We start from the raw sequence: 56,430 nt of genomic DNA on the forward strand, positions 1-56,430 counted from the left end.
ACCAGAGGAGCTGCGTCTGTGCTGGTGGCTGACCGACACCAACCAGCCAGGCCCTGCGCTGCTGCGCGCCGTTGGCCTGCTGCAAGAACAACTGGCCTCGCTCAAGGCCATCGATAACGTGACCATGGGCATCATCTGGGGCCAGGGCGAGGAAGCCGCGCAGGAAATCGGCCGCGCCGCCGACCCTGTCGCCTACGCCGCGAAATACAAGGCCGACACCCTGAAAGTGTTCGACTACCTGCATGCGCAGCTGGGCGACTTCAAGGTGTACATCATGGAAACCGGCCACTACGACGCCGATGCTGCCCGCGTACGTGGCTACGACGAAGCCAAGATCGCCTCGATCCAGAACGGTGTGGTCGCCGTTCGCGCCGTACAGGAAGCCATCGCCGCCGAGCGCGCGGACGTGGACCTGGCTGCCGACTACAACGATCTGCCGCTGCGCCAGGAAGCGGACCCTGTCACCTACCCTGATGACGTATGGCACTTGCACGAAGAGTCCGCCGAGATCGTGGGCCAGCGCCTGGCCGATTACATCGCCGGTGACCTGGGCTTCCAGGGCGACCCGACCGACAACCGTACCGCGCAGGATGTGTATGACGAAGTGGCCAGCCAGAAAGGCGGCTATATCCTGGGTACCGACCAGGACGACACCCTGGTAGGCAGCGCCTACAACGACACCTTGGACGGCGACCTGGGCGCTGACACCATGAGCGGCGGGGACGGCAAGGATGTGTACATCGTCGACAACGCGTTCGACGTGGTGATCGAAACCAACGCCGCGGCCACGCAAATCGACACCGTGAAGTCCTCGGTCAGCTGGACCCTTGGGGATAACGTGGAATACCTGGTGCTTACCGGTTATTCCGCCATCGACGGTACCGGTAACGGCCTGCGCAACTTCCTGACCGGTAACGATGCCGCCAACGTACTGGACGGTGGTACCGGCGCCGACAGCATGACCGGCGGCAACGGCTCCGATACGTACTGTGTGGATAACATCGACGACACTGTGGTGGAGAAAAACAGCGACAGCGACATCGGCGGCATCGACACGGTGTACAGCAGCCTGGCGACCTTTACGTTAGGCAGCAACGTGGAAAACCTGGTGATCAATACCGATGGCGCCGCCAATGCCGTGGGTAATGCCCTGGATAACACGCTGTTCGCCGGCAGTGGCAATAACCTGCTCGACGGCCGCACGGGTAATGACACCGCGTCTTACCTATATGCCACCGCGGGGGTAACCATTGCCCTGAATACCTCGGCGCAGCAGGACACCCTCGGCTCGGGCCTCGATACCCTCAAGGCCATTGAGAATGTGACGGGCAGCCACTTCGCAGACACTTTGACCGGCAACAGCGCCGCGAACGTGATCGACGGAGGCGACGGCAACGACACATTGGTCGGCGGCGGCGGTGACGACACCCTGATCGGCGGCGCGGGCACCGACTCGCTTACCGGTGGTACAGGGGCGGACACCTATATGTTCAAAGCCCTTGGCGACCTTGGGCTGGGCAGCCTGCGGGATGTGATTTCAGGGTTCAAGACCACTGAGGGGGACAAACTGGACTTGACCGGCATCGACGCCAACGCCTCCACCGAAGCCAAGGAAAGCTTTACCTTCATTGGCAGCCAGGCCTTCGACAGCACCAACGCCGCCGGCCAGCTTCGCTTCGAAAACGGCATCCTGTATGGCAGCGTGAACGCCGACGCCAGCGCCGAGTTCGAGATCTCATTGGTGGGCGTAAAGGAACTGCACCAGAGCGATTTCGTGGCTTAAGCTGCCGGATTGAAGGGGCTGTGGGGCCGTCGGCTCCACAGCATCTGGCGACTTCACGACTCTGATCAAGCCCCCGGCACGGCCACCCGTGCCAGGGCGAAATCTTCCTCGTAAAACTCCAACGCACTCCGCCCCTGCGCCTGGCAGCGCTGTTCGCGCTGGCGCAGCTCAACCCTGCGGATTTTCCCGGATATCGTTTTGGGCAGTTCGTTCACGAACTCGATCCGCCGCACCCGCTTGTAGGGCGCCAATTGCTCGCGGGCAAACGCGAAGATGGCTTCGGCGAGCGTGACGTCCGCCACCTGATCGGCAGCGATGATCAGGTAGGCTTTGGGCACATTCAGGCGTAGCGGGTCTGGGCTGGGGACCACGGCCACTTCTACCACTGCAGGGTGCTCGATCAGTGCACTTTCCAGTTCGAACGGGCTGATGCGGTAATCCGAGCACTTGAACACATCATCGGCGCGGCCCACGAAGGTCACATAGCCGTCGCTGTCACGCTGCGCGGTATCGCCGGTGCGGTAGTAGCCATCGCGCATCGCCTCGGCGGTTTTCTCCGGCGCGTCGGCATACCCCAACATCAGGCCCAGCGGTGAGGGCTCCAGCGGCAGCGCCACCTCGCCCTCGCTGGCCAGTTCGCCATCGGCATCGAGCAGGCTCAGGCGATAGCCCGGCAGCGGCCGGCCCATGGAGCCTGGCTTCAATACCTGCTCCGGTGTATTGCCGATGATTGCCGTGGTTTCGGACTGCCCGAAGCCATCTCGCAACCACAGCCCCCAGGCGTTGTACACCTGCTCGAGAATTTCCGGGTTCAAAGGCTCGCCCGCGCCTACGAGTTCGCGCAGCGACAACCCTTCCCTCACAGCTGACAAATCCTCTTGGATCAGCATGCGCCACACGGTGGGAGGCGCGCACAGGCTAGTGATCGGGTAGGCCTGCAATACGGCCAGCAAGCCTTTGGCACTGAACCGCTCCACGTTGTGGATAAAGACGCAGGCACCAGCGTTCCACGGGGCGAAGAAGCAACTCCAGGCATGCTTGGCCCAACCGGGCGAGGAAATGTTCAGGTGCAGGTCACCTGGCTGCAGGCCGATCCAGTACATGGTGGAAAGGTGGCCCACGGGGTAACTCTGGTGGCTGTGTAAAACCATTTTCGGTTTGGAGGTGGTTCCGGAGGTGAAATAGAGCAGCAACGGGTCTGTCGCCTCGGTCGGGCCATCAGGCTGGAACGCCTTGCTCAATGCATAGGCCTGCTCGAACGTGTGCCAGCCCGGCGAAGCGCTCCCTACTCCAACCCGGGTACAGTGCTCCCCAAGGCCGTCGAATTTCGCCGTGTGCGCCTCGGCGGCGACAATATGGGCGATGCGCCCCCGGACCAGCCGGTCTTCCAGATCCTCCCGCGCAAGCAAGGCGGTGGCAGGCACTACCACGGCGCCAAGTTTTGCGGCCGCCAGCATCACCTCCCACAGCGCCACTTCATTGCCCAACATCAGCAACACCCGCTCCCCGCGCTTCACGCCTAGCGAGCGCAGGTAATTGGCAACCTGATTCGAGCGCGCACGCATCTGAAAGAAGCTATAGGTGTGATCGTTGCCGTGTTCATCGACGATACGAAGCGCCGGGGCAGGGTTATCCAGGGCCATTTCATCGAAGTAATCCAGGGCCCAGTTGAAACGGCCCAGTGTGGGCCACTGGAACTCGGCGACGGCGGCGTCGTAGTCGGTACGATGGCGCAACAATAGATCCCGGGCCTGAATAAAGGCGGCGGCCGGCGCCAAGGGGGGCGAAAGCGATGCGGATGCGTGCATGAAAAGGCCTGTTTATTGTTGTTGTGTGATCGAGGTTGGCCAGAGTATAGGTAGGCCGCGCTTAGCCGGGCGTGGCAAAAAGGCCGGTTGGACATGTAAAAAACCTGCACTTCAAGGAGCGAGCCGTTGTTTGACCTTACAGGGATGGGCCTTACCAGTTACCTGGTTATTTTCATTACGCTCACCTGCGGCTACGTGATTTTCGGCATTGCCGGGTTCGGCACCGCCTTGATCGTGAGCCCGGTACTGGCGCTGTACGTGCCCGTTCCGAAAATCGTGCCGCTGCTGGCGTTGCTGGATTTCTGCGCGGCGGTGGTGAACGTGGGCCGCGACGGCCGCAAGGCGAACTGGCGGGAGCTACGCAGGCTGCTGCCTTTGATGGTGATAGGCAGCCTGGTAGGGGCAGCGATCCTGTTGCACGCCCACCCTGCCATCCTGCTGCTGGCCCTGGGCGTGTTCGCGATCGGCTATGCGCTGTATTCACTGAGCGGGGTCAAGCCCCAGCACCAGTTCACGCCACGGGCCGCGGTGCCCTTCGGGTTGGTAGGCGGCGTGTTCAGCGCGCTCTTTGGCAGCGGCGGGTTTGTGTACATCATCTATTTGAGCGGCCGCATCCAGGACAAGACCTCGGTGCGGCTCACCCAAACCACCTTGATCGGCTTCAGCACACTCACCCGCGTGGTGCTGTTCGCGCTGGCGGGCGTGTACCTGGACACCAGCCTGCTATGGCTGGCGCTGCTGTTGGCCCCGGGAATGATCGCAGGCATAACCCTGGGGCGACGCATCACGCTGAACATGTCACGGGAACAGTTCCTTAAAGTGATCAACCTGGTGGTGCTGGCGTCGGGCGTGATGTTGGTGGGGCGGTATTTCATGGCTTAGGTGGCGTGGCTCGCGTTCACCTTGAGTCAGGAGAGAAATACGGGCTGCGGGCAGCTAGGTGCTACAGCTGTAGTAGGTACACGGGGTCGGCACTCGGCGATACTGTGCCGACAGTCGTTACGCTCGGGGGAACGGCATGCGTATTTTGCTGATAGACGATCACGGCATTCTGAGAGCCGGTGTACGGAGCCTCATTCAGGGCATCCATAGCGATGCCGCTGTATTTGAAGCGTCCTGCAAAGAGGAAGCGTTGACGCAGGTCCGTAACCAAGCCTTCGACGTAATTTTTCTCGACCTCTGCATACCTACCGCCCCCTACAGCAACGATGTAAGTTCTGAAAATGGCATGAGCCTGCTTACTTTATTCAAAGGGAGCCGAGAAGAACCCGGCGATGACGATCCGGTAAAGCGCGTCACTGCCCCTGTGATTGTCATGTCTGGAGAGTCGGACCGGCGCTCCGTTGATGATGTCATGCGCCACGGTGCTTCTTCGTTCGTGCCTAAAAGCGCCTCGCATGAAGTCATGCTAGAGGCCATTGAGCGAGCCTTGAAAGGCGGAGTGTTCCTGCCAAGCGACGCCATAGGCAAGGGAGGCATTGAACCCGAACCATTGATAGGCGCACATCAATCCTCCGTAGCGCCTATGACACACAGAGACTTGGGAATTACCCCACGGGAGCTCGATGTGCTGCGCTTGGCACTTCAAGGCAATGCGCCCTGGAAGATAGCCGCGATTCTGGAAATTAATCCGGTAAATGTAAGGCAGTACCTCAGCAAACTATACGGAAAGTTTGGCGTTATAGACCTGTATGGCCTTCAAGGTCTCTTCGCCAAAACTGGTCAGATTTTCGGTGTGCTCTCCTCCGCCAATAAAAGTACGTTAGCGGCGCGCCCCGCCGATACCAAATATTGAATTTTATTGATCAAGGTAGCTGCTTCATTCCCCTTGCTGACAAAGGCGACCAGCTCGAGATCTCCTACCAGATTTGGAGACAGCTCCGCGGAAAATATTATCACCGGTATTCTAGCCCAATCATAAAAATTTCTGACCATATCAATTATTTCTGAGCCTGTCAGATTCTCTGCGAGCTGGTAATCCGTTATAAGAATATCAGGATAGCGATCTGGCGCCTGCGCCAGTACAGCCTTCAGAGCCAAAGTATCGGGAGCAACAGCCACTATAGCATCCAACGTCCTCAACGCGGTGGCGAGGCTATTCAGAACACGCATATCATCATCCACAATGATTATATAGAGGCCTTTTATATCCACCGCCTCGGCCCTAGGCGCGACCGATGTTGTACAGTTAACTCGGCGAGCACCTTCGAGGATCGGGCAGTCTACGGAGAACCGGGACCCTCTCCCCTCTTTTGTCGAAAAACTTATGCGATGCCCGGGCAGTTTGTCTATAAAGTTTCTCACTATTGACAACCCAAGCCCCAGGCCTCTCTGGCTATCATGATTAGGATTATCGACCTGAAAAAATTCTTCAAAGATCTTGGTTTTGAATTCTTCCGGAACCCCTACACCAGTATCTATGACATCAATTCTCACCGTGGTTTTACCTGCAACGGTACCGAGCAGGACCCCTCCAGCGTTCGTATACTTTATCGCGTTAGATATCAGGTTACTTATCGCCCTCTTGAGTGCGGCCTCATCGGACAGGAGAAAGATGTCATTTTTTCTTTTTACTACCCGCAAACTGATATGTTTAGCTTCGGCCAGCGCTCGGTATACGTTTTCCAACTCTTCAAAAATATCATTTAGCGAGACTGGCGCAATCGCGGGCGGGCTTTCGCCAATCATAAACACGTCGCGCAGCCCCTTGAATAACAAATGAATTTCCTTTGCGGATACGCCAATCTCTCGAAATATGTTTTTGAGCTTAGCCTGTTCGCTCTCATGGATTGCATGCCCACCGGCCAAGGCCAAGGTTGAAATCGAGGCCAACGGTTGCATCGTGTCATGGTAGGCCGTCCGGACGAAGCGGGAGGTCGCTTCAGTTCTCTCATTTAGCTGAGAGGCTTTCTGGAGTTCTTTACTGAACAGGTCATGCAGGGCGTCGTCGGCTTTTCTTTTCTCACGCATGATGCTCGCATTGGCGTGTTGCAAGCTGAGGTTTTTGGACCTGAGCTCCATGGTCTGGCTATAGCGCTCCCGGGCAGCGCGCTCGAAGGTTATGCTGATCGGCCAACCCAAGACTAAAAAAGAGATCAAGTAAAACAATGCCGGAAAGAAATAGATCCCCAAGGGAGCGCTGAACAAGTCTTGCAAAACCAACAAGGCCACCGTACATACGCTTGCGATTAATGAATACCTGGACAGCAAGGCCATTGTTCCATACTGAAAAAACAAAATCAGTATAATACCAATAAAATAATATTGGTAGTTCAAAGGCGGGGGCAAAATACCAATCATGGCTATTAAAAATATGATAGCCACCACCACCCCAGCAGTTATCAAGGATGCCGCATACTTCTCATATCTAAACTTCCTGCGAAACGACTGCAAGAAAATCCCTATAAGCACAAGACCTTCCAGGCACCTTAATACAGATATGTAATACAGCATCCTGAAGTCGAACATGTCTGCATGGTGAATTTGATGATGATAATCCCAATAGCCAAACGAAGCCCAGACGAACATCCCTAAAACAAGAAACAACCTTCGCTTGATGAGATTTCGCCTGGCATGGTCACGCAAAAAAACCCTCTCAATTCCAGGCGGAAACTTATTCGGAAAAACGAATAATTCGTAGATCCCTCTTTTCAGAATTTCCAGGGCTTTGGTCATGGCTCATCCCCTGCACTGGAGCTATAGCACTACAGCTGTAGCACTACAGCCGTTGTATTTTCCTGTGAACGGTTTGGTGGGATCTTATCCCTGCCGGAAAACCACCCCCGGCATCCAGGAGAATAAAAATGAATATTGGAATCAAGAGTAAAGCACTGGTAGGGGCTTTTGTCGTATCAGCGGCCTTGGGAATCGGCTCAAATGCGTTCGCCGGCCCCTACTGCGTCACACCTTTTGGCGATTTTTATCTCTTCCCAATGGTCCCGGGCACGCCTTGCTGGGTAAACGTGCCAAGAATTGGGCCGACTGACGGTTACGCTAATTAAAGCTGAAAAGCTCGTTTATGGACCCACTCAGGCCATCAGCCTTCGGCTTGAGTGGTCACCATACTTTCTGTGTACAACACCACACCCCTTACCCTTCGTTCAGGGAAATCAAAGATGATCGATATAACCACTACCATAGGCACCGTTGTTGCCTTGAGCGTTGCTTCAGAGCGCTTGGTTGAAATCATAAAAGGGGTTGTCCCGCCCCTCCGCAGAAACGCAGTTCAACCACATGTCAATACTTCAGCCGGTGAAGCACGGCGGAAGGTATTGCTACAGATGGTTTCTATAACAACAGGCGTCGCTACGGCGTTTCTTTCACAAGCGATTATCCCTATTGAGATCGTAAATCAACCTTACTGCCTCGGGATTTTGGCAATGGGATTGCTGGCAAGTGGAGGCTCCAGCTTCTGGAACTCCCTACTCACTTATGCGACTACCGCAAAGGATATAAAGCGGGCAGAAGCGGAAAATGTCAAAAAACCCGTCAACAAGGCTGTAGGCACAACCCAATGAGTCGCCAACAAAAGTAGCGCACCAAAAGCACAGATTTAAATATTTTTTATCGACTGCTTTACAACTGCTCAGGTCGCCTGGTTTGCGACATAACGAGGATATCAAGATGGCTTGCGAAGAAAAACAAACCGCATTCACTTCAGCTATGAATGCAGCTGTCGCCAAACTTCAAGAAGGTTTAATACTTATCGCCCAAGAAGCTGAGGCCAAGGCACGGAAAGTCAGCGATGATTTCGAACAGGGAAATGACCTGGCAAGCGGCGTAGGCGCGGCGGCCGGCACTGTAGTAGGCAGCTACTTCGGTGGCCCCATAGGCGCTGGTAAAGGCGGGGAAATCGGTAGAGCGATTGGGTCGCTCTTCGTACTGAGGGTAGGAACAGACACAGTTAAGTTTTCCCTGGACCTACCAACTGCGGTCATGAAAACCCAAGAGTGGAGCTTCGATTCACCTGTGATTGTAATGCAAGATAAGGCGATGAGCTTCGACATTCCGGTAGTCGTAATGAGAACCCGGCCCGGGCCGGATATCCCGGAACCGGTATGCCGCATGGAGACCCGCGAGCTTCCATTTGGCGTGAAAATTGATGTGCCTGTGTGCTACATCGAGATGAAACACACCTCCATTGATGTACCCGAGATCGAAATGCGCACGGAGCGCATCGTGATAGGCGTTCCAGAAGTGAGCATGGTAACGCAGCGGTTAACGTTGGACATTCCTGAATTCAGGCTGGACCGCCAAGAATACAGCTTTGATCTACCTCGGGTCTCCTTGGAGTTTGTGAAAGACGCGGGCACGAAAACGGCGGAGGCGGCATCGGCAATAGCCCAGGCGGCGCAAGGAGCGGCAATGCAGAAACAGGCTTCACTGCGCGAGGAAATTCGGCTCTCGGTCGTCGGTCCATGTACAGATATGTTTGACTGCTACCGCTCCCACGTGAACGCTGGCCGGTCACAAGTGGTGGGTATGTTCGACCCCCAAATCACGCAGATTACGGACAGCATTAAAGCGCTGATCGCAAAAGGCCTGACGGAGGCATCAACCGAGGTAATTACCCTCCGAGAAACGCTTGGACGGGTGGTAGCCGAGCGCAATCAGGCATTAGAGGGCATCGATATGGCCGTCGCCAAGCTCGCAGCCTCAGCGGAGAGTGCCTTGGATCAATTCATCAACAAGGATCCGGAGGAGGCGTTTCCGGTAGCAGCGTAAACTGGGCGCGAGCGCTGTGAAGCCAGCATCGAACCTGAAAAATCAATGGACGAAAAAAAGGCACCCTATTGGGTGCCTTTCTTTACATGGTGGGTCGTGTAGGATTCGAACCTACGACCAATTGGTTAAAAGCCAACTGCTCTACCAACTGAGCTAACGACCCAAAAATGGTCGGGGTGAGGGGATTCGAACTCCTGACATCCTGCTCCCAAAGCAGGCGCGCTACCGGACTGCGCTACACCCCGAAGTTGGCTCCGCGACCTGGACTCGAACCAGGGACCCAATGATTAACAGTCATTTGCTCTACCGACTGAGCTATCGCGGAACTACATACAACGGTACAACTGGGACTACGTTTGCTGCTTCCGAAGGGTTCGGCCTTCGTCTCAACCTGCGTCGCGTATCGCTACGTTCGCTTGTCTGAGGCGCGCCATTCTACACCTTCGTTTCACCCTGTCAACCCCTGTTTTAGCAGTAAGATGCTGATTTCCATCTTTTTTCTGCCACCGGTAAAACCGGCTTACCCAAGGACGTCTGGAGCGGGGCGCATGATATATAACATCGCCAGTGCGTGCAAGGGGTCTGCACGCACTGGCGTTATTTACCTTACGCGAACACGATTTCCTCGCCTTCCACCTTGGCGTGGATCGAGCTGCCGGGCAGGAAAGTACCACTCAGAATCAGCTGCGCCAGCGGGTTTTCGATCCAGCGCTGGATTGCTCGCTTCAGCGGCCGCGCCCCGTATACCGGGTCGTAGCCAATCGCGATCAGCTTATCCAGGGCTTCGTCGCTCAGCTCCAGCGCCAGGTCGCGCTCGGCCAGCCGGCTGCGCAAGCGCCCCAGCTGGATCTGCGTGATGCCGGCGATCTGCTCGCGGCCCAGGGGTTCGAAGATCACCACTTCGTCCACACGGTTGATGAATTCCGGCCGGAAGTGCGAGCTGAGGGCATCCATCACCGCCGCCCGTTGCGCTTCCCGATCCCCTACCAGCTCCTGGATGCGCGCCGAGCCCAGGTTGGAGGTCATCACTACTACCGTGTTGCGGAAGTCCACAGTGCGCCCATGGCTGTCTGTGAGCCGGCCATCCTCGAGCACCTGCAGCAGGATGTTGAACACATCAGGGTGCGCTTTCTCCACCTCGTCCAGCAGCACCACCGAGTAAGGTTTGCGCCGCACCGCCTCGGTCAGGTAGCCACCTTCTTCATAACCCACATACCCTGGAGGCGCGCCGATCAGCCGGGCAACCGAATGCTTTTCCATGAACTCGGACATGTCGATCCGCACCATGGCTTCTTCGGTGTCGAACAGGAACTCGGCCAGCGCCTTGCACAGCTCGGTCTTGCCCACGCCGGTAGGGCCCAGGAACATGAACGAGCCACTGGGGCGGTTCGGGTCGGACAGCCCCGCGCGGGAGCGGCGCACGGCGTTGGAGACCGCAACCACGGCTTCGTTCTGGCCGATCACTCGCTTGTGCAGCAGGCTTTCCATCTTCAGCAGCTTGTCCCGCTCGCCTTCCAGCATCTTGGACACTGGAATGCCGGTCCACTTGGACACAACCTCGGCAATCTCTTCTTCGGTTACCTTGCTGCGCAGCAACTGATTCTCGGTCTTGCCGTGCTGGTCCACCATTTGCAGGCTGCGCTCCAGGTCCGGGATGATCCCGTACTGCAGTTCGGCCATACGGCTCAGGTCGCCACGGCGGCGCGCCGCTTCCAGCTCTTGCCGGGACTGTTCGATCTTCTGTTGGATTTGCGCAGAGCCCTGCACCTCGGCCTTTTCAGACAGCCACACTTCTTCAAGGTCGGCGTATTCGCGCTCCAGCCGGGCAATATCCTCGGTGAGTTTTTCGAGGCGCTTGCGAGCGGCCTCGTCCTCTTCCTTCTTCAGCGCCTGGGATTCCACCTTCAGCTGAATCAGACGGCGCTCCAAGCGGTCGAGCTGCTCAGGCTTGGAGTCGATTTCCATGCGAATGCGGCTGGCCGCTTCGTCGATGAGGTCGATGGCTTTGTCTGGCAGCTGGCGATCGGTGATATAGCGATGGCTGAGCTTGGCTGCGGCAATGATGGCGCCGTCGGTGATCGCTACCTTATGGTGAACCTCGTAACGCTCCTTGAGGCCACGCAGGATGGCGATGGTGTCTTCTTCGCTCGGCTCGTCTACCAGTACTTTCTGGAAGCGCCGCTCGAGGGCTGCGTCTTTTTCGATGTATTGCCGGTATTCGTTGAGCGTGGTGGCGCCTACGCAGTGCAACTCGCCCCGCGCCAGCGCCGGCTTGAGCATGTTGCCAGCGTCCATCGAGCCTTCGCCCTTGCCGGCGCCGACCATGGTATGCAACTCGTCGATGAACAGGATCACCTGCCCTTCCTGCTTGGACAGCTCGTTGAGCACCGACTTGAGGCGCTCTTCGAACTCTCCGCGGAATTTGGCACCGGCGATCAGCGAACCCATGTCCAGCGACAGCAGGCGCTTGCCCTTGAGCCCATCCGGCACTTCGCCATTGATGATGCGCTGAGCCAGGCCTTCGGCAATGGCGGTTTTACCCACGCCAGGCTCACCGATCAGCACGGGGTTGTTCTTGGTACGGCGCTGCAACACTTGTATGGTGCGGCGGATTTCGTCGTCGCGGCCAATCACCGGGTCCAGCTTGCCTTCTTCGGCACGGCGAGTGAGGTCGACGGTATATTTTTCCAACGCCTTGCGCGATTCCTCGGCGTTGGGGTCGTTTACCGCTTCGCCGCCGCGCAGGTTATTGATGGCGTTTTCCAGGGCTTTCTTGCTCACGCCCTGGCCAAGCAACACCTTGCCTACCTTGGTGTTCTCGTCCATGGCGGCAAGCAGCACCAGTTCACTGGAGATGAACTGGTCGCCCTTCTGCTGAGCCAGGCGATCGGCCTGGTTAAGCAGGCGCGCCATCTCCGGCGACATGTTTACATCGCCGGTGGGGTTCTGGATCTTCGGCAGCCGGTCCAGCTCCTTGGCGAGCTCTTTACGCAAGCCAGCCACATCGAAGCCTACCTGCATCAGCAGCGGCTTGATCGAGCCGCCCTGCTGGTCAATCAACGCCTGCAACAGGTGCGCAGGCTCAATGGCGGGATGGTCCAGGCCCACCGCCAAGGATTGGGAATCGGACAGCGCCAACTGCAACTTACTGGTCAAACGGTCTATACGCATGGATAGTCCTTCCTGATAAAGGCAGGCCGGAGCGATAACCAACTCCGCATAGATGACGAGACAACCTGCCCGAGATACCGGTTAGATAGGGGCGATTGTTCAAGATTCAAGCAGCAGGCGGCGAACACTGGCTGCAGGAGGGGGCCTGGCCCGCGAGTATGGCGGACCGGTTGGAGATTCGAACAGTGCTTGCTGAGGGCGACGTGCACTCACGCGGGGCCTCTCGCATTCAGCCAGCGATGAATATAGCCCACGACCTCCAGCATACCGGTCTCGGTGTCCAAAAGGTCCAAGGGCCGTTTATTGCCAAAATGCTGGTTGACCGTCTCAAGCCATTTGAAAGCTTTGCCGCGATCCCCACAAATGGGTATCGCGGCCATCAAGACCTTTTCCAAAAGGTCTGGCCTCGCAAACCAGCTATCAGGCTTCACCGTTGGCCGCCGCCCCGGGATGACCCGAGGTAGCTGGCAATCCGACAGTTCTGCCTGGGTGATATGGGTGCGTACCCAGTGAGCGAAGCTGGCCAGCTCCGTGTTAGGTACGCGCTGATGGCGAGAAGTAGGAACAACCAAGCCGATGCGAACGCTCGTCAATTCCCGAATCATCTTCAAGGCAGGGGCGATATCTGTATCGTTCGTGACAATTACGGCTTGGTCGACATTACCAACCACAGCGTCATGGAACGCATGTAGGGCCAGATTGACGTCGCTCTGTTTCTCCTCGACTTTCCAGGCTTGAACCTCCTCACAATCGCGTGGTGCACGGTGCAAAGCGGCTGGGTCTACTACCCGGACTTTCATTCGATTAAGGGCGTAATAGCCCTCTATCACTTCGACTCGGTCAGGGTATGTCTTGCGAAGGGCGGTGTGGTATCGCGCCTGAGATGACACCGAATCCGAGCTGCGAGCAACATTTTGAAGAATCTTCGCAGTAAAAAACTTGATGGCAGGAGGGGCTGCCAGACAGAACGAACCAGGGCAACCTTGGGCATCGGTGAGGTACACCGAAGGTAGTATCCGGCGCTCAAAGAGCGAAACCAGATCCAACCATTTATAGGGTGTTCCCTTCAGGCAGCCGTAGTACAGGTTGTAACCATCTACATAAACCCGCGTGCGCAGGGGCTTAACTATCCGCGCTCCTTGCATGGGGTTACTCCAGAAACGAAAAAACCGGCTTTCGCCGGCTTTTTCCCCCTCCAACCTGATGGCCAAGCCACGCTGGTCATGAGGGTTAGTTGTTGAAATGAATTCTGCCTTCGCAGGCGCCGAGAGGCAAGGAGTTTGTCAGCAAGCCTGGGCGGAATCAGTAGTGCATGTAATTCAAAGAGTTACGCAGCGCCAATTCCTTCGCCAGCCAACCACACCAATGAAGCAAACCGCCCTGTACGCGCCGCACGACGGTAAGAGAACCAACGCGGGTCGGTCACGGTGCACAGCCCGCCGCCATACACGGCTTGCACGCCGACACTTGCCAGGCGCAGGCGCGCGAGGGCGTAGATGTCGGCCATCAGCTTGCCAGGCTGCGCACCCGGCACGAACGCGGCTGCAGCCTCAGCGTGCTGGGAGGTGAAGGCGTCGCGCACTTCCTCTCCCACTTCGAACGCGCCTGGGCCAATGGCCGGGCCGAGCCATACGAGAATATCGCCGGGCGGCACGCCAAAACTGGCCACGGTGGCCTCCAGCACGCCATTGGCCAGCCCGCGCCAGCCCGCGTGAGCGGCAGCCACGCGTGTGCCCGCGCGGTCGGTGAACAGCGCGGGCAGGCAATCGGCGGTCATGGCGGTGCAGGCAATGCCAAGTGTGGCTGACCAACTGGCATCGGCTTCCGGCTGCTGCGAAGGGTCGGCTTCTACTACCTGGGTACTGTGGACCTGCCGTAACCAGGCAGGGCGAATGCCGTACAGCTCGGCCAACCGCCGGCGGTTTTCGGCCACGTCAGCGGGGTGGTCACCCACATGGTCGCCCAGGTTCAGGCGATCGAACGGGGCTTGGCTAACCCCGCCAGCACGAGTGGTGACGCAGGCCCGCACGTTGGCCGGCGCGGGCCAGTCCGGCAGAAGCAGGCTGCCGGAAAGGTCGGTCATCCGACGAAGGCCTCGCGGTCCTGCTTGAGCAGGGACGTGAGCCATACGAAGTCGTCAGGCAACGGCGACTCCCAGCCCATGCGCTCACCGGTGGTCGGATGGTCCAGCTCGAGGAAGCGGGCATGCAGCGCCTGGCGCGGGAAAGTTTTCAACGCATCGACCAGGCTGGCACTTGCCGCCGGCGGAATGCGGAAACGGCCGCCATAGGTCGGGTCGCCCACCAGCGGGAAGCCCACATGCGCCATGTGCACGCGGATTTGATGGGTACGGCCGGTTTCCAGCTTCACACGCACATGGGTGTGCGAGCGATAGCGGTCCAGCACGCGGTAATGGCTGACGGCGGGCTTGCCGTTGTCCATCACGCCCATGCGCTGGCGCTGGGTACCGTGACGGCCGATGGGCGCGTTGATCTTGCCGCCGGCGGTAACCACGCCCACTACCACGCATTCATAGATGCGGCTGACGCTGCGCTTTTGCAGCTGGGCGACCAGTTGCGTCTGCGCCTGCAGCGTTTTGGCGACGACCATCAGGCCAGTGGTGTCCTTGTCGAGCCGGTGCACGATACCCGCGCGCGGCACGTTGACGATGTCCGGCACGTGGTGCAGCAGGGCATTGAGCAAGGTGCCATCGGCGTGGCCAGCGGCCGGGTGAACCACCAGGCCCGCGGGCTTGTTGATTACCAGGATCTGGTCGTCTTCATAGACGATGTCCAGTTCGATGTCCTGGGCGACCCATTCGCCTTGGGCTTCCTGCTCGGCTTCGAGGGCCAGCACGGCGCCGCCATGGACTACGTCACGCGGGCGCAACACGGCGCCGTCAACGGTCAGGCGGCCTTCCTTGATCCAGGCGGACAGGCGTGAACGGGAAAATTCCGCGAACAGTTGCGCGGCAACCTGATCGAGGCGCTGGCCTCCCAGGTCGGGGGTGACTTCGGCGCTAAGCCGGATGATCTCAGACATGCTTGGCTACACAGGGAAACAGCGCGACCGCACAGCCTTTGGTTTCAGCTGCGCGCTTGTGGTTAAATACGGCGTCTTTCGCCCCGGAGGTTCGCGGGGCGCTCATCATAACAGGACGGCCGCGCCCAAGACAGCGGCCGTTAAGGGACGCAAGCCGCCATGCAAGTGAAACACCTGCTGCTGATCGCCATTGTCGGCCTTACCGCCGCCTGTTCGTCGAACAAGGAAGTGGTCGACGAGAACCTGAGCGAAGCCGAGCTGTACCAGCAGGCCCAGACCGACCTGGATAACCACAGTTATACCAGCGCAACGGCCAAGCTCAAGGCGCTCGAATCCCGCTATCCGTTCGGCCGCTACGCCGACCAGGCACAGCTGGAGCTCATCTACGCGAACTACAAGAACGCCGAGCCGGAGGCTGCAAAGTCTGCCGCCGAGCGTTTCATCCGCCTGCACCCGCAGCACCCGAACGTCGATTACGCCTACTACCTCAAGGGCCTTACCTCCTTTGACCAGGACCGCGGCATCGTGGCTCGCTTCCTGCCGCTGGACATGACCAAGCGTGACCCGGGCGCCGCTCGGGATTCGTACAACGAGTTCGCCCAGCTCACCAGCCGCTACCCGAGCAGCCGCTACTCGCCGGACGCCAAGCAGCGCATGATCTACCTGCGCAACTTGCTGGCGGCCTACGAAATTCACGTAGCCCACTACTACATCACTCGCCAGGCCTACGTGGCCGCCGCCAACCGTGGCCGGTACGTGGTGGAAAACTTCCAGGAAACCCCCGCCGTGGGTGATGGCCTGGCGGTAATGGTCGAAAGCTACCAGCACCTGCACCTGGATGATCTCGCCGATACCAGCCTGCAAACCCTGAAGTACAACTATCCGGACCACCCCAGCCTGCAGGACGGCCAGTTCACGCCGCTCAAGGAAGAGGCAGACAACCGTTCGTGGCTGTCCAAGGCAACCCTGGGCCTGATCGAGGGCGACAACACCCCGCCACCGCCAAGCGAAAGCCGCGCCAACCAGGAGCTGGCCAAGCAGTACCAGGACGCGAAGGACAATATCCCGCCTGAACTGCGCCCTGCGGACGAAGGCGGTACCGCCGACGAGCCTCCGGTAGAAAATGCCGAGCCCACGCCGCACCGTTCGTGGCTCAGCCGCCTGACCTTCGGCCTGTTCGACTGATCAGCGATGTAACGGTCGCTCCTGCAACGGGAGCGACCGCGCTGGCTCTTCCCCGCTTCCCTTGGCTACACTGCGCGCTCCTTCTTGCAGAAGCCCCGCCATCATGATTCGCCTGCTCTTCTGGATCGCCGTCATCGCCGTCGCCGTGTGGGCATGGCGTACCTTCAAGGCACCCAAGGCTCAACCACCACGCCCTTCTGGCAACACGCTGCCAATGGTGCGCTGCGCCCAATGCGGCGTGCACCTGCCCAGCGACCGAGCGCTGGCCAGCGGCCCGAATTGGTATTGCAGCCGTGCCCACCTGGAGCAAGGGCCCGCCCGGCGTGACCACTGAGGCCTCTGTCAGCGCCAGGGCCCAGGCGCGGCGGATGCTGCGGCTGTACCACCTGTATCGGCTGGTGATCGGCATCAGCCTGGTGCTGCTTATTTCCAGTGACATGGACAACCGTTTGCTGGAGCTGGCCAACGGCCAACTCTTCCGCATAGGCAGTTGGCTGTACCTGGTGTTCAACCTGCTGGTAGCGCTTACCTTCGGCAACGCCACCCGTTCGGCCAAGGTGTTCAGCTTGTCCGCGGCCGACGTGATTCTGCTCGCCGGGTTGTTCTATGCCGGCGGCGGCACCGCCAGTGGCATTGGCAACTTGATGATTGCTTCGGTGGCGATGAGTAACCTGTTGCTGCGTGGTCGCCTCGGGCTGCTGATCGCCGCCTTGGCCTCCATTGGTATCATCTACCTGACCTTCTACCTGAGCTTCACCCGCCCTTCCGCCGCCAACGATTACGTGCAAGCTGGCTCGCTGGGCGTGCTGTGCTTTGCCGTGGCGTTGATCGTGCAGGGCCTCAGCCACCTGCTGCGCACCAGCGAAACCCTGGCCGAACAACGGGCCAGCGACGTTACCAACCTTGAAGAATTGAACGCGCTCATCCTGCAACGCATGCGCACGGGCATTCTCGTGCTGGACGCCCAGCATCGGGTGCAACTGGCGAACCAAGGCGCGCTGGCGTTGTTTGGCAAGCCGGTGCTCAGCGGCCAGTTGATCAGTGTGCATGCCCCCGACTTGATCGAGCGGCTGCTGCAATGGCGGGTGAACCCCGCCTTACGGGTAAAAAGCATCAAACTTCAAGCCGATGGCCCGCCCGTGCAGGTCAGTTTTATCGCGTTGAGCCGCGGCGCGGGGCAGCAAACCCTGGTTTTTCTCGAGGACCTGTCACAGATCGCCCAGCAGGCGCAGCAGCTGAAACTCGCTGCGCTGGGTCGGCTTACCGCCGGTATCGCCCATGAGGTGCGCAACCCACTGGGCGCGATCAGCCACGCGGGCCAGCTGTTGCAGGAATCGGACGCACTGAACGACCCCGACCGGCGCCTGGTGCAGATCATCCTGGACCAGTCCAAGCGCATGAACCTGGTGATCGAAAACGTACTGCAGCTATCAAGGCGGCGCCCGGCCGAACCCGAGATGCTCGACCTCTCTGCCTGGTTGAGCGCCTTCGTGACCGAATTCATGGCAACGGCGCCCAGCCATCATCGGCTGCATGCGCACATTTCCGAAGGCTTGATCGAAACCCGCATGGACCCCCACCACCTCACTCAGGTTGTCACCAACCTGGTTCAGAACGGCTTGCGCTACAGTGGGCTCAATCACACGCAGGCGCAGGTATGGCTAAAGTTGGGAGTAGAGCGCGCCAGCGGTTTGCCGATACTGGATGTAGTGGATGACGGCCCAGGGATCGCCCCGGAAAAGCTCCAGCACATCTTCGAGCCGTTCTTCACCACCGAAACAAAAGGCACCGGCTTGGGTCTGTATATTTCTCGGGAGCTGTGCGAAGGCAACCGCGCTCACCTCGATTATCGGCCAGGCGCACAGGGCGGCAGTTGCATGCGTATTACCTTCGCTCACGCTCGAAGACAGGCCTGAACATGACGGCACGGCAAAAGATTCTTATCGTCGATGACGAACCGGACATCCGCGAGCTGCTCGAGATCACCCTCGGCCGCATGAAGCTGGATACGCGTGGCGCTCGAAACCTGAAGGAAGCCCGCGACTGGTTGAGCAAGGAAGCCTTCGACCTGTGCCTCACCGACATGCGCCTGCCCGACGGCACGGGGCTTGAGCTGGTGCAGTACATGCAACAGCGCCACCCCAACCTGCCGGTGGCCATGATCACCGCCTATGGCAATGTAGACACCGCAATCAATGCGCTGAAGGCCGGTGCGTTCGACTTCCTGACCAAACCCGTGGACCTGCCCCGCTTGCGAGAGCTGGTGGCGACTGCCCTGCGCCTGGTCAACCGTGCCACTGAAGCAGCTGCGGCCGACGACCGGTTGCTCGGCCAGTCACCCCCCATGCAGGCGCTGCGCAAGCAGATCGCCCGGCTGGCCCGCAGCCAGGCCCCGGTGTATATCAGCGGCGAGTCCGGCACGGGTAAAGAGCTGGTCGCCCGGCAAATCCACGATCAAGGCCCCCGCAGCGAGCGGCCGTTCGTACCGGTGAACTGCGGCGCGATCCCCACCGAATTGATGGAAAGCGAGTTCTTCGGCCACCGCAAAGGCAGCTTCAGTGGTGCCATGGAGGATAAGCCCGGGCTGTTTCAGGCGGCAGACGGCGGCACGCTGTTCCTCGACGAAGTGGCCGACCTCCCCTTGGCGATGCAGGTGAAGTTGCTGCGGGCCATCCAGGAAAAAGCCATTCGTAGCGTAGGCGGGCAAAGCGAAGTGATCGTGGACGTGCGGGTACTGTGCGCCACCCATAAAGACCTCGCCCAGGAAGTGCAGGCCGGGCGTTTCCGTCAGGACCTGTATTACCGGCTCAACGTGATCGAGCTTCGGGTACCCCCTTTGCGCGAGCGGCGCGAAGACATCGACCTGATTGCCCAATGCGTGCTCAAGCGCCTCGCTGCCAGCAGCGGCCTGCCCCCTGCCCAGCTAGCCTCGGATGCCCAGGCCACGCTGCGCCAGTACCGCTTCCCCGGCAACGTGCGAGAGCTGGAGAACATGCTCGAACGTGCCTATACGCTCTGCGAGAACGACACCATCGAAGCGGCCGACCTGCGCCTGGAAGACACCGCCCCGCTCCGTGAAAACGGCGAGCACAGCCTGGCCGAGGTGGACAACCTTGAGGATTACCTGGAGAACATCGAGCGCACGCTGATCCTCCAGGCCCTGGAAGAAACCCGCTGGAACCGCACCGCCGCTGCTCAGCGATTGAACATGTCGTTTCGGTCGATGCGCTATAGGCTAAAAAAGCTGGGGTTAGAATAGCAACTCGTGTCCATTCCCGGGCTAACGCCCGGTCCCACAGGCTCATCGCTCGCTGTGGGAGCCGGGCGGAGCCGCAGGCGTAGCTCGCGAATAAGGGCGCGTAAACATCGGCCGATACGGCGCCGGGTCAACAATCGGCGTTCGGCCCAGCATCAGGTCCGCCAGCAACTGGCACGACGCCGGCGCCAGCACCAGCCCATTCCGGTAATGCCCACAATTGAGCCACAGCCCAGGGTGGCTGGCGACCGGGCCAATAAACGGAATGCCCTCGGGTGATCCGGGCCGTAGCCCTGCCCAATGGCCAACCACTTCAGCACCCCTCAGCACAGGCAGCAATTCCTCCGCCGAGGCTTTGAGGCTGGCCAGCGCCTGCTCCGTCGGCGTTTTATCGAACCCGGCATGCTCCAGCGTACTGCCCACCAGAATGTGCCCATCCCGCCGAGGGATCGCATACCGCGTGCGGGCGAGCACCATGGCAGGCAGGAAATCTTCCGCGCATTTGAACAGGATCATCTGGCCTTTCACCGGCTGAACGGGCAGCGCCAGCCCTAGCGTACCCAGTAGCTCGCCGCTCCAAGCGCCCGCTGTAAGCACCACCTGATCGCCGCGCAGCGCACCCGCCTTGGTGAGCACACCGCAAATTCGCCCCTGCTCCTCGATAAAGCCGGTAACGGGCACATGCTCCCGCAGCGTGACATTGGGCAATGCCTCCAGCGCCGCCCGCAGGGCCTTCACCAGCCTGGGGTTACGCACATTGGCTACATCTGCCATATGGATGCTGCGGCTGAAGCCTGGCCCGAGCACCGGGACCTTGCGGTAGATCTCCTCGATCGGTACCTGGCTCAACGGACGGGCCTGAGCCCGCGCCCACTCAAGGGCTTGCGCTTCATCGTCGAGGTCCAGCCAGTACAGGCCGGTAACATGAACTTCAGGGTCCACGCCGGTACGCCCGAACAAATGATCGCCCAGCTGGGGATAGAAATCCTGAGACCAATGGGCCAGCGCGGTAACCGCCGGGCTGTAGCGCCACGGATACAACGGCGAGACGATTCCGCCCCCGGCCCAGGACGCTTCCTTGCCCGCCTGCTGGCGGTCCAGCACGGTCACGCGCGCACCTGCGCCGGCCAGGTTCAGGGCCGTGAGCAGGCCGATAACACCGGCGCCCACGATCAGGATGTGTTCTTCGCTCATTACGCTTGCGTTACCTTAGCGGCCCCAGCAGAAGGCATCGGTGACACCAGTGCTTTTGCCGTCGTTGGTTCGGGCGCCGGTTTGGTCGATGATGAATTTGCCGCATACATCAGTAGCCATCATTGTGTTATTCGCTGGGGTGGCCGTGATGGTGAAGGCCTGGTCCTGGCGCAATACCACAACGCTATACCAAGCGTTGCTAGCCGGAGCGGTATAGGCCGGGGTAACCCCGCTCTTGTCCGTGTATTGTCCAGCTCGAGAATAGTACCGTTCCAGCCCCTGAGCCGCTTCTACCAGCAGCTGCGCGATCTCGGCCCTGTGGCTCTTTCGCACGTAGTTCATGTAGCTGGGGTAGGCGATTGCGGAAATGATGCCCACGATGGCCACCACGATCATCAGCTCAATGAGGGTAAACCCTCTTGTTGCCTTTTTCATAATGCCTCCTACTGTATTTGCCGCCACATGATGCGCCTGGAGCCCCCGCTACCACCAAGTTCCTTGATCGTGGTGACCTTGGCGTCGGACGTGTTCACGACTTTTGTATCTGCCGAGGAAGAGGAACTGCCGGTATCGCTTACCACAGCGTTGAGGGTCGGGATACCGTTAGCGAAGTTCATCCCCGCCGAAACCGTATCGCTGCTATTCACAACGCCATCGCCGTTGGTGTCGATAACCGGGTAACTCAGCATTTTGCCCGTTGTGCCTTCCAGCTCCACCAGGCGCCCGAAGCCCTGGCTTGCACATGGATCGGTGGTGTCCACGCCCGCAGTAGTGAAGACGACCCTTCCACGGGTATAGGCTGCCTGGTAAATCACGCGTTCACCAATCATGGTGCTGTTATAGCTAAGCGGCAGGTACCAACCCTTTTTAGTGGTGTAGTCCACGCTATTCTGCGAGACCGTAAGGTAGGTAGTGCCGTTATTGGTAAAGGTCCCGGTGATTGACTGAGCCTGCAGATTCGCAGCGGTGAAATTACCCGCACCTCCGGCTGCGTCCCACACCCCATAAAAAGCTTGGGTCGTGCTGACTGTTTTGTCGGTTGTCTCGAGGAATTTGCCCGTACCGAAGTACACCATGTAGCCGCTGGTCGCATTGGGTACGAGCAATGGCTGCGCAGTGATTGGCTGGCTTGTTCCTCCCGGAGCCGTAAACAGCGGTTTACCGGAAAATGCGAGGCCCCAGTTGGACGTGGACGTGCTACTCAAGTCAAATTTCCACATCCGCCCTTTCAAGTCCCCTCCGTAAGCAGCCTGGACCACGTTGGACGCATTTACCGTGAGTTTTACCGAGGAGAGGCCGTTGTCCGTCTCACTCGAATCCACCACCAGCTTCTTGATCAACGCGCCGTTAGCTACGTTCACAATATAGAGGGCAGCTACGCCACTATTGCTGCCGTATCCGTTCCCGATGAAGGCGGCCCAGGTACCATCCGGGAGGCGCGCTATCTCCGGTTTGGCATAGGCATAACCGAGATCATTGAAGCTGTTACTCGTGCTAGCGGTAGCGGGTGCGCGGATTTCCCACAAAGCATTCAGGCTATCTCCGGCGGTCGCATCGAATAGCTGAATGGCATAGAACGCCTTGGCGGCCCCACCCGTACCACCAAACGCGATGGTCTTCCAGGCCCCACTTATCTGAGCATCAAATACCGATAGTGGGCCGTCATTCAGGAATTTATGGGACGTGCCATCGACATAGGTCGGGTCCTCGACCATATACAGACTTGGCAATGCTGTGGACGGTAGATATCCGAACCGACGTTGACCTGAGTTTGCACCTGAACTCGCATCGATTACATTCGTCAGCCCATCGTTGGCGCTTACGAGGATACTGCTCGTCATTCCTTTTGCTTTGGTAGTCAGGTAAGAACTATAGCTGGTATCACCCGTCAGGTCTGAAGCTGTTTGTGTCGTGGCCGAGGCCAGAACGACCGGCGAGTCGATCACATCTCCTAGTAATACCGTTCGGGCTTTGAGCCCGGTCGCGGTAGTACCCTTCAGCCAGTCGATCACATTAGTTCCATTGAGCTTGGCGCCGGTTGTGCTATAGGTACTGAGGCTTTTAATGGAGGTGTCGATTACACTGCGCTGATCGGTGGAAAACTGGTCATAGGCAAGATTGATCGCCTTGTTAGAGGACGTGTTCCACGATTGATAAGTGCCGCTGGTACTACCGACTTTCATCTTTGTGTCGGTTGTCCATGCCGGGGTACCGCTCGTATCCAGAGTGCCGTCGGCGGCGAAGGCATACGCCCGGATCGTTCCGCTCCAGTCAGTGGGGTCGTACAGGCTCTGATAATAATAGTTCGAGTCGTACGCTGTTGAGGATGTAGTGGTTCCTCCGCCCCCCGAACCTGCCTTCGAGCTGATTTCGTTCAACGCCTGGTTCAGTGCAGCAGTCAGCGTTGCGCTATCTGTAGCTTGATAGTACTTACCGTGGCCATAGCTGGCAGCGTCTGACAGCATTTGATTGGCCGCAGTAAAGCCTACGGTATAGGTATAGAGGTTCTGCTTGGGAAAGTCCGTTGAGTCCCAGTCTTTGCCTGCGAGGTCCTTGGTATTGGTGTCGCTCGGGCTGCCCTTGTCAGTACCGCTGGTTTTGTTGCGCATATCGATGTCGTAGGCGAACTTGGCAATGTCGTCCAGGTACAGCGTATCGCCTTCACCGTCACCGTTGAGGTTATCCCCATCATTGTTGAGGTTATCCCAGTTGGGCCAGGCATTGGAGCTGCTGGCAACGTCCGGATCCCTATCATTGCCGGTGGTGGTTTTCAACGGGTAGGTACGGTCGTAGGTCGGCAAGCCGTCCGTGATGACGACTCCGAAGTTACGCTGACAGCGGTACTGGATGGGGCTCACATAGGCCGGGGGCGACTTGCTGTAGCCCGAGAAGCCATACAACCCACGGAAATAGCGAGTCACTTCGTAATAGGCTTTGGCCAGCGGAGTACTGGTAGTGCCATACAGTGCCTTAATAGCGGACTGCAGATTGTTGTAGTTAGTGTTGGCAGCCGCCGCCGTGGTGGCCGTGGCACCCTTGGCGTCCGTGGTCGCCTGCAAGTCGACGACCGGGTATTTGACGGTACCACCAGGCCCTCCAGCGGCGCTCGAATACGTGTTGAACACCGTCAAGCCTATGCGCAGGGCACGGTTGGCAGTTACCAGGTTTGTAGAGACATCACGCGCTACTTTCATCCGGTAGTCGCTGGGAATAGAGCCGTCGGTAAAGTCCTTGGTTATTTTACCGCTACTGGTACCCACCAAGGTCATCAGGTAGGCGATGTAGCGCACGCCGATGCGGGTGCCTTCATTGCCGACCGAATCTGGAAATTTAAAGCAATAATCGGCAGTGGTGGTCTTGGAACTGGACCGCTTAGTCTTTGAAAAACCATAGTAGCCAGTGGGGCAGTCCCCTTCTTTGAACGTGTTGAACAATGCGCCATCGTCTTCCATGTCTGGCGTTGTAGTAGAGGCGCAGTCGGTATCATTACTGCAGTAATAGAACTGCGGGCGCACGACGGATTGATCAAACGCCGTGAGGCGGATCAGGTTGTTCATACTGCCGGAGTTATCCACCAGCAGCATTACGTTGGGCGTAACCGCCGCCGAGCTGAGCAATGGCGCGGTGGTAGGGGTGAACGCGGCGTACGCCGGTGCCGAAAGGTACAGCGCAAGCACCCCACCGCTTAGCATGGCGCGCCAGTTATAGCCCACGCGGGCCCGCTTAATACTTGGCATAAATGCTCTCCAGCACCGTGCGGGCATTGCCGACGATACCGACACCAGTGATTCGATAAAGGGTTGCGGACTGCCCGCTGATCCATACCGCGCCTGTGCTGGCGCCTATGCGCTGCACGGCATACAGCCCGTTGCTGTTGACGCCAGCGCTTACCCAGGTCACGAAAGCGGCATTACCGGCGGCGGTCACGGATGCGCCGTCTGGCGGAGCGCAGGCCGCGACGCTGGCGCACAGCGCCAGGCTGTAGGTAGACGCCGATACAGCCCCCTCTCCGACCCGCAGTGCCGCTTCGGCCGCCTGGAAGGACTGATTGCGAAACTGCACGCTGTTGCTCATTTTCTCCTGCAACGTGGCGTTCTGCATGGAATTGAGCCCCAGCAGCGTCAGCAACAGGAGGAACACAAGTGCCACGATCAACGCCATTCCGCGTTGCCGCGCAAGAGGCAAGGTCATACGGGGGGGCATCGCTCGCCTCCTCTATTGCAAACGGTTGCGCAAGGCCGCGACCACGGAATACGTCTGGTCCCGGGTGCGACCGTTAGGGTCGGTCATGGTGAGGGTAAGCCGAAGGGTACGGATCATTTCCATCTGCGCTGTGGTCGGGGTGGCCACATAACTTGTGACTGCCGCAGTGGTGGCGTCTGCCGCCAGGCCAAACATCACGTCGAAGGCACCCACGTTACTGATCAGCGGCTGCTGGGCGCCCACCGCGCCGGTGAAAATAGTGTTGTTGCGGAAAGAGTAAAACACCTGACGCAGTAGAAACGCCTGTTGGCCACTGGCTGCGATAGCCGCCCCGTTATAGGCCGTAGCAGTGGTGAGGCAATCCGACAATACCGTCCAGGTTGGTACCGTGCCGGCGCTGCCTACATCAGCGGTTACCAGCATCAGCCGGTTACCGTTGGCGTTATCTACAGTCCAGGAAATCGGGGTAGTTTGTGCTGCGGTGAACAGGGCCGGGTTCGCCGTGGGCGGTGTGATTGTCGCCAGGCAACCGAACATGCCCGTCATGCGAATTTCCTGGCTCATCCGGGTCAGCAGGTAACGGGCGTCTTCCTGCATGGCCGCAGCGGCATTTTGGGTGAGGTAGGTATTCTTTGCCGAAATGAACGTCTGAGTCACGCCCAGCACGATGATCAAGCCCAAAGCCATGGAAACCATGAGTTCGATCAGGCTGAGGCCACGCTGCTTGCGCATCATGGGGTAGTCGTCGCAGCAGCAGCCGGCGCGGCTACGCGGCTGGTGAGGGTAAAGACCTGATCCGCTACACCGCTGCCTGCGCTGTTATTGGCCGTGACCATATTTCCGGCACGCGCATCGTCCCAGGTAATGGTAATGGTGTAGACGGAGTTCAACAGCGCAATGCTCGCCTGGGTACCGCCCATATTCTGGACGTTTTGGCCGAAATCGTAGAGGTCCTGAAGCCTTACGTCCGTCGTGCTTGGGTCCGCAGGCGCCGAAGCAAGATTAGCCAATACGTAGTTCCCGCTGCTGTTGGCCCGAATGCGCTCCATCATGTCGTAGGCGATAAAGCTGGCTTGAGTACGCAGCCGGGCACTGTCGGTGTATTTAAGGGAATTAAGCTGAAGCGCCGCAGCCCCCAGCAGCGCCAGGGTCATGACCAGCATGGCCACAAGGACTTCAATAAGCGAAATACCCTGTTGCCCCTTCATGTGCAGGTACCGCCTATCACTACACGGCCGTTCACACACACCCGTATGGTTCGCCCCTCAGTCCCATTGGTATAGGTCAATAGCGCGGCTTCCAGGGGAACCGCCAAGCCGCCGAGGCTATTGAATTCGATGAAGGCCGGTACGGTGGTGCCGGCGGCAACCGTGAGCGTGGCATTCCCTCCAAGGGCGGGAATACGACGCAGCACATCACCGGTGGGCTTGGCTATTGTGATAGCCGCCACCGTCAGGTCACCGCGCCAGATGCCTGCGGAATCGGGTGTGACCCGCACGCGAACGCCGCGGTTGATGGCCTCCAGCCGTGCATAGCCAAGGCCCCGGGCGATCTCTGCCATGTCGGCATCAGCACGGTTACGGGCGATCAAGCCGGAAAACGAAGGAATCACCACCGTCACCGCAATGACCATCACGGCCACGGTGATCAGCAACTCAATGAGGGTAAATCCCTTGATACCTTGACGCATTGCAGTCTCCACCTCGACGCGCCGACTATAAACCAGCCCGGCGTCGGACTTCTGGGCAAAGCATATACGTTTATTTCCCTGGAACCAGCGCATTGGACGCGCCGGCCCTGCAAATATATCAAGGATGAACCCTATGCCTCTCGCCTTCAAAGCCAGCCAAGGCCTTAGCCTGCTCGACCTGCTGATCACGGTCGCTGTACTGGCCGTACTCCTGCACCTGGCGGTGCCGGCGTTCTCGAGCTTGATCGCCGAACAGCGGCGGCTGGCGTTTGCCAATGAACTGGCCAGTGGGTTACGTGCCGCGCGGGTGGAAGCGGTACACCGCAACCGCACGGTGATCGTGCAGCCGTTGGGCGGCAATTGGGCGCAGGGCTGGCAAATGGTTGTGGATGAAAGCGGCCGCGGGATCGAAGACCCGACAAATCCGGTAATCCTCTCTCGCGCAGGACCGTGGCCCATTACCGTGAGGCCCACCGCCAACCTCGAAGCGCAGGTCGGCTTTGACTACCTGGGCAGCCCGCGCCTGGCTAACCGCGGCGCACTGGCGGGCAGCTTCTACCTGTGTGAGCCCGGCGCCGAGGCGCATCGGAGGGTGGTGATCGCGCGCAGCGGGCGGGTGCGGGTTACCCGAAGCGCGGCGCCCACATCGCTATGCCCTGTTACACCAGCGTCTTGACCCGCAGTTCCTTGGGCATGGAAAAGGTGATGTTCTCTTCGCGCCCGGCCAATTCATCAGCGCCTGTGGCGCCCCAGGCTTGGAGCTGCTGGATGACACCGCGCACCAGCACTTCAGGCGCAGAGGCACCGGCGGTAATGCCGATCCGCCCTACCCCGTCGAACCAGCCCTGCTCCATGTCCTCGGCGCCGTCGATCAGGTACGCCGGGGTGCCCATGCGCTCCGCGAGCTCACGCAGGCGGTTGGAGTTGGAGCTGTTGGGGCTGCCGACCACCAATACCACATCGCACTCGTCGGCCAGCTGCTTGACCGCGTCCTGGCGGTTTTGCGTGGCGTAGCAGATGTCGTCCTTGCGCGGCCCGCCGATGTTCGGGAAGCGCCCGCGCAGGGCATCGATCACCCGGCTGGTGTCATCCATGGACAGTGTGGTCTGGGTGACGAACGCGAGGTTGTCCGGGTTGCGCACGGCGAGCGTTGCCACGTCGGCTTCATCCTCCACGAGGTAGATGGCGCCGCCATTGCTGGCGTCGTACTGCCCCATAGTGCCTTCGACTTCCGGGTGGCCTTCATGGCCGATCAAGATGGTTTCGCGGCCATCGCGGCTGTAGCGTGCGACCTCGATATGCACCTTGGTCACCAATGGGCAGGTGGCATCGAACACTTTTAGCCCGCGGCCTGCCGCTTCCTGGCGCACGGCCTGGGACACGCCATGGGCGCTGAAGATCACGATCACGTTATCCGGCACCTGATCGAGCTCTTCGACGAAGATGGCGCCACGGCTGCGCAGGTCCTCGACCACGAACTTGTTGTGAACCACTTCGTGGCGCACGTAGATCGGCGGGCCGAACACCTCAAGGGCGCGGTTCACGATCTCGATGGCTCGGTCCACGCCCGCGCAGAAGCCGCGGGGGTTGGCGAGTTTGATATGCATGCTGGGCTCCGAGGCGCTGCGCCGGTTGGGTGGGCTCAAAGCGCCCGAACGTCGAGGATCTGAACTTCGAAACGCAGGGTCTTGCCAGACAATGGGTGGTTGAAGTCGACGGTGACCTGCTGATCATCGAACGCTTTCACGATGCCCGGCAACTCGGCATTGGCGGCGTCGTTGAAGATCACCAGCAGGCCTTCGGCCAGCTCCATGCCCTCGAACTGTTTGCGCGGCATCACCTGCAGGTTCTGCGGGTTAGGCTGGCCGAACGCGTTCTCCGGTGGCACGGTAAGGTCGCGCTTGTCGCCGGCCTTGAGGCCGAACAGTGCATTCTCGAACCCAGGCAACAGGTTGCCGTCACCTACCTTGAAGGTGGCCGGCGCCTTGTCGAAGGTGCTGTCCACGGTATTGCCGTCTTCCAGGTGCAACGCGAAGTGAAGCGTCACCTCGGTGTGCTGGCCGATCCGAACATCACTCATGAACCGCTTCTCCGCTTTTCTTGCTCTTGAACATATCCAGGGCCAGCATGATTGCGCCAACGGTAATGGCGCTGTCGGCGAGGTTGAAGGCCGGGAAGTACCACTGCCGGTCCCAATGCACCAACACGAAGTCGATCACATGGCCGAGGACGATACGGTCGTACAGGTTGCCGATGGCGCCGCCGAGCACCAGGGCCAGCGCGATGGCCAGCCAGGTGTCGGCGCGGCCGAGCCGCTTGAGCCAGATGACCAGCACGGCGCTCACCACCACGGCGATGAGCGCGAACAGCCAGCGCTGCCAGCCGGAACTGTCGGCCAGGAAGCTGAAGGCCGCGCCGGTGTTGTAGGCCAGCGTCCAGCTGAAATAGCCGGGGATCACTACGATCTGCTGATACAGCTCCAGCGCGTTTTCAAAGTACCACTTGCTGGCCTGGTCCAGGACCACCACCAGCACACTCAGCCATAGCCAAGCCAGGCGCCCGAAGCGCCCCGCCACGTCAGGCATAGTGACGCTCCTCGCCACCGGTGGTGATGTTGGTCACGCAACGGCCGCAGATTTCCGGATGGGCCGGGTTGGTGCCCACGTCCTCCACGAAGTGCCAGCAACGGGCGCACTTGGCATGGCTGGACTTGACCACCTTGAGCTTCAGGCCAGCCACGTCGGTCACCACCGCATCGGCCGGTGCCGCGGCGAACGGCGCCAGGGTGGCCTTGGAGGTGATCAGTACAAAGCGCAACTCGTTGCCCAGCTTGCCCAGGTCGGCCTGCACGGCTTCGTCCGCATACAAGGTGACTTCGGCTTGGAGGTTGCCACCGATGGCCTTGGCCGTACGCTGGTTTTCCAGTTCCTTGTTCACCGAGGCCTTCACGGCCATTACGCTGTCCCAGAACGCACGGTTCAGTTCGAAGCCTTCCGGCAGCTCGCTCAGGCCGGTGTAGGCCGTGTTGAGCATGACCGATTCGTTGCGCTCGCCTGGCAGGTAGCTCCAGATCTCGTCGGCAGTGAAGGCCAGGATCGGGGCGATCCAGCGCACCAGCGCCTCGGCGATGTGGAACAGCGCGGTCTGGCAGGAGCGGCGGGCAACGCTGTCGGCCGGCGTGGTGTATTGGCGGTCCTTGATAATGTCCAGGTAGAAGCCGCCCAGCTCCTGCACGCAGAAGTTGTGCACCTTGGAGTAGATGTTCCAGAAGCGGTACGCCTGGTAGTGCTCTTCCAGCTCACGTTGCAACAGCAAGGCGCGGTCCACGGCCCAGCGGTCGAGCGCCAGCATTTGATCCGGCGGCAACAGGTCCCGCGCAGGGTCGAAGCCGCTGAGGTTGGAAAGCAGGAAGCGCGCGGTGTTGCGGATACGCCGGTAGGCGTCGGCGCTGCGCTGCAGGATCTGCTCGGAAACCGCCATCTCGCCGGAATAGTCCGTGGAGGCGACCCACAGGCGCATGATGTCGGCGCCGAGGGTATCGCTCACCTTTTGCGGTGCGACGGTGTTGCCCAGCGATTTGGACATCTTGCGGCCGTTCTCGTCCACGGTGAAGCCGTGGGTGAGCAGTTCGCGGTAGGGTGCGTGATCGTCGATGGCGCAGCCGGTCAGCAAGGAGGAGTGGAACCAGCCACGGTGCTGGTCGCTGCCTTCCAGGTACAGGTCCGCGCGCGGCCCCTGCTCGTGGCCCATCGGGTGCGAGCCACGCAGCACGTGCCAGTGGGTGGTACCCGAGTCGAACCACACGTCCAGCGTGTCGCTGATCTTTTCGTAATCGGCGGCCTCGGCGCCCAGCAGCTCGGCGGCGTCCAGCTTGAACCAGGCCTCGATACCTTCCTGTTCCACACGCTGGGCCACTTCTTCCATCAGCTCAACGGTGCGAGGGTGCAGTTCGCCGCTCTGCTTGTGCAGGAAGAACGGAATCGGCACGCCCCAGTTGCGCTGGCGCGAGATGCACCAGTCTGGCCGGTTGGCGATCATCGAATGCAAGCGCGCCTGGCCCCAGTCCGGGACGAAGTGGGTTTGTTCAATGGCCTTGAGCGCACGCTGGCGAAGGGTATCGCCAGTCACCGGCTGCTTGTCCATGCCCACGAACCACTGCGCGGTCGCGCGGTAGATCAACGGGGTTTTATGGCGCCAGCAGTGCATGTAGCTGTGGGTGATGGTTTCGGTGTGCATCAGCGCGCCGACTTCAGCCAGCTTCTCGACGATGGCGGCACCGGCCTTCCAGATGAACTGGCCGCCGAAGAACGGCAGGCTGTCCACATACACGCCATTGCTCTGGACGGGGGTGAGGATATCGTCGTTGTGCATGCCGTAGCGTTTGCAGGTAACGAAGTCGTCCTCGCCGTAGGCTGGCGCGGAGTGAACGATACCGGTGCCCGCGCCCAGCTCCACGTACTCGGCCAGGTAAACAGGCGACAGGCGCTCGTAGAACGGGTGGTGGAAGTTGATGTTTTCCAGCGCGGCGCCCGGGGCACGAGCGATGATGTGGCCCTCGCGGCCGTAGCGCTGCAGGCAGCTTTCCACCAGTTCTTCGGCCAGCACCAGCAGGCGGTCGCCGATATCGACCAGCGCGTAGGTGAACTCGGGGTGCACGTTGAGTGCCTGGTTCGCCGGGATGGTCCACGGGGTAGTGGTCCAGATCACGATGGCGGCGGGCTTTTCCAGGCCTGGCAGGCCAAAGGCATCGGCCAGGGAGGCCTGATCGGCGATCGGGAAGGCCACGTCGATAGTGGTGGACTTCTTGTCGGCATATTCCACTTCGGCTTCAGCCAGCGCCGAGCCACAGTCGAAGCACCAGTTCACGGGCTTGAGGCCCTTGAACACGAAACCGCCTCGGACCATCTCGGCCAGGGCGCGGATTTCTCCGGCCTCATTGACGAAGCTCATGGTTTTATAGGGGTTGCCCCAGTCGCCCAGCACGCCCAGGCGGATGAAGCCTGCTTTCTGCTCTTCGATCTGCTCGGCGGCGTAGGCCCGGCACAGCTCGCGGGTTTTATCCGCAGGCAAGCCCTTGCCGTGGGTGACTTCCACCTTGTGCTCGATCGGCAGGCCATGGCAGTCCCAGCCCGGTACGTAAGGCGCATCGAAGCCCGCCAGCGTACGCGAACGGATGATCATGTCCTTTAGGATCTTGTTGACCGCGTGACCGATATGAATGCTGCCGTTGGCATAGGGCGGGCCATCGTGCAGCACGAACTTGGGCCGATCCTTGCCAATTTCGCGCAGCTTCTGGTACAGGCCAATGCTGTCCCAGCGCTGCAGTATCTGCGGCTCGCGCTGGGGCAGGCCGGCCTTCATCGGGAAGGCGGTGTCCGGAAGGTTTAGCGTGGCTTTGTAATCGGTCATTTCAGGCTCTTCATTAGGCGGTTAGCCCTGCCAATGGGCACGGGCGGCGGCGACGTCCGCGTCGATCGCCGACTTCAACGCCTCCAGTGAGGCGAAACGCTGCTCATCACGCAGCTTCTGGTGGAATTCCACCGACAAATGCCGGCCATACAGATCGCCAGCGAAGTCCAGCAGGTGTATTTCAAGGTGTGGCCGGCCATCGCCGGCAACGGTGGGGCGAACCCCTATATTGGCAACGCCGGGCCAGGTTTGGCCGTTTACCGTGGTGCTCACCAGGTAAACGCCGGTAAAGGGTACGCGGCGGCGCTTCAGCTGAACGTTGGCGGTAGGCCAGCCCAGCTGGCGCGCCAGCTTTTGCCCGTGCAATACCCGGCCACTGATGCGATAGGGGCGGCCCAGCAGGCGCTCGGCCTGGGCAAAATCCCCCGATGCCAGCGCCTGGCGCACCTGGGTGCTGCTCACGCGGGCACCCTCTTCTTCTACAGTGTTTGCCGCCTCCAAGGTGAAACCATGGAGACGCCCCGCTTCGACCAGAAAGTCGAAATCCCCCAGGCGATCACAGCCAAACCGAAAATCATCCCCCACTTCGAGGTGCTTCACACCCAGCCCGTCGATCAGGATGGTTTCAACGAACTCGCTGGCGCTCAGGCTGCGCAGCCGCTGGTTGAAGGCCAGGCACAACACGCGGTCGATGCCTTCGGCCGCTAGCAGCTCGAGCTTGTCGCGCAGCCGCGTGAGCCGGGCCGGGGCGGTGTCCGGGGTGAAATACTCACGCGGCTGGGGCTCGAAGATCACCACGCAACTGGGCACGCCAAGTTCCTGGGCACGCTCGCGCAAGCGCTTGAGGATGGCTTGATGCCCCCGATGCACTCCGTCGAAATTGCCAATGGTGGCAACGCAGCCCCGGTGACGGGGGCGCAGGTTGTGAAGGCCTCGAACCAGCTGCATAGCGCGCTTCTTGCTCATAAAGTCGTCGATTATAACCACACCCGGGCGCCGACGACAGGCAACAGCGCAGGCAGTGGGCCACAGGTCGATGAAACCGATATTCGGCCAACCGGCACAAATTTCAATGCAGGCCCCGACGAGCGAACTGATGAAGGCGCATGCCCGTTGCCAGCAGCACCAGGAAGTAGGTAGCTGCGCCAGCGACCACCAGCGCACCCAGCCGCAGGAACCGCGCCAGCATGTCACCCTCCGCCCACGGCGGCATCACGGCCATCAGGCCCAGCAATACGCCGCCCATGGCAATCACTGCCAACCCCAGGCGGGCGAAGAAGCCCAGCCAACCGGGTTGGGGCTGGAACATTTGCTGGCGCCGCAGTTGCCAGTACAGCAGCGCAGCATTGAGGGTGGCGCCGCCGCTGATCGCCAGCGCCAGGCCGGCGTGCTTGAGCGGGCCGATCAACGCCAGGTTGAACAACTGGGTAGCGAGCAAGGTGACGATGGCGATCTTCACCGGCGTGCGCAGGTTCTGCTGGGCGTAGAAGCCGGGCGCCAGCACCTTGATGAGAATGATACCGAGCAAGCCCACGGCATAAGCGACCAGCGCCCGCTGGGTCATGGCGGCGTCGAAGGCCTCGAACCGGCCGTACTGGAACAGCGCGACGGTCAGCGGCTCGGCCAGCAACCCCAGCGCCACCGCGCAGGGCAGCACCAGCAGGAAACACAGGCGCAGGCCCCAGTCGAGGATGCGCGAGTATTCCTGGCGATCCTTGTTGGCATAGGTGCGGGCCAGCGTGGGCAACAGGATAGTGCCCAGCGCTACCCCGAGCACGCCAGAGGGCAGCTCCATCAGGCGATCGGCGTAGTACATCCAGGAAACCGAACCGGCCACGAGGAAGGACGCGAAGATGGTGTTGATGATGAGCGAGATCTGGCTCACCGACACGCCCAGGATCGCTGGCCCCATTTGCTTGAGCACACGCAGGGCGCCGCTGTGGCGCAAGCTCAGCCGAGGCAGTACAAGCATGCCGATCTTCTTCAGGTGCGGCAGTTGATAGACCAATTGCGCCAGCCCACCAGCCAGCACAGACCACGCAAGCGCCATCACCGGGGGGTGGAAGAACGGCGTAAGAAAGAGCGCAAAGCCGATCATCGCCACGTTGAGCAACGTGGGCGTGAACGCCGGGACGGAGAAACGGTTCCAGGTATTGAGGATCGCACCCGCCAGGGACGATAGCGAGATCAGCAATATATAGGGGAAGGTTACCCGCAGCAGCGAACTGGTAAGTTCGAACTTTTCAGGCGTATCGGCAAAGCCCGGCGCGGTGGCCCAGATCACCCAAGGGGCCGCTAGCATGCCCAACGCCGTGACTACCGCCAGCGCAAGCGTCAGCAAACCCGCCACATAGGCGGTGAAGGTGCGGGCGGCCTCATCGCCCTGCTGCTGGCGGTATTCGGCAAGAATGGGCACGAATGCCTGCGAGAATGCCCCCTCGGCGAAGATCCGGCGCAGCAGGTTGGGCAGCTTGAACGCGATGAAAAAGGCGTCCGTGGCCATGCCGGCACCGAAAATCCGTGCCACGAGCGTATCGCGCACAAAACCCAGCACGCGCGAAATCATGGTGATCGAACTGACCGCAGCGAGGGATTTGAGCAGGTTCATGGATGGATATGCCGCCAAGCCAAAAAGCCGAAAGTGTACAGCCCACGTGGCGGAAGGGAAGGTTTTCTGTACACTGCCGTTCGTCCTGAAAAGGCACGCAATGCCAGGCACTTTCCCTTGACATTGAACCCGCGCATCGGCATGATTCGCGGCCTTATTTGTTTGCTATTACCCAAGTCTTTCGAGGAGCTCGACGGTGGCCAACTCACCTTCCGCCAAAAAACGTGCAAAACAGGCTGAGAAGCGTCGCAGCCACAACGCCAGCCTGCGTTCGATGGTTCGTACCTACATCAAGAACGTAGTCAAAGCGATCGACACCAAAGACGCTGAGAAAGCGCAAGCTGCCTACACCCTGGCTGTGCCTGTAATCGACCGTATGGCCGACAAGGGCATCATCCACAAGAACAAGGCCGCTCGTCACAAGAGCCGTCTGAATGGCCACATCAAGGCCCTGAAGACCGCTGCCGCTGCCTAAGCGACGCGCTTCAAGAAAAACCGGCCCATGTGGCCGGTTTTTTGTTGTCTGGGTTTTTACCCCGGATTCGCGAGCTAGCGCCCGCTTCCCACGGGCCATGGCAGGATCGGGATGGCCGTTACCGCGTTCTGCGGGCTACCTTCAATTATGCGATCGCTGTACACCAGGTACACCAGAGTATTGCGCTTCTCGTCGAAGAAGCGCACTACCTGCATGGTCTTGAACACCAGGGAGGTTCTCTCCTTGAATACCTCTTCGCCATCCTTCAAGGGCTGCGCAAAGCGGATGGGGCCCACCTGACGGCACGCAATGGACGCCTCGGCGCGATCCTCAGCCAACCCCAGGCCACCCTTCACGCCGCCCGTTTTGGCGCGCGAGAGGTAGCACGTCACGCCTTCGACCTTGGGGTCGTCGAACGCCTCGACCACGATACGATCGTTGGGCCCGAGAAACTTGAATACCGTGGACACTTCGCCAATGGTGTCGGCCTTGGCCAGCAGGGGCAGAAAGGCCAGCCCCAGCAGCGCGGTTCGCAGTACGTTCATGGGCAGCCTCATACCAGGATCAGGTTATCGCGGTGGATCAGTTCGGGCTCGGCCATATAGCCCAGCACCCCATGGATCGCGTCCGACGGCTGGCCGATGATCTTCTGGGCCTCCGCAGCACTGTAATTGGTAAGGCCCCGCGCTACTTCCGAACCATCGGGCGCCAGGCACACCACCATTTCGCCCCGACGGAAGCCACCCTGCACCGCTTTCACACCCACGGGGAGAAGGCTCTTGCTGGCTGCGCGCAGTGCCTGCACGGCGCCTTCGTCCAACTGAAGCGTGCCGCGGGTTTGCAAATGCCCGGCAAGCCACTGCTTGCGTGCCGCCAGCATGCCGCGTTCCGGCGACAGCAGCGTGCCGAGGCGCTCACCGGCCTTGAGCCGATCTAGCACGCGCTCGATGCGCCCTCCCACGATCAGTGTATGAGCACCTGAACGGGCGGCCAGGCGGGCGGCGCGCAGCTTGGTTTGCATACCTCCGCGACCCAGCGCTCCTCCGGTGCCGCCCGCTACGGCGTCCAGGCTTGGGTCATCGGCTCGGGCTTCATGGATGAGCTTGGCATCGGGGTTGTTGCGTGGGTCTGCATCGAACATGCCGTCGCGATCGGTGAGGATCACCAACAGGTCAGCTTCGACCAGGTTCGCCACCAACGCCGCCAGGGTGTCGTTGTCACCGAAGCGAATTTCGTCGGTAACCACAGTGTCGTTTTCGTTGATTACCGGGATAACCCCCAGCTCTACCAACGCGCGAAGCGTGCTGCGAGCGTTCAGGTAACGCTTGCGGTCCGAGAGGTCGTCATGGGTGAGCAGGATCTGCGCTGTGCGGCGTTCGTGCTGCGCGAAGCTCGACTCCCAGGCCTGCACCAGCCCCATCTGGCCGATTGCGGCGGCGGCCTGCAACTCGTGCATTGCGGTGGGGCGCTGAGCCCAGCCCAGGCGGCTCATCCCTGCAGCAACCGCACCGGAGGACACCAGTACCAGCTCCACGCCTGCTTCGTGCAAGGCGACCATTTGCTCCACCCATACCGCCATGGCCGTGCGGTCGAGGCCTTTGCCATCTGCGGTCAGTAGCGCGCTGCCGATCTTTACTACCCAGCGCTGCGCACCCGTTACCTTGCTTCGCATCTTTCCTGTCCTTGCCTGCCCAACCCAGAAAAATCACAAACGACAACGCCCCGGCCCGATCGGGAGCCAGGGCTATTCAGCCTGCCTGCCCGCCCGGAACCGGGGCGCTGTAGTGTACTGCAACCAATCAGTCGCGCACGTAAATGATTTCCGGCCCGTCCTCGTCGTCTTCGTCGTCCCAGTCGTCATCGTCACCGATGTCATGCACGCTCTTCACGCCGGTACGGCGAAGGGCACGGGCGTCATCCAGGGCTTGCAGCTGCGCCCGCGCTTCGTCTTCGATGCGCTGATCCAGCTCGGCCACTTCCTCGGCAAAGCCTTCTTCCTGGGCAATACGCTCGGCGCGCAGTTCCAGGTAGCGCATGATGTCGCGGCTGAGGCGCTCGGTGCCTTCCTTTGCCAGCGCGGAGATCACGTACACCGGGCCTTCCCACTGCAGGCGGTCGACCACTTCCTTCACGGCGGCTTCGTGCTCTTCCTCGAGCAACTGGTCGCACTTGTTCAGCACCAGCCAGCGATCGCGCTCGGCCAGGGAGGGGCTGAATTTCACCAGTTCGTTCACGATGATTTCGGCAGCATCGGCGGCACTGCTGCCATCGAACGGTGCCATGTCCACGAGGTGCAACAACAGGCGCGTGCGCGCCAAGTGCTTGAGGAAGCGAATACCCAGGCCAGCACCATCCGAAGCCCCTTCGATAAGGCCGGGGATGTCGGCGATAACGAAGCTCTTCCAACGGTCTACGCTGACCACGCCCAGGTTTGGCACCAGGGTAGTGAACGGGTAGTCGGCTACCTTCGGCTTGGCGGCCGAAACGGAGCGGATGAACGTGCTTTTGCCGGCGTTTGGCAAACCCAGCAGGCCTACGTCTGCCAGCACTTTCATTTCCAGCTTGAGGTCACGCTGCTCCCCAGGCTTGCCTGGGGTAGTCTGGCGTGGCGCGCGGTTGGTACTGGACTTGAACCGGGTATTCCCCAGGCCGTGCCAGCCACCTTGGGCGACCATCAGGCGCTGCCCTGGCTTTACCAGGTCGCCGATTACTTCCTGGGTGCTGGCGTCGATCACCGTGGTGCCCACAGGCACGCGCAATACCAGCTCCTCACCCTTGGCGCCGGTGCAATCGGTGCTGCCACCATTCTCGCCGCGCTGTGCGTCGAAATGGCGGGTGTAGCGGTAGTCCACCAGCGTGTTGAGGTTCTCGTCGGCCACTAGAAACACTGATCCGCCATCGCCACCGTCGCCGCCGTTCGGGCCGCCGTTTTCGATGAACTTTTCACGACGGAAGCTCATGCAACCGTTACCACCGTCACCCGCCTTCACGCGGATGGATACTTCATCTACAAACTTCATAAATCATGCCTCTCGCCACCAGGGCGAGCCTATAAGCCAGAAAACATAAGGCTCTTGCAAAAATGAGCGCAGCGCCCCAATCAACGACCGAGTAGAACAGCGCTGGAGCTCAAGCAGACAGCTTTGCAAGAGACTCACTACAAACAAAAAAGCCCCGTCGCGAGACAGGGCTTTTCAGCGGGGTCGCGATCAGGCTGCGACGACGCTTACGTAACGACGGCCGAACGCACCTTTGACTTCGAACTTCACAACGCCTTCGACTTTAGCGAAGAGGGTGTGGTCCTTGCCGATGCCAACGCCGTAGCCAGCGTGGAACTGGGTGCCGCGCTGACGCACGATGATGTTGCCGGCCTTGATGACCTGGCCGCCGAACATTTTAACGCCAAGGCGTTTACTTTCGGAATCGCGACCGTTGCGGGTACTACCACCAGCTTTTTTGTGTGCCATGAGTTCAATACTCCAATGTGCGGATCAGGCTGGAAAAATCAGGCCTGGATACCGGTGATTTTGATCTCGGTGAACCACTGGCGGTGGCCCATACGCTTCATGTGGTGCTTACGACGACGGAATTTGATGATCCGGATCTTGTCGTGACGGCCTTGGGCGATTACTTCTGCAACCACTTTGGCGCCTTCAACAACAGGTGCGCCGATGCTCACGTCGTCGCCATTGGCAACCAACAGAACGCGATCGAAGGTAACGGATTCGCCAGTGGCGACTTCCAGTTTTTCGATCTTCAGGTATTCACCTTCGGCGACCTTGTATTGCTTGCCACCGGTAACGATTACTGCGTACATGATATTTCTCCGTTAATCCTGCTCACCCAGCGCTTTATAGGAAGAGGTCTCGGCTGGCATGGCTGCAGCGGGCGGGAAACCCCAGGGGGACCCAACTGCAATTGCGTAAGGCAGGTGATGCCCAGGAAGTTCAGGGTGCGCGATTGTACGCAACGCAAGGGAGCCGCGCAAGAGCCGCTGGACAAGCGAAACTCCCTGCCTGGCGCTCCGAAGCCCCGTAGCGCGGGGGCGCCGCCTTGACAGGTCAAGACCTGACACCTAGCATGCCGCGCAACCTTTATGGAGCGTTAGTCGCTGATGCAACCCCAAGCCTTTTATCGTGTGGTGGCGGAAGATTTCACCGCCGTCGACGAGATCATCAAGCAGCAGCTGACCTCGCGGGTGCCGCTGGTATCGAAGATCGGCGACTATATCATCTCCGCTGGCGGCAAGCGCCTCCGGCCGCTGCTGGTGCTTCTGGGCGGCAAGGCCCTGGGGTACGAAGGCAGCAACCTGCGGCTATTGGCCGCAACCATCGAGTTCCTGCATACCGCCACCCTGCTTCACGACGACGTGGTGGACATGTCCGGCATGCGCCGTGGCCGTTCCACGGCGAACGCCATGTGGGGCAACGCGCCCAGCGTGCTGGTGGGCGACTTCCTTTATTCCCGTTCCTTCGAAATGATGGTCGAGCTGGGCTCCATGCCTGTCATGCAGATCCTCTCCCAGGCCACGCGCATCATCGCCGAGGGCGAGGTGCTGCAGCTGTCCAAGGTACGGGACGCCAGCACTACCGAAGAAACCTACATGGAGGTCATTCGCGGCAAAACCGCGATGCTGTTCGAAGCCGCTACCCACAGTGCGGCTGCCCTGGCCGGCGCCAGCGACCAGTCCCGTGAGGCGCTGCGCCAGTTCGGCGACCACCTTGGGGTGGCGTTCCAGCTGGTGGACGACCTGCTCGACTACAAGGGCGATGCTGACACCCTGGGCAAAAACGTGGGCGACGACCTTGCCGAGGGCAAACCTACCCTGCCCCTCATCTACACCATGCGCGAAGGTACCGCCGAGCAGGCTGCCCTGGTTCGGCAGGCGGTCCAGAAAGGCGGTATCGAAGACCTCGAGCGCATTCGCGAAGCCGTCGAGGCTTCCGGCGCCCTCGCCTATACGGCCCAGATGGCACAAGGTTACGCCAACCGCGCCATCGCGTGCCTGGACGCTCTTCCAGCCAGCGAGTACCGTGACGCGCTGGTGGAGCTGAGCGAATTCGCCGTCGCTCGCACCTACTGATACCTTCCCCCGCAGTGGCGGTTACCTGCCTGCCCGACAGGCTGGCGAGGTAACGGCCATGTGCGCCATTACCCCGAGGAACCCACATGTCTTTGCCACCCTGCCCTCAATGCGGCTCCGAGTTCGTCTACGAAGACGGTGCCCAACTGATCTGCCCGGAATGCGCACACGAATGGACAGCGGGCGAAGCTGCCGCCAGCGACGATGACGCACGCATCGTGAAAGATTCGGTTGGCAACCTGCTTCAGGATGGCGACAGCGTAACCGTGATCAAGGACCTGAAGGTCAAGGGCACTTCGCTGGTGGTAAAGGTGGGGACCAAGGTGCGAAACATCCGCCTGTGCGATGGCGACCACGACATCGATTGCAAGATCGACGGCATTGGGGCGATGAAGCTCAAGTCCGAGTTCGTTCGCAAGGCGTAACGACAGCCGGGCGAGATCGGCCTTTGCAAAACTGCAAATACGAATTATTCTCAATGAACCCCATCAAGGAGAATGATCGTGACCTACCTCATCGACGCCTGGCTCGACCGTACTCATCCCTACCTGCGCATTCTTCATCGAGAAACCGGTGAAGTGTGCGCGGTGCTGCACGAAGACGCCTTGGACGAGCTGCGAGAGCAAGGTGAGCTGGATTACGAGGGGCTGAATTCTACCGAACCGCATGTACAGAAGGAGCTGGTGCGCAACCTGTTCCTGTTCTGCTACGCCCGGGCATTGCGCCCTGCAGGGGAGTTGCATTGAGGCCTTGATCAAGGGCAAGCCTGAACCCGGTGTGTACCGGGTCGCCGGCAAGCCGGGCTGCTGCTACGCATCAGCAAGCACGCCCGCCCGTAGCAGCCGAGCTTGCCCGCGACCAAGGTCCGCCCGCGAACTTACAAAATTTCGAGCAGCTCTACATCGAATACCAGCACGCTGTGCGGCGGGATCGACCCAACGCCTTGCGCGCCGTAAGCCAGCTCGCTTGGCACGTAGAGGCGCCATTTGCTGCCGGTGTTCATCAGTTGCAGTGCTTCGGTCCAGCCAGCGATCACGCCGCCAACGGGGAATTCAGCCGGCTGGCCGCGATCGTAGGAGCTGTCGAACACAGTGCCGTCGATCAAGGTGCCGTGGTAGTGAGTGCGTACGGTGCTTTCGCGGGTAGGCTTGGCGCCCTCGCCAGCGGTCAGCACTTCGAACTGCAGGCCGGACGCCAGCGTGGTAACGCCTTCGCGCTTGCCGTTTTCGGCCAGGTACGCCAGGCCTTCGCCGGCGGCGGCTTCGGCCTTCACGCGCTCCTGCTCCTGCATGATTTCGCGAATGGCGCGGAAAGCGTTGTTCAGCTCTTCCGGTGCCACACGGCTAGGCTCGCCCTGGAAAGCATCCGTGAGGCCGGCGATCAGCGCGTCAAGGCTTACGCCGGGCGGTGGGTTGCTGCGGATCTGGTCGCCCAGCTGGCGGCCGATGCCGTAGCTGACGCGGGTTTGGTCAGTAGTCAGGTTCAATTCAGGCATTGCACTGCTCCGTTGAAGGCCGGCGAGCCGGCCAGCCAAAAAGGGGAGCAGCCTAGCACATCAATGCTTGGTGAGCTTATCCAGGTAGCCCATGGCAAACGCCGAAATCACGAAGGTCATGTGAATGATCACATACCACATCAAGTGCTCGGCACCGATGTTCTGGGCGTCCATGAACACGCGCAGCAAATGGATGGAGGAGATGGCGACGATGGAAGCCGCGACTTTCATCTTCAGCGACGAAGAGTCCATCTTGCCGAGCCAGCTGAGTTTTTCCGAACCCTCGTCGATGTCCAGCTGCGACACGAAGTTTTCGTAGCCCGAGATCATCACCATCACCAGCAGCCCGCCTACGAGCGCCATGTCGATCAGCGACAACAGCACCAGGATCAGCTCGGACTCCGCCAGGGCAAACACGTTGGGCAGGATATGGAAGATTTCTTCGAAAAACTTCAACGCCAGGGCCAGCAAACCCAGGGACAAGCCAAAGTAAATCGGTGCCAGCAGCCAGCGCGAGGCGTACATGGTTCTTTCGATCAGACGTTCCATTGCAACTCACAGGTAGCTTAAAAATCGGCCGTGAGTATACCAATGTCGGCCCGGCCGCGGGATGCGGTCGAATGCCCCAAGAGACTGCACGCTCGCTATCAGATAAGTTCAGGCGTCCGGCCGGGCCAGGTGATCGCCCAGGTGCCGACCGCGCTCGGCGTTGATCTTGCGCAACTGGCCGTGCAAGTGAATGTCCCAGATTTGCGGGTCGTGCCGTAGCTGGTAGCCGTGGAGCGTCAGGCTGTCGACAATGGCATCGAGTACCGATTCCGCGGCCTTGGCGCCGTGAAACGGGCCTTGTGCCTTGATTGCCGTGGGCTGCTCGCCTGCCATTCCAGCGGCGAACAGCAGCGTCCAGTGGCCCACATTCCCAGCCACCGGGCGGATGATGCACTCGATGCGGGTTTCGAGCCCAAGGCATTGGCGAGTGAGGCTAAGCGAGTGATCCATGCTGCGGTCCCTCCGCTGGGTGGATTCTCCTCAGACCGCAATCACGCAGAAAGATCCGTACACCGGGCAGATGAGCGCCGAGCGGTCATCGCGCCCGGCGCCAATGGCTCAGGAACAGGGCTTGACCTCGGCCAGCGCTTCCACTTTGTGGTCCCGCTCGGCTTCGCGCAGCTCCTCTTCGCTGATGACCTCGGCAATGGCCCGCAAGCGATCCACCACCAATGCATTCACACTGCCTTCCGGAAAGTTGCCGTTCGCATCGGGCTCGCCCGCTTCTTCGCCTACCAGCAAGCTGAGCGCTTCATCCGCCTGGCTGACCGCATACACGTGGAAGGTGCCGTCGCGCACGGCCTTCACCACGCGCTCGTCGAGCATAAGCGTGGCCACGTTGGCCTTGGGAATGATCGCGCCCTGCTCACCGGTAAGCCCACGCGCTTCGCACAGGCGGAAGAAGCCCTCGATCTTCTCGTTCACCCCGCCTACGGCCTGCACTTCACCAAACTGATTGATCGAGCCGGTGATGGCGAAACACTGCTTGAGCGGCTTGCGCGACAGTGCCGAGATGAGTGTGCAGGCTTCGCCCAGCGAAGCGCTGTCGCCATCCACATAGCCATAGGATTGCTCCAGCGCGATGCTGGCGGAGATCGCCAACGGAAACTCTTGGGCATAGCGGCTGCCAAGGTAGCCCGTGAGGATCATCACGCCTTTGGAGTGAATGGGCTGCCCCAGGTTGACCTCACGCTCGATGTCCACGATGCCGCTGCTGCCGGGGTATACCGTGGCGGAAATACGCGCAGGAACGCCAAACGCCGAGTCGCCAACCGCCAATACCGTAAGCCCGTTGCATTTGCCCACGGCCGCCCCGGAGGTGTCGATCAGCACGATGCCCGCGAGCATGTCGTCGAGGATGCGTGCCGACACTCGGCCGGTCCGCGTAGCCTTGGCCTTGAGCGCGCGCTCGATGTGGCCCGAATCCGTCACCGGGTCGCCCGCCACCTGGCGAATGAAATCTGCCTCGCTCACCAGTTGAAAAAGGTCGCCGATCCTGGCGGACAAACGCCCCTGGTGCTCGGCCAGGCGAGCGCTGTACGTTGCCAGCCGGGCCACTGCATCGGCACTGAGGGCGGCCATACCTTCTTCGGAGGTACGGGTTTTAAGTAGCTGGGCAAACTGCTCCAGGCTGTCGCCGTCCATGGGGATGTCTTCATCGAAGTCCACCAATACCCGGAACATCTCCTGGAAGTCCGGATCATGATCCTGCAGCGCGTAATACAGCTGACGGGAACCGATGATCACTACCTTCACATTGAGCGGGATCATCTGCGGCGCCAGCGTTACAGTGGCCAGCCGGCCGTACTCGCCCAGTGGGGATTCCATCTTCAGGCGGCGCGATTGCAAGGAGCGCTTGAGCGCATCCCACACAAACGGCTCGCCCAGCATCTTCTCGGCCTCAAGGATGAGGAAACCGCCATTGGCCCGGTGCAGCGCACCAGACCGCAGCTGGCGGTAATTGGTGTAAAGCGCGCCTTGGTCCGTGCTGTATTCGATGCGGCCAAACAGGTTGTCGTAGGTAGGGTGCGGCTCGAAGACGACAGGCGCGCCCCCGCTGGCGTGGTGCCCGATCACCAGGTTGGGCGCGTACTGTTCCTCGAGCATCTTGCGGGCGATCGCATCGCCCTTGGGGTCGTCGACCAGTTGCTCTACCACCGTGCGCAGCAGGTGTACCTGCATGGCTTGCAGATAGGCACATACTCCCGCGAGCTCCGAATACCGCTCGGACAGGGGGCCGAGCAACGGCTGGAGCGCAATGGTGATGGTTTCTTCATTGAGCTGGCGCAGCTGGTTGCTGGATTCGCGTTTCCATTGCGGCAGGCTGGCGAGTTCCTCGTTGAGGCGCTCCTCGAGGGCGGCAATGTCGCTATGGAAGCGATCGCGATCCGCCTCGGGCAGCCCGGCAAATTCCGCCTCGTCCAGCGCCTTGCCCTCGAGCATCGGGGTGAAAGCGATATTGCTGCTGTCCCGGTACAGGGCCACGTCTTTCTCGAGCGCCGCGCGCTCGATCACATCCAGGGCGCGGTCGTAACGATGGTTGAAGGCGCGGTCGATGGCGCTTTTTTTCTGTTGATAGGAAGGGTGCTCGAACACTGCGGGAAAGGTCGCCAGCAGGTTGTCGATAAGGCCGCCGATGTCGCTGATGAAAGCGCCGGCGCTGCCTGGCGGCATTTCCAGCGCACGCGGGTTACGCGGCTCATCGAAATTATTGACGTACACCCAGTCGCAAGGCGTTTGCATGCGCTTGGCTTCGGTCTTGAGGTAACGTTTGGCGAAGGAGAAGCGACCGGTACCCGGCTCACCCATCACGAACACGTTATACCCCGGGCGGGGCATGGCCACACCGAACTGCAAGGCTTCCACGGCGCGTTCCTGCCCCAGCACACCGCGGAAGGGCTCCAGGTCCTCGGTGCTGGCGAAACTGAACTGCTCGGCAGTGAACGGCCGGGCCAGGGCTTCAGGTGCGAGACGCAGGCGGGCGGCAACGGAATCGGGCATCAGGCTTCCTTAGGTTTACAAACTTTGGAGCATTCTGGCGCTCGCAAGGCGCGGCTGGCAAGGGAGTGCTGCCCAGACCGGCACAAGGCTTGCGCGGTGTGCGCTAAATGCGCAGCGAGGCCGACGGAACCGCAAACCCTGCCTAAACTCCAACATGCGCGCCCAGCCCAACGGCAGGCGTGCACCTGGTGCTTGAAAGGGCACAGGCCATTTTGATCGACATGCGAGAACAATGCTATGAAACGGATTCTGCTTGGCTCCCTGTTTACCGTCGCTTCCCTCCAGGCATTCGCCCAGGCCCCCGGTGGCCCGGACTGCGGATGGGGCAACATGCTGTTTGAAGGCCAGCGCGGCACCCCGGCTCACTTCCTGGCTTCCACCACCAACGGCACCTCCGGGAACGCCACGTTCGGGATGACCTCCGGAACCAACGGTTGCAACACCAGCGGCGCGCTGACCTATGGCGGCAAGTCGTGGATTGCCATGAATGGCATGATGAACGAGCTCTCCGAAGACATGGCACAGGGCCAGGGCGAAGCGCTGACCACCTATGCGGTGGTACTGGGCGTAAAACCTGAAGATCGCGCTTACTTCTCCAGCGTGACCCACCAGCACTTCAATGACATTTTCAAAACCGCTGACGTGACAGCTGAAGACGTTCACGCCAACACCCTCAATGTACTGAAAAACGATCCACGTCTGGCCAAGTACGCTACCCAGGCGTAAGGTCGCTGCGTGTCCCCGCCCCGCCTGGGGCGGGTTCTGCCATTTGCCGGATGCAAGGGATGCTCACCCGCTTTCTATGGCTGGCCCTGTTGGCCTGCACCTCGCTCAATGCCGCTCCGTCTATAGCCCCCGCCACCCTGGATCGCCTGGCTCAGGACCCGAACTGGATCGCCTTGGGGCATTACGAATATAAACGCCTGCGTGGCTGGCACAGCTACGTGGATGACCGCCGTTTTTTCCTGGCAGAAAACGGCCGCTACAGCCCTGCCGATGAATTGGCCGCCACGCTCCGGGCGCTGTATGCCCCGGCCGACCAGGGGAACCGGCATGCCCAGTGTGTATTCCCTGCCCGTACCCGGTGGCTGCGCGCCCGCTTGAAGCTCGACGATCTGCCCCAGGTGCAGTGCCCGGAATTCCAGCACTGGTACGGTGACATTTCACCTCATTCAGCCGTGCTGGTGTTCCCGGCCGCCTACCTCAACAGCCCTTCCTCAATGTTCGGGCATACCCTGCTGCGTATCGACCAGGCAGACACCCAGGCCGACCAGACGGCGCTGCTCAGCTATGCCATCAACTTCGGTGCCTATGTAGAAGGCAGTGACAACAGCGTGCTTTACGCATGGAAAGGGCTCGCCGGTGGCTACCCAGGGCTGTTCTCGCTGGTGCCGTATCAGCAGAAACTGGCCGAATACCGCAGCCTGGAAAACCGCGACCTGTGGGAATACCAGCTCAACCTCACCCCGGAAGAAACCGGCCGGCTGGTAGAGCATGTGTGGGAACTGCAGCAGATCCGTTTCGATTACTATTTCTTCGACGAAAACTGTTCGTACCGGCTGCTGGAATTGCTGCAAGTGGCCCGGCCGGGCTTGCAGCTGACCGAGCAATTCCCGCTGGCGGCAATCCCTACCGATACGGTGAAAGCGGTCAAGGCCGCCGGGCTGGTACAGCGTACCGAGTACAGACCTTCCCGCGAACGGGAGTTGCTGGCCCGCGCTGCACCCTTGAGCGCTTCAGAGCAGGCGCTGGCCAAGCGCGTGGCGGACACGCCAGCGGCCTCGGGCGATCCAGCGTTCAACGCCCTGCCCCGCGCAGAACAGGCCTTGGTGCTCGACACGGCCTACCGGCTACAGCGCTACCAGGCAACTGGCCAGCCCCGGGATGCCGAGCGAAGCCAGCGCAGCTTCGCCTTGTTGCAGGCTATCAACCGCAACCCTCCGCCTGCCTTGGCAGTGGAACGCCCGGGGTTGCCAGAAGAAGGCCACCCCTCTCGAACCTGGGAGCTGGGGCTGGGTGCCCGCGATGATCGCGCGTTTGCCGAATATGGCCTGCGCATGGCGTATCACGACCTGGAGGACAACGCCTACGGCTTCCCGCTGGGCGCGCAGATCGAACTCGGCAGGCTGAAAATTCGCCAGTACGAAGGCGGCGAGTGGCAGCTGCAACAGTTCAACCTTGCAACGATCCGTTCACTGTCCCCGCGCAACGACCTGCTCAAACCCTGGTCGTGGCAGGTCAGCGGTGGCCTGGAGCGCGTGCTGGGCAAGCATGGCGATAACGTGCTGGTCACGCACCTGAATGGCGGCGCGGGAGGAACCTGGCAGCTCGCACCGGATGTACTTGGCTTTGCCCTGGGTACGCTGCGGGTAGAGCACAACAATGACTTCGCGGCGTTCGCGGCGCCAGCGGCAGGCTTCGACACCGGGCTGTTGTGGCGCAACGGCCTGGGTAACCTTCGCCTGGAAGCCAAGGGTGATTACTTCACCAATGGCGAGGCGCGGCGGCAGCTGAGCCTGGCCCAGCAGTGGGAGCTGAGCCCTACGCTTGGCCTGCGCCTGGCGGCGCAGAGAGACTTCAGCCACCTCGGTGGGCCGGTGAACGAAGTACTGCTGGAGCTCAAGTGGTACCACTATTGACGCACCGACCAAACGCTGACCGACGATTGACATTTAATCTACAAAAACACACCTAAACTGATACCTATGCCGGGCAGCTGGCCTGGCGCCTGAGGTATCCAACATGAAGATGCAGTGGTGTGTGGTCTTCGGCGTAATCATGCTCGCCGGCTGTACGACGACTCACGAACAGTTGCTGCAGCAAGGTTATCCGCCGGGCTTCGCCGACGGCTACCAGGACGGATGTGGCAGCGGCCGCGGCGCCGCCGGCTCCATCACAGGCACGTTCACCAAGAACGTGCCTCGCTACTTGTCCGACAAGCTCTACAGCAGCGGCTGGGACGATGGGTTCCGTCAATGTCAGGCTGCGCTGGCCAACCAGGAACGGCAGGATCTTCACGACAAAGTGTTGAATGACCGCGATCGGGATTGGCAGCGCGACGTGGACAACGGCAAGGCACGGGCCTACCACTCCAATTGATCACTGTTCGGCATTGAATGGAAACTCCAGGCGGTCAGCTATTGCCTATTCAAGGGAGACGTACCTGGAGGGATATTCATGAGCCGCGCATTCGTCAATGAAGATCAGGCAGCAGCCCACGCCAGCCAACCGGTGGAGCGGATGGTCAGCACCCTTCCCAACTACGTGACCGAATCAGGCCTGGTGCAGTTACGCGCCCGGGCCGATGAGTTGCGGACGCTGCATCTGGAGCAGAGCGCCTTGGGCGAACGCGCCGACCGTCAGGCGCTGGCGGACCTGGAGCGTGACCTGCGCTACTACCATCAGCGCTTGCAGACGGCGAAGGTCGTGCCGCCGGTAGAAGCGACCGATACGGTACAGATCGGCAGTTGGGTCAGTTATGTGGATGAGCACAACATGCACCGGCAAGTGTGCCTGGTGGGAGAAGACCAGGCCGACGTAGGCGTTGGCCTGATCAACTGGGCCTCTCCGCTCGGCCGCGCCCTGATGGGAGCCCAAGTGGGCGACGAGGTGGTATGGCGCCGCCCGGCCGGTGAGCATGTGCTGGAAGTGCTGGCCATCTCCGCCACGCCTGATTGAGCGCAGGTCGCAGGCAAGCCTCGCTGCTACAGAGCACACCTGTAGCAGCGCTGCTCCATTACGCCAGCTTGCGGTATTTGACGCGGTGGGGTTGCGCCGCGGCTTCGCCCAGGCGCTTCTTGCGATCGGCTTCGTACTCGGTGTAGTTGCCTTCGAAGAAGACGATCTGGGAGTCGTCTTCGTAGGCCAGGATGTGCGTGGCCACACGGTCCAGGAACCACCGGTCGTGGGAGATCACAATGGCGGCGCCCGGGAAGTCCAGTAGTGCTTCCTCAAGCGAACGAAGGGTTTCTACGTCCAGGTCGTTGGACGGTTCGTCGAGCAGCAACACGTTGCCGCCTTCCTTGAGGGTCAGGGCCAGGTGCAAGCGGCCGCGCTCACCACCGGACAGGTCTTTCACGAACTTCTGCTGGTCCCCGCCCTTGAAGTTGAACCGGCCCACATAGGTCCGGGACGGCACTTCATAGTTACCGATGCGGATCTGGTCCGAGCCGTCGGAGATCTGCTGGAATACCGTCTTGCTGCCGTCCAGGTCCTCGCGGCTCTGGTCCACACAAGCCAGCTGCACGGTATCGCCGATATCGATGGTGCCCGAATCCGGTTGCTCCTTGCCCATGATCATGCGGAAGAGCGTGGATTTACCCGCGCCGTTACCGCCGATCACGCCCACGATCGCGCCCTTGGGCATGGCAAACGAGAGGTTGTCGATCAGTACCCGGTCGCCATAGCTCTTGGTGACGTTGTTGAACTCGATCACCTTGTCGCCCAGGCGCGGGCCCACCGGAATGTAGATCTCGTTGGTTTCGCTGCGTTTCTGGAATTCCTGCGATTGCAGCTCTTCGAAGCGCTGCAGGCGGGCCTTGGATTTGGACTGCCGCGCCTTGGCGCCCTTGCGCACCCACTCCAGTTCTTCCTTGAGCGCCTTCTCGTGAGCCGACTGCTGCTTGGATTCCTGCGCCAACCGCTCGGACTTCGCTTCGAGCCAGCCGGAGTAGTTACCCTCGTATGGGATGCCGTGGCCACGGTCCAGCTCGAGGATCCAGCCGGCAACATTGTCCAGGAAGTAACGGTCGTGGGTAATGGCTACCACGGTGCCCTGGAAGTCATGGAGGAAACGCTCCAGCCAAGCCACCGAATCCGCGTCCAGGTGGTTGGTGGGTTCGTCGAGCAGCAGCATGTCAGGGGCCGACAGCAGCAAGCGGCACAGTGCGACACGGCGTTTCTCACCACCGGACAGGTGTTCGATGCGGGCATCCCATGGCGGCAGCCGCAGGGCATCGGCGGCCACTTCCAGCTGGCGTTCCAGGTTGTGTCCGTCGGAGGCCTGAAGGATGGACTCAAGCTTGGCCTGCTCGGCGGCCAGCTTGTCGAAATCGGCATCTGGCTCGGCGTAGGCGGCGTACACCTCGTCAAGGCGCGCCTGAGCATCCTTGATGACGGACACGGCTTCTTCCACCACTTCACGAACGTTCTTGTTCGGGTCCAGCTCGGGCTCCTGAGGCAGGTACCCTACGTTCAGCTCGGGCATCGGGCGGGCTTCGCCGTCGAACTCTTTGTCTACCCCGGCCATGATCCGCAGCAGCGTGGATTTACCCGAGCCGTTCAGGCCCAATACGCCAATCTTGGCGCCAGGGAAGAATGACAGGGAAATGTTCTTTAGAATTTCCCGCTTCGGCGGAACAACTTTGCTCAGCCGATGCATGGTGTAGACGTATTGGGCCATGGGTAAACCTGACTGGTAACGATGATGGCGCGCACAGATGAAAAGCGCGTTTCGGGAGACGGTCAAAACTACCGGAATGCGTGAATGAGGGCAAACTTACAGCCCGGGGGCTGGCACTTTGCCAGACATGGCGGCATGCTAGCCTGTCAACGGCAGCAGCGCCTGTTATCATGGGCCTTTCGTGGCCCATGGGCACGCGCGCAGCGCCACTGGCGGTCTCGGCGCAACACCGCAGGATTTCAGTTTGAGCAACCTCGATCAGTCGTCGCCCCTGCGCCAGCGCACCCCTGCGGCCAGTGGTTCTTTTTCTGGCTCGCTGAAAAGCGCGCTCGCCGTGCTGGTGTTGCTTCTCTTCGGCCTGCTGGTGTGGCAGGTACTGAACGAATATCACCGCAATCAGGATGAGCAACGCGTCACTGCCGTAGAGCATAGCGCCAGCCTGGCAGACCGCCTGGGCCTGAACATGGCCCTCTTTGCCGAAAGCAGCCTCAACGCGCTACTGCTGGGAACGCCGCCGGGTGGGAAGGGGGTGCAAGCCGGGCTGATCGGCACAGTTCATCTGGACGCCACTGGCCAGCCCCTGCCCGGCGAGCGCCCTCCAGCGGCGTTAGCCATTGCGCTGCCTGACCTGACGCAGCATGCCAGCAACACCCGCTACTGGTACAGCAACAGCCCCGACGGCGCTGAAACCTGGCTGGCCTTGCGTGACCCTCGTACCCAGGGCTTCTGGGTATTGCGCTTCGCTCCATCGTTTTATGGCCTTTTGGCGCCTCACCTGGGCGACCACGGCTGGTCGCAGTGGTTGGTCAAGGATGCCGAAGGCCGACCGATCTACCGGGCCTCGCGTGACGCAACTGCAGGCACCTCCCCTGCTCCCGTTCTGGCATTGTCCGACGAGGAGCAACGTACCAGCGTGGCCAGTTACTCGCTGCCAGGCAGCGGCTGGCGCCTGGATGGGCTGTTTGATCCGCGCCTTGCGCGGTTGCCGCTGCTTCCGGGCCTTTTCAGCAAGCTTGCGCTGGGGCTCGCCTGCACCATCCTGCCGTTGCTGGTACTGCGTGACTTGCGCCGCAGGCAGCAGGAAGTGCAAGCGCAACGGCGTCGCTATCAGGATATTTTCGAAGGGGCCGGGGTTGGCCTTTGCGTGTTCGACCTGCGGGACCTGCGCCAACTGGTCACGCTCGCGGGCCTGCGGCGCATCGAAGACATCCTGCCATGGCTCGAAGCGCATCCGGCGCAGCACCAGGTATTGCGCGAAGCCATGCACCTGACCGAAGCCAACCAGGTTGCACTGGACCTGCTGCAGCTTCAGGACGCCAGCGCGGTATGGGCGCGGCTGGTCGGCGGCAGCACATTGGTGCCGCAGAGCCTTCCCTACGAATTGCTGGTCGCGCTGCTCGCGCCGGCCACGGTCGAACTCGAATTTTCGCTGCCTGGGTCCGATGGCGCTGCCCGCCATGTGTGGGCACAGATCCGCGTGCCCGAGGATGGCAGCGTGGATGAAGTGATTCTAAGCCTCAACGACGTCACGCAACGCAAGCAGGCCCAGGTATCGCTGGTAGAGCGCGAGCGGTTTTGGTCGGACGTGGTGCGGGCGGTGCCGGATCATCTTTATGTGGCCGACGTGCTCCAGCGCAAGATGCTCTACAGCAACCATCACCTGGGCATGACGCTGGGCTATACCCATAGCGAAGTTCAGGACCTGGGCGACCAGTTCTGGGAAGCCCTCATGCATCCGGTGGATGCCGAGCAATACCGTGCCCTGCGCCAGTACCAGCGGGACACCAGCTATGCCGGTCAATTGCAATGCCAACTGCGCTTCCAGCACCGGGACGGCAGCTGGCGGCGTTTCGACATCCGCGAGCAAAGCCTCACCGAGGACACTGCCGGGCGGGTAACGCGGATCATCGGCGTGGCCAAGGACGTTACCGAGCAGATCGAGGCGAGCCAATCGCTGCGAGACAGTGAACAGCGTTATCGCATGCTCGCCGAAAGCATCAGCGACGTGATCTTCTCGACCGACAGCCGCCTGAAGCTCAACTACGTCAGCCCCTCCGTTCAAACCGTACTCGGTTATGACGTGCAGTCGGTGTTCGATAACGGCTGGCAATCCACCATCGCCACGCCCAGCCAGGTCACCGGCCTGGAGGCGCTGCTCGAACGGGTACGCGCCGCCCTGGGCGAGCCGGCCCTGCTGGCAGAGTTGCGTACGCAAGTGCGCAGCCAGACATTCATGCTCGATTGCCTGCGCGCGGATGGCCGCAAGATCCCCATCGAGTTGCGGCTGGTGTTGATCTGGGACGAGCACGACAATTTCGAAGGTATCCTTGGCGTAGGCCGCGACGTAAGCCAACAGCGGCGGGCCGAGAAAGACCTGCGCATGGCGGCTACGGTGTTCCAGCATTCCACCTCCGCCATCCTCATCACCGACCCGGCCGGCTATATCGTGCAGGTGAACGAAGCGTTCAGCCGCGTTACCGGTTATCAGCCCGCAGACGTACTGGACCAGTTGCCCACGCTGCTCACGGTCACCGAACAGCAGGAAGCCCACCTGCAATACGTGGTCAAGCAGCTTCACCTCAATGGCAGCTGGGAAGGGGAAATCCGCCTTAAACGGCGTGACGGCGAGCACTACCCGGCGTGGGTGGGCATTACTGCGGTGCTGGATGAAGAAGGTGACCTGGCCAGCTATGTCTGCTTCTTCAGCGATATCAGCGAGCGCAAGGCCAGCGAACAGCGTATTCACCGGCTCGCCTACTACGACGCCCTCACCCACCTGCCCAACCGCACGTTGTTCCAGGACAGGCTGTTCACGGCGCTGCAGCAAGCCGAACGGCAGAAGGCCTGGGTGGTGTTGATGTTCCTGGACCTCGACCGGTTCAAGCCTATCAATGACTCCCTGGGCCACGCAGCGGGCGACCGCATGCTCAAGGATATGGCCATGCGCTTGCTGGCCTGCGTGGATGAAGACGACACGGTGGCGCGCATGGGCGGTGACGAGTTCACCCTGCTGTTGCAGCCGCGCAGCAGCCGCGACGCCGCGCTTACCCGAGCTATCCATGTGGCAGAGCAGATCCTCGGTAATCTCCACGCGCCTTTCGTGCTCGAGAACCGGGAGTTCTTCGTCACGGCCAGCATCGGCATTGCCCTTAGCCCGCAGGATGGTAGCGAGCTGAGCCAGTTGATGAAAAACGCCGATACGGCGATGTATCACGCCAAGGAACGCGGCAAGAACAACTTCCAGTTCTACCAGGCCGACATGAACGCCAGCGCCCTGGAGCGGCTGGAGCTTGAAAGCGATTTGCGCCACGCCCTGGAGCAGCAAGAGTTCGTGCTGTATTACCAGCCCCAGCTCAGCGGGGATGGCAAGCGGCTCACCGGCGCCGAGGCCTTGCTGCGCTGGCGCCACCCAAGGCGTGGGCTGGTTCCGCCTCAGGATTTCATTCCCGTGCTCGAAGAGCTTGGGCTGGTGGTGGATGTGGGCGACTGGGTACTCACCGAGGCCTGCCGCCAGTTGAAGGCGTGGCATCAGGCCCGGGTGCGCGTGCCCAAGGTGTCGGTGAACATATCGGCGCGGCAGTTCTCCGACGGCCAGTTGGGCAAGCGCATTGCGAGCATCCTTGCGGAAACTGGCGTACCCCCTGCGTGCCTTGAGCTGGAGTTGACCGAGAGTATCCTGATGAGGGATGTGAACGAGGCCATGCAAATCCTCGACAGCCTGAAAATGCTCGGCCTGAGTATTGCCGTTGACGACTTCGGCACGGGCTACTCTTCGCTCAACTACCTGAAGCAATTCCCGATCGACGTGCTGAAGATCGACCGTACCTTCGTGGATGGGCTACCGGAGGGTGAGCAGGACGCACAAATCGCCCGCGCAATCATTGCCATGGCCCACAGCCTCAACCTCTCGGTGATCGCCGAGGGCGTGGAAACCCACGACCAGCTTGACTTCCTCCGCGAACACGGCTGCGATGAGGTGCAAGGCTATCTGTTCGGCCGCCCCATGCAAGCCAACCGCTTCGAAGCGCAATTCAGCAACGATGCCTTGTTCATGTTCGATTGATTCGCAGCTGAGCCCCGGTCATCCTTAGGATGACCGGGGCTCATGTGCCAGCCTCCGGCGGATGCGGTAGAATGGCGGCTTTCTCTCTGCCGATCCTCGAGGACCGCCAATGTTCAGCCGTGATTTGACCCTTGCCAAGTTTGACGCCGACCTCTTTGCCGCGATGGAGCAAGAAGCCCTGCGTCAGGAAGAGCACATCGAGCTGATCGCCTCGGAGAACTACACCAGCCCGGCGGTCATGGAAGCTCAGGGTTCGGTGCTCACCAACAAGTACGCCGAAGGCTATCCGGGCAAGCGCTACTACGGCGGCTGCGAGTACGTGGACGTGGTGGAGCAACTGGCCATCGACCGTGCCAAGGAGCTGTTCGGTGCCGACTACGCCAACGTGCAGCCTCATGCCGGCTCCCAGGCCAACGCCGCCGTTTACCTGGCGCTGCTGCAAGCGGGCGATACCATCCTTGGCATGAGCCTCGCGCATGGTGGCCATCTTACCCATGGTGCGTCGGTGTCCTCCTCCGGCAAGCTGTACAACGCCGTACAGTACGGGATCGACGGCAATGGCCTGATCGACTACGACGAAGTGGAGCGCCTGGCGGTAGAGCACACGCCGAAAATGATCGTGGCCGGTTTCTCCGCCTACTCTCAAATTCTGGACTTCGCCCGCTTCCGCGCCATCGCGGACAAGGTCGGTGCCTATCTGTTCGTGGACATGGCGCACGTGGCTGGCCTGGTTGCGGCTGGCGTGTACCCTAACCCCGTTCCGTTCGCCGATGTGGTCACCACCACCACCCACAAAACGCTTCGTGGCCCGCGCGGCGGCCTGATCCTGGCGCGTAGCAACCCCGAGATCGAAAAAAAGCTGAATTCGGCCGTATTCCCGGGCGCCCAGGGTGGCCCGTTGGAACACGTGATCGCCGCCAAGGCCGTGTGCTTCAAGGAAGCACTGCAGCCTGAATTCAAGGCCTACCAGCAGCAGGTGGTGAAAAACGCTCAGGCCATGGCCGAAGTGTTCATCGAGCGCGGCTTCGACGTCGTTTCCGGCGGCACCCAGAACCACCTGTTCCTGCTGTCCCTGATCAAGCAGGACATCTCCGGCAAGGATGCAGACGCTGCCTTGGGCCGCGCGTTCATCACCGTCAACAAGAACTCGGTGCCGAACGATCCACGCTCCCCATTCGTGACATCCGGCCTGCGTTTCGGCACCCCGGCCGTGACCACCCGTGGCTTCAACGAAGCTGACTGCCGCGAACTGGCAGGCTGGATCTGCGACATCCTGGCCGACCTGAACAAC

Annotated in this window: 49 protein-coding genes and 3 tRNA genes (2 of these 52 cut by a window edge); 20 read left to right on the forward strand and 32 right to left on the reverse strand. The window is 60.7% G+C overall.

Annotation, left to right across the window (positions count from 1 at the left end):
- Positions 1 to 1,783, forward strand: the 3' portion of a protein-coding gene (locus tag AC3Z8Y_RS20535; protein WP_490087348.1) for a putative Ig domain-containing protein. It extends 3,836 nt beyond the left edge of the window; the window shows 1,783 of its 5,619 coding nt (coding positions 3,837-5,619); its start codon lies off the left edge, out of view; the stop codon is at positions 1,781 to 1,783.
- A gap of 65 nt (positions 1,784 to 1,848) precedes the next feature.
- On the opposite strand, the gene AC3Z8Y_RS20540 is transcribed toward AC3Z8Y_RS20535, so the two are convergent.
- Positions 1,849 to 3,591, reverse strand: a complete 1,743-nt coding sequence (locus AC3Z8Y_RS20540; protein ID WP_490087349.1) for an AMP-binding protein — start codon at positions 3,589 to 3,591, stop codon at positions 1,849 to 1,851.
- Between the two features lie 126 nt (positions 3,592 to 3,717).
- On the opposite strand from AC3Z8Y_RS20540, the gene AC3Z8Y_RS20545 reads away from it, so the two are divergent.
- On the forward strand, positions 3,718 to 4,473 hold the full coding sequence (locus AC3Z8Y_RS20545) for a sulfite exporter TauE/SafE family protein (protein WP_490087350.1): 756 nt from the start codon (positions 3,718 to 3,720) through the stop codon (positions 4,471 to 4,473).
- Positions 4,474 to 4,609: 136 nt separating this feature from the next.
- Positions 4,610 to 5,386 (forward strand): response regulator transcription factor, encoded by a 777-nt coding sequence (locus tag AC3Z8Y_RS20550; RefSeq protein ID WP_490087351.1) that lies wholly within the window; start codon positions 4,610 to 4,612, stop codon positions 5,384 to 5,386.
- Here AC3Z8Y_RS20550 and AC3Z8Y_RS20555 read toward each other — a convergent pair.
- Complete coding sequence (locus AC3Z8Y_RS20555; RefSeq protein WP_490087352.1) at positions 5,314 to 7,266, reverse strand: sensor histidine kinase; 1,953 nt, start codon at positions 7,264 to 7,266, stop codon at positions 5,314 to 5,316. The two genes, AC3Z8Y_RS20550 and AC3Z8Y_RS20555, sit on opposite strands and share 73 nt — an antisense overlap.
- A 440-nt stretch (positions 7,267 to 7,706) precedes the next feature.
- Here AC3Z8Y_RS20555 and AC3Z8Y_RS20560 point away from each other — a divergent pair, with 440 nt between their 5' ends.
- Positions 7,707 to 8,108 carry a hypothetical protein gene (locus AC3Z8Y_RS20560; RefSeq protein ID WP_490087353.1) on the forward strand — a complete coding sequence of 134 codons (402 nt, stop codon included), beginning with the start codon at positions 7,707 to 7,709 and terminating at the stop codon, positions 8,106 to 8,108.
- A gap of 106 nt (positions 8,109 to 8,214) precedes the next feature.
- Positions 8,215 to 9,315 (forward strand): hypothetical protein, encoded by a 1,101-nt coding sequence (locus AC3Z8Y_RS20565; RefSeq protein ID WP_490087354.1) that lies wholly within the window; start codon positions 8,215 to 8,217, stop codon positions 9,313 to 9,315.
- Between the two features lie 87 nt (positions 9,316 to 9,402).
- Here the strand turns inward: AC3Z8Y_RS20565 and AC3Z8Y_RS20570 are convergent.
- From AC3Z8Y_RS20570 to rluD, 7 genes are all read right to left on the reverse strand, one after another.
- Positions 9,403 to 9,478 (reverse strand) — tRNA-Lys (locus AC3Z8Y_RS20570).
- Between the two features lie 5 nt (positions 9,479 to 9,483).
- A tRNA-Pro gene (locus AC3Z8Y_RS20575) sits at positions 9,484 to 9,560 on the reverse strand.
- A gap of 4 nt (positions 9,561 to 9,564) precedes the next feature.
- Positions 9,565 to 9,640 (reverse strand) — tRNA-Asn (locus AC3Z8Y_RS20580).
- A 281-nt stretch (positions 9,641 to 9,921) separates the two neighbouring features.
- Complete coding sequence (clpB, locus tag AC3Z8Y_RS20585; RefSeq protein ID WP_490087355.1) at positions 9,922 to 12,486, reverse strand: ATP-dependent chaperone ClpB; 2,565 nt, start codon at positions 12,484 to 12,486, stop codon at positions 9,922 to 9,924.
- A gap of 209 nt (positions 12,487 to 12,695) precedes the next feature.
- On the reverse strand, positions 12,696 to 13,631 hold the full coding sequence (locus AC3Z8Y_RS20590) for an antitoxin Xre/MbcA/ParS toxin-binding domain-containing protein (RefSeq protein WP_490087356.1): 936 nt from the start codon (positions 13,629 to 13,631) through the stop codon (positions 12,696 to 12,698).
- A gap of 182 nt (positions 13,632 to 13,813) precedes the next feature.
- A complete protein-coding gene (gene pgeF / locus AC3Z8Y_RS20595; protein ID WP_490087357.1) occupies positions 13,814 to 14,569 on the reverse strand; it encodes a peptidoglycan editing factor PgeF in 756 nt (251 codons plus the stop codon).
- Positions 14,566 to 15,528: a 23S rRNA pseudouridine(1911/1915/1917) synthase RluD gene (rluD, locus tag AC3Z8Y_RS20600; RefSeq protein WP_181115650.1), complete on the reverse strand. Its 963-nt coding sequence runs from the start codon at positions 15,526 to 15,528 to the stop codon at positions 14,566 to 14,568. The genes pgeF and rluD overlap by 4 nt, the downstream gene beginning before the upstream one ends.
- A 159-nt stretch (positions 15,529 to 15,687) precedes the next feature.
- On the opposite strand from rluD, the gene AC3Z8Y_RS20605 reads away from it, so the two are divergent.
- The 4 genes from AC3Z8Y_RS20605 (at position 15,688) to AC3Z8Y_RS20620 (ending at position 19,972) form a co-directional block, all read left to right on the forward strand.
- A complete protein-coding gene (locus AC3Z8Y_RS20605; protein WP_490087358.1) occupies positions 15,688 to 16,713 on the forward strand; it encodes an outer membrane protein assembly factor BamD in 1,026 nt (341 codons plus the stop codon).
- 103 nt (positions 16,714 to 16,816) lie between these two features.
- Positions 16,817 to 17,047 carry a PP0621 family protein gene (locus AC3Z8Y_RS20610; RefSeq protein WP_490087359.1) on the forward strand — a complete coding sequence of 77 codons (231 nt, stop codon included), beginning with the start codon at positions 16,817 to 16,819 and terminating at the stop codon, positions 17,045 to 17,047.
- A complete protein-coding gene (locus AC3Z8Y_RS20615) occupies positions 17,037 to 18,629 on the forward strand; it encodes a two-component system sensor histidine kinase NtrB (protein WP_490087360.1) in 1,593 nt (530 codons plus the stop codon). Before AC3Z8Y_RS20610 ends, AC3Z8Y_RS20615 begins: the two co-directional genes overlap by 11 nt.
- Before the next feature lie 2 nt (positions 18,630 to 18,631).
- Entirely contained in the window at positions 18,632 to 19,972 is a 1,341-nt protein-coding gene (locus AC3Z8Y_RS20620; RefSeq protein WP_490087361.1) for a sigma-54-dependent transcriptional regulator, read from the forward strand.
- A gap of 42 nt (positions 19,973 to 20,014) precedes the next feature.
- On the opposite strand, the gene thiO is transcribed toward AC3Z8Y_RS20620, so the two are convergent.
- From thiO to AC3Z8Y_RS20655, 7 genes are read right to left on the reverse strand one after another with little or no spacing between them, the layout of a single operon-like run.
- A complete protein-coding gene (gene thiO / locus AC3Z8Y_RS20625; RefSeq protein ID WP_490087362.1) occupies positions 20,015 to 21,163 on the reverse strand; it encodes a glycine oxidase ThiO in 1,149 nt (382 codons plus the stop codon).
- Positions 21,164 to 21,178: 15 nt separating this feature from the next.
- Positions 21,179 to 21,598, reverse strand: a complete 420-nt coding sequence (locus tag AC3Z8Y_RS20630; protein WP_490087363.1) for a type IV pilin protein — start codon at positions 21,596 to 21,598, stop codon at positions 21,179 to 21,181.
- Between the two features lie 8 nt (positions 21,599 to 21,606).
- The gene (locus AC3Z8Y_RS20635; protein WP_490087364.1) at positions 21,607 to 24,900 is read right to left on the reverse strand and encodes a pilus assembly protein; all 3,294 of its coding nucleotides are present in this window, start codon (positions 24,898 to 24,900) and stop codon (positions 21,607 to 21,609) included.
- Complete coding sequence (locus tag AC3Z8Y_RS20640; protein WP_490087365.1) at positions 24,887 to 25,366, reverse strand: pilus assembly PilX family protein; 480 nt, start codon at positions 25,364 to 25,366, stop codon at positions 24,887 to 24,889. The genes AC3Z8Y_RS20635 and AC3Z8Y_RS20640 overlap by 14 nt, the downstream gene beginning before the upstream one ends.
- Positions 25,367 to 25,378: 12 nt before the next feature.
- Entirely contained in the window at positions 25,379 to 26,101 is a 723-nt protein-coding gene (locus AC3Z8Y_RS20645) for a PilW family protein (RefSeq protein ID WP_490087366.1), read from the reverse strand.
- The gene (gene pilV, locus AC3Z8Y_RS20650; protein WP_490087367.1) at positions 26,098 to 26,574 is read right to left on the reverse strand and encodes a type IV pilus modification protein PilV; all 477 of its coding nucleotides are present in this window, start codon (positions 26,572 to 26,574) and stop codon (positions 26,098 to 26,100) included. Before pilV ends, AC3Z8Y_RS20645 begins: the two co-directional genes overlap by 4 nt.
- Positions 26,571 to 27,056: a GspH/FimT family pseudopilin gene (locus AC3Z8Y_RS20655; protein WP_490087368.1), complete on the reverse strand. Its 486-nt coding sequence runs from the start codon at positions 27,054 to 27,056 to the stop codon at positions 26,571 to 26,573. Before AC3Z8Y_RS20655 ends, pilV begins: the two co-directional genes overlap by 4 nt.
- Positions 27,057 to 27,189: 133 nt before the next feature.
- Here AC3Z8Y_RS20655 and AC3Z8Y_RS20660 point away from each other — a divergent pair, with 133 nt between their 5' ends.
- Positions 27,190 to 27,732, forward strand: a complete 543-nt coding sequence (locus AC3Z8Y_RS20660; RefSeq protein WP_490087369.1) for a GspH/FimT family pseudopilin — start codon at positions 27,190 to 27,192, stop codon at positions 27,730 to 27,732.
- Here the strand turns inward: AC3Z8Y_RS20660 and ispH are convergent.
- The 6 genes from ispH to murJ form a co-directional block, all read right to left on the reverse strand.
- A complete protein-coding gene (ispH, locus tag AC3Z8Y_RS20665) occupies positions 27,716 to 28,663 on the reverse strand; it encodes a 4-hydroxy-3-methylbut-2-enyl diphosphate reductase (RefSeq protein WP_225771704.1) in 948 nt (315 codons plus the stop codon). The two genes, AC3Z8Y_RS20660 and ispH, sit on opposite strands and share 17 nt — an antisense overlap.
- Before the next feature lie 35 nt (positions 28,664 to 28,698).
- Positions 28,699 to 29,136 carry an FKBP-type peptidyl-prolyl cis-trans isomerase gene (gene fkpB / locus AC3Z8Y_RS20670; RefSeq protein WP_181115674.1) on the reverse strand — a complete coding sequence of 146 codons (438 nt, stop codon included), beginning with the start codon at positions 29,134 to 29,136 and terminating at the stop codon, positions 28,699 to 28,701.
- The gene (gene lspA, locus AC3Z8Y_RS20675; RefSeq protein ID WP_490087370.1) at positions 29,129 to 29,641 is read right to left on the reverse strand and encodes a signal peptidase II; all 513 of its coding nucleotides are present in this window, start codon (positions 29,639 to 29,641) and stop codon (positions 29,129 to 29,131) included. The genes fkpB and lspA overlap by 8 nt, the downstream gene beginning before the upstream one ends.
- The gene (gene ileS / locus AC3Z8Y_RS20680; RefSeq protein ID WP_490087371.1) at positions 29,634 to 32,465 is read right to left on the reverse strand and encodes an isoleucine--tRNA ligase; all 2,832 of its coding nucleotides are present in this window, start codon (positions 32,463 to 32,465) and stop codon (positions 29,634 to 29,636) included. Before ileS ends, lspA begins: the two co-directional genes overlap by 8 nt.
- Before the next feature lie 21 nt (positions 32,466 to 32,486).
- Positions 32,487 to 33,413, reverse strand: coding sequence for a bifunctional riboflavin kinase/FAD synthetase (gene ribF, locus AC3Z8Y_RS20685; protein ID WP_490090060.1), 927 nt, complete (start codon positions 33,411 to 33,413; stop codon positions 32,487 to 32,489).
- Between the two features lie 121 nt (positions 33,414 to 33,534).
- On the reverse strand, positions 33,535 to 35,073 hold the full coding sequence (gene murJ, locus AC3Z8Y_RS20690) for a murein biosynthesis integral membrane protein MurJ (protein WP_490087372.1): 1,539 nt from the start codon (positions 35,071 to 35,073) through the stop codon (positions 33,535 to 33,537).
- 196 nt (positions 35,074 to 35,269) lie between these two features.
- Between murJ and rpsT the strand changes: the two genes are divergently transcribed.
- Positions 35,270 to 35,548: a 30S ribosomal protein S20 gene (gene rpsT, locus AC3Z8Y_RS20695; protein ID WP_181115681.1), complete on the forward strand. Its 279-nt coding sequence runs from the start codon at positions 35,270 to 35,272 to the stop codon at positions 35,546 to 35,548.
- A 74-nt stretch (positions 35,549 to 35,622) separates the two neighbouring features.
- Here rpsT and AC3Z8Y_RS20700 read toward each other — a convergent pair whose 3' ends face one another.
- The 5 genes from AC3Z8Y_RS20700 to rplU all read right to left on the reverse strand — a co-directional run bounded on the left by AC3Z8Y_RS20700 (position 35,623) and on the right by rplU (position 39,365).
- Positions 35,623 to 36,093, reverse strand: a complete 471-nt coding sequence (locus AC3Z8Y_RS20700; protein WP_490087373.1) for a CreA family protein — start codon at positions 36,091 to 36,093, stop codon at positions 35,623 to 35,625.
- A gap of 8 nt (positions 36,094 to 36,101) precedes the next feature.
- A complete protein-coding gene (gene proB / locus AC3Z8Y_RS20705; protein ID WP_490087374.1) occupies positions 36,102 to 37,220 on the reverse strand; it encodes a glutamate 5-kinase in 1,119 nt (372 codons plus the stop codon).
- A 127-nt stretch (positions 37,221 to 37,347) separates the two neighbouring features.
- Positions 37,348 to 38,568 (reverse strand): Obg family GTPase CgtA, encoded by a 1,221-nt coding sequence (cgtA, locus tag AC3Z8Y_RS20710; protein WP_490087375.1) that lies wholly within the window; start codon positions 38,566 to 38,568, stop codon positions 37,348 to 37,350.
- A gap of 189 nt (positions 38,569 to 38,757) precedes the next feature.
- A complete protein-coding gene (gene rpmA / locus AC3Z8Y_RS20715) occupies positions 38,758 to 39,015 on the reverse strand; it encodes a 50S ribosomal protein L27 (RefSeq protein ID WP_040261664.1) in 258 nt (85 codons plus the stop codon).
- A gap of 38 nt (positions 39,016 to 39,053) precedes the next feature.
- Positions 39,054 to 39,365, reverse strand: coding sequence for a 50S ribosomal protein L21 (gene rplU, locus AC3Z8Y_RS20720; RefSeq protein ID WP_181115697.1), 312 nt, complete (start codon positions 39,363 to 39,365; stop codon positions 39,054 to 39,056).
- A gap of 297 nt (positions 39,366 to 39,662) precedes the next feature.
- Here rplU and AC3Z8Y_RS20725 point away from each other — a divergent pair, with 297 nt between their 5' ends.
- From AC3Z8Y_RS20725 to AC3Z8Y_RS20735, 3 genes are all read left to right on the forward strand, one after another.
- Positions 39,663 to 40,631 carry a polyprenyl synthetase family protein gene (locus tag AC3Z8Y_RS20725; protein WP_490087376.1) on the forward strand — a complete coding sequence of 323 codons (969 nt, stop codon included), beginning with the start codon at positions 39,663 to 39,665 and terminating at the stop codon, positions 40,629 to 40,631.
- A gap of 86 nt (positions 40,632 to 40,717) precedes the next feature.
- The gene (locus AC3Z8Y_RS20730) at positions 40,718 to 41,056 is read left to right on the forward strand and encodes a zinc ribbon domain-containing protein YjdM (protein ID WP_490087377.1); all 339 of its coding nucleotides are present in this window, start codon (positions 40,718 to 40,720) and stop codon (positions 41,054 to 41,056) included.
- Between the two features lie 78 nt (positions 41,057 to 41,134).
- Complete coding sequence (locus AC3Z8Y_RS20735; RefSeq protein WP_181115702.1) at positions 41,135 to 41,377, forward strand: PA4570 family protein; 243 nt, start codon at positions 41,135 to 41,137, stop codon at positions 41,375 to 41,377.
- A gap of 131 nt (positions 41,378 to 41,508) precedes the next feature.
- Here AC3Z8Y_RS20735 and bamJ read toward each other — a convergent pair whose 3' ends face one another.
- The 4 genes from bamJ to AC3Z8Y_RS20755 form a co-directional block, all read right to left on the reverse strand.
- Positions 41,509 to 42,126 carry a BamJ family beta-barrel-assembly machinery protein gene (bamJ, locus tag AC3Z8Y_RS20740; protein WP_490087378.1) on the reverse strand — a complete coding sequence of 206 codons (618 nt, stop codon included), beginning with the start codon at positions 42,124 to 42,126 and terminating at the stop codon, positions 41,509 to 41,511.
- Positions 42,127 to 42,186: 60 nt separating this feature from the next.
- The gene (locus AC3Z8Y_RS20745) at positions 42,187 to 42,675 is read right to left on the reverse strand and encodes a TIGR00645 family protein (protein ID WP_490087379.1); all 489 of its coding nucleotides are present in this window, start codon (positions 42,673 to 42,675) and stop codon (positions 42,187 to 42,189) included.
- A gap of 108 nt (positions 42,676 to 42,783) precedes the next feature.
- Positions 42,784 to 43,125 (reverse strand): PA4575 family protein, encoded by a 342-nt coding sequence (locus tag AC3Z8Y_RS20750; protein ID WP_181115707.1) that lies wholly within the window; start codon positions 43,123 to 43,125, stop codon positions 42,784 to 42,786.
- A 108-nt stretch (positions 43,126 to 43,233) separates the two neighbouring features.
- Entirely contained in the window at positions 43,234 to 45,675 is a 2,442-nt protein-coding gene (locus AC3Z8Y_RS20755; RefSeq protein ID WP_490087380.1) for a Lon protease family protein, read from the reverse strand.
- Between the two features lie 237 nt (positions 45,676 to 45,912).
- Between AC3Z8Y_RS20755 and AC3Z8Y_RS20760 the strand changes: the two genes are divergently transcribed.
- The 4 genes from AC3Z8Y_RS20760 to AC3Z8Y_RS20775 all read left to right on the forward strand — a co-directional run bounded on the left by AC3Z8Y_RS20760 (position 45,913) and on the right by AC3Z8Y_RS20775 (position 49,353).
- Positions 45,913 to 46,401 carry a DUF3015 domain-containing protein gene (locus tag AC3Z8Y_RS20760; RefSeq protein ID WP_181115711.1) on the forward strand — a complete coding sequence of 163 codons (489 nt, stop codon included), beginning with the start codon at positions 45,913 to 45,915 and terminating at the stop codon, positions 46,399 to 46,401.
- Positions 46,402 to 46,460: 59 nt separating this feature from the next.
- Positions 46,461 to 48,314 carry an Lnb N-terminal periplasmic domain-containing protein gene (locus tag AC3Z8Y_RS20765; protein ID WP_490087381.1) on the forward strand — a complete coding sequence of 618 codons (1,854 nt, stop codon included), beginning with the start codon at positions 46,461 to 46,463 and terminating at the stop codon, positions 48,312 to 48,314.
- Positions 48,315 to 48,417: 103 nt separating this feature from the next.
- Positions 48,418 to 48,774, forward strand: a complete 357-nt coding sequence (locus tag AC3Z8Y_RS20770; protein WP_490087382.1) for a hypothetical protein — start codon at positions 48,418 to 48,420, stop codon at positions 48,772 to 48,774.
- 78 nt (positions 48,775 to 48,852) lie between these two features.
- Entirely contained in the window at positions 48,853 to 49,353 is a 501-nt protein-coding gene (locus tag AC3Z8Y_RS20775) for a GreA/GreB family elongation factor (RefSeq protein ID WP_490087383.1), read from the forward strand.
- 58 nt (positions 49,354 to 49,411) lie between these two features.
- Here the strand turns inward: AC3Z8Y_RS20775 and ettA are convergent, their stop codons facing one another.
- On the reverse strand, positions 49,412 to 51,076 hold the full coding sequence (ettA, locus tag AC3Z8Y_RS20780; RefSeq protein WP_490087384.1) for an energy-dependent translational throttle protein EttA: 1,665 nt from the start codon (positions 51,074 to 51,076) through the stop codon (positions 49,412 to 49,414).
- Positions 51,077 to 51,320: 244 nt separating this feature from the next.
- Here ettA and AC3Z8Y_RS20785 point away from each other — a divergent pair, with 244 nt between their 5' ends.
- Both AC3Z8Y_RS20785 and glyA read left to right on the forward strand, forming a co-directional pair.
- Positions 51,321 to 55,139, forward strand: a complete 3,819-nt coding sequence (locus AC3Z8Y_RS20785; protein ID WP_490087385.1) for a sensor domain-containing protein — start codon at positions 51,321 to 51,323, stop codon at positions 55,137 to 55,139.
- Positions 55,140 to 55,248: 109 nt separating this feature from the next.
- Positions 55,249 to 56,430 carry the 5' portion of a serine hydroxymethyltransferase gene (gene glyA / locus AC3Z8Y_RS20790; RefSeq protein ID WP_490087386.1) on the forward strand. 72 nt of this gene lie beyond the right edge of the window, so the window shows 1,182 of its 1,254 coding nt (coding positions 1-1,182); the start codon lies at positions 55,249 to 55,251; the stop codon falls past the right edge of the window.

The sequence above is a fragment of the Pseudomonas sp. 3MAES_34.3B genome (assembly GCF_058145875.1).

Excerpts from the sequence above, each read along its gene's own strand:
- ileS (WP_490087371.1), bottom strand. The coding sequence starts at position 32,465 with ATGACCGATTACAAAGCCACGCTAAACCTTCCGGACACCGCCTTCCCG.
- AC3Z8Y_RS20645 (WP_490087366.1), bottom strand. The coding sequence starts at position 26,101 with ATGATGCGCAAGCAGCGTGGCCTCAGCCTGATCGAACTCATGGTTTCC.
- AC3Z8Y_RS20555 (WP_490087352.1), bottom strand. The coding sequence starts at position 7,266 with ATGACCAAAGCCCTGGAAATTCTGAAAAGAGGGATCTACGAATTATTC.
- ispH (WP_225771704.1), bottom strand. The coding sequence starts at position 28,663 with ATGCATATCAAACTCGCCAACCCCCGCGGCTTCTGCGCGGGCGTGGAC.
- AC3Z8Y_RS20660 (WP_490087369.1), top strand. The coding sequence starts at position 27,190 with ATGCCTCTCGCCTTCAAAGCCAGCCAAGGCCTTAGCCTGCTCGACCTG.
- AC3Z8Y_RS20725 (WP_490087376.1), top strand. The coding sequence starts at position 39,663 with ATGCAACCCCAAGCCTTTTATCGTGTGGTGGCGGAAGATTTCACCGCC.
- AC3Z8Y_RS20655 (WP_490087368.1), bottom strand. The coding sequence starts at position 27,056 with ATGCGTCAAGGTATCAAGGGATTTACCCTCATTGAGTTGCTGATCACC.
- AC3Z8Y_RS20700 (WP_490087373.1), bottom strand. The coding sequence starts at position 36,093 with ATGAACGTACTGCGAACCGCGCTGCTGGGGCTGGCCTTTCTGCCCCTG.
- rpmA (WP_040261664.1), bottom strand. The coding sequence starts at position 39,015 with ATGGCACACAAAAAAGCTGGTGGTAGTACCCGCAACGGTCGCGATTCC.
- cgtA (WP_490087375.1), bottom strand. The coding sequence starts at position 38,568 with ATGAAGTTTGTAGATGAAGTATCCATCCGCGTGAAGGCGGGTGACGGT.
- bamJ (WP_490087378.1), bottom strand. The coding sequence starts at position 42,126 with ATGCCTGAATTGAACCTGACTACTGACCAAACCCGCGTCAGCTACGGC.
- AC3Z8Y_RS20765 (WP_490087381.1), top strand. The coding sequence starts at position 46,461 with ATGCTCACCCGCTTTCTATGGCTGGCCCTGTTGGCCTGCACCTCGCTC.
- AC3Z8Y_RS20745 (WP_490087379.1), bottom strand. The coding sequence starts at position 42,675 with ATGGAACGTCTGATCGAAAGAACCATGTACGCCTCGCGCTGGCTGCTG.
- AC3Z8Y_RS20605 (WP_490087358.1), top strand. The coding sequence starts at position 15,688 with ATGCAAGTGAAACACCTGCTGCTGATCGCCATTGTCGGCCTTACCGCC.
- pgeF (WP_490087357.1), bottom strand. The coding sequence starts at position 14,569 with ATGACCGACCTTTCCGGCAGCCTGCTTCTGCCGGACTGGCCCGCGCCG.
- AC3Z8Y_RS20750 (WP_181115707.1), bottom strand. The coding sequence starts at position 43,125 with ATGGATCACTCGCTTAGCCTCACTCGCCAATGCCTTGGGCTCGAAACC.
- AC3Z8Y_RS20775 (WP_490087383.1), top strand. The coding sequence starts at position 48,853 with ATGAGCCGCGCATTCGTCAATGAAGATCAGGCAGCAGCCCACGCCAGC.
- murJ (WP_490087372.1), bottom strand. The coding sequence starts at position 35,073 with ATGAACCTGCTCAAATCCCTCGCTGCGGTCAGTTCGATCACCATGATT.
- clpB (WP_490087355.1), bottom strand. The coding sequence starts at position 12,486 with ATGCGTATAGACCGTTTGACCAGTAAGTTGCAGTTGGCGCTGTCCGAT.
- ribF (WP_490090060.1), bottom strand. The coding sequence starts at position 33,413 with ATGCAGCTGGTTCGAGGCCTTCACAACCTGCGCCCCCGTCACCGGGGC.
- proB (WP_490087374.1), bottom strand. The coding sequence starts at position 37,220 with ATGCGAAGCAAGGTAACGGGTGCGCAGCGCTGGGTAGTAAAGATCGGC.
- AC3Z8Y_RS20550 (WP_490087351.1), top strand. The coding sequence starts at position 4,610 with ATGCGTATTTTGCTGATAGACGATCACGGCATTCTGAGAGCCGGTGTA.
- thiO (WP_490087362.1), bottom strand. The coding sequence starts at position 21,163 with ATGAGCGAAGAACACATCCTGATCGTGGGCGCCGGTGTTATCGGCCTG.
- AC3Z8Y_RS20640 (WP_490087365.1), bottom strand. The coding sequence starts at position 25,366 with ATGCCCCCCCGTATGACCTTGCCTCTTGCGCGGCAACGCGGAATGGCG.
- AC3Z8Y_RS20755 (WP_490087380.1), bottom strand. The coding sequence starts at position 45,675 with ATGCCCGATTCCGTTGCCGCCCGCCTGCGTCTCGCACCTGAAGCCCTG.
- rluD (WP_181115650.1), bottom strand. The coding sequence starts at position 15,528 with ATGTCTGAGATCATCCGGCTTAGCGCCGAAGTCACCCCCGACCTGGGA.
- AC3Z8Y_RS20590 (WP_490087356.1), bottom strand. The coding sequence starts at position 13,631 with ATGCAAGGAGCGCGGATAGTTAAGCCCCTGCGCACGCGGGTTTATGTA.
- ettA (WP_490087384.1), bottom strand. The coding sequence starts at position 51,076 with ATGGCCCAATACGTCTACACCATGCATCGGCTGAGCAAAGTTGTTCCG.
- AC3Z8Y_RS20610 (WP_490087359.1), top strand. The coding sequence starts at position 16,817 with ATGATTCGCCTGCTCTTCTGGATCGCCGTCATCGCCGTCGCCGTGTGG.
- lspA (WP_490087370.1), bottom strand. The coding sequence starts at position 29,641 with ATGCCTGACGTGGCGGGGCGCTTCGGGCGCCTGGCTTGGCTATGGCTG.
- rplU (WP_181115697.1), bottom strand. The coding sequence starts at position 39,365 with ATGTACGCAGTAATCGTTACCGGTGGCAAGCAATACAAGGTCGCCGAA.
- AC3Z8Y_RS20540 (WP_490087349.1), bottom strand. The coding sequence starts at position 3,591 with ATGCACGCATCCGCATCGCTTTCGCCCCCCTTGGCGCCGGCCGCCGCC.
- AC3Z8Y_RS20630 (WP_490087363.1), bottom strand. The coding sequence starts at position 21,598 with ATGAAAAAGGCAACAAGAGGGTTTACCCTCATTGAGCTGATGATCGTG.
- AC3Z8Y_RS20565 (WP_490087354.1), top strand. The coding sequence starts at position 8,215 with ATGGCTTGCGAAGAAAAACAAACCGCATTCACTTCAGCTATGAATGCA.
- AC3Z8Y_RS20770 (WP_490087382.1), top strand. The coding sequence starts at position 48,418 with ATGAAGATGCAGTGGTGTGTGGTCTTCGGCGTAATCATGCTCGCCGGC.
- AC3Z8Y_RS20730 (WP_490087377.1), top strand. The coding sequence starts at position 40,718 with ATGTCTTTGCCACCCTGCCCTCAATGCGGCTCCGAGTTCGTCTACGAA.
- pilV (WP_490087367.1), bottom strand. The coding sequence starts at position 26,574 with ATGAAGGGGCAACAGGGTATTTCGCTTATTGAAGTCCTTGTGGCCATG.
- AC3Z8Y_RS20635 (WP_490087364.1), bottom strand. The coding sequence starts at position 24,900 with ATGCCAAGTATTAAGCGGGCCCGCGTGGGCTATAACTGGCGCGCCATG.
- AC3Z8Y_RS20560 (WP_490087353.1), top strand. The coding sequence starts at position 7,707 with ATGATCGATATAACCACTACCATAGGCACCGTTGTTGCCTTGAGCGTT.
- AC3Z8Y_RS20760 (WP_181115711.1), top strand. The coding sequence starts at position 45,913 with ATGAAACGGATTCTGCTTGGCTCCCTGTTTACCGTCGCTTCCCTCCAG.
- fkpB (WP_181115674.1), bottom strand. The coding sequence starts at position 29,136 with ATGAGTGATGTTCGGATCGGCCAGCACACCGAGGTGACGCTTCACTTC.
- AC3Z8Y_RS20620 (WP_490087361.1), top strand. The coding sequence starts at position 18,632 with ATGACGGCACGGCAAAAGATTCTTATCGTCGATGACGAACCGGACATC.